The organism is Sinorhizobium psoraleae (assembly GCF_013283645.1).
Lineage (GTDB): Bacteria > Pseudomonadota > Alphaproteobacteria > Rhizobiales > Rhizobiaceae > Sinorhizobium > Sinorhizobium psoraleae.
The window spans coordinates 556,743-610,267 of the sequence record NZ_JABEKV010000004.1; the positions used below are offsets into that span (position 1 = coordinate 556,743).

Annotated in this window: 37 protein-coding genes and 1 pseudogene (1 of these 38 only partly in view); 25 read left to right on the forward strand and 13 right to left on the reverse strand. The window is 58.5% G+C overall.

Going from position 1 to position 53,525, the window contains the following annotated elements; genetic code table 11:
* The 3 genes from ILFOPFJJ_RS23685 to ILFOPFJJ_RS23695 form a co-directional block, all read right to left on the reverse strand.
* Positions 1-65 carry the start of an MATE family efflux transporter gene (locus ILFOPFJJ_RS23685; RefSeq protein WP_173512981.1) on the reverse strand. 1,333 nt of this gene lie to the left of the window's left edge, so 65 of the gene's 1,398 nt are visible here — the first part of the coding sequence; its start codon is at positions 63-65; its stop codon lies beyond the left edge, outside the window.
* Positions 66-335: 270 nt separating this feature from the next.
* Positions 336-1,595 (reverse strand): TCR/Tet family MFS transporter, encoded by a 1,260-nt coding sequence (locus ILFOPFJJ_RS23690; RefSeq protein ID WP_173512982.1) that lies wholly within the window; start codon positions 1,593-1,595, stop codon positions 336-338.
* Positions 1,596-1,752: 157 nt separating this feature from the next.
* Entirely contained in the window at positions 1,753-2,661 is a 909-nt protein-coding gene (locus tag ILFOPFJJ_RS23695; protein WP_173512983.1) for a LysR family transcriptional regulator, read from the reverse strand.
* 117 nt (positions 2,662-2,778) lie between these two features.
* Here ILFOPFJJ_RS23695 and ILFOPFJJ_RS23700 point away from each other — a divergent pair, with 117 nt between their 5' ends.
* The gene (locus tag ILFOPFJJ_RS23700) at positions 2,779-3,777 is read left to right on the forward strand and encodes an aldo/keto reductase (RefSeq protein WP_173512984.1); all 999 of its coding nucleotides are present in this window, start codon (positions 2,779-2,781) and stop codon (positions 3,775-3,777) included.
* Positions 3,778-3,824: 47 nt separating this feature from the next.
* On the opposite strand, the gene ypfJ is transcribed toward ILFOPFJJ_RS23700, so the two are convergent.
* Positions 3,825-4,766, reverse strand: a complete 942-nt coding sequence (ypfJ, locus tag ILFOPFJJ_RS23705; RefSeq protein ID WP_173512985.1) for a KPN_02809 family neutral zinc metallopeptidase — start codon at positions 4,764-4,766, stop codon at positions 3,825-3,827.
* A 392-nt stretch (positions 4,767-5,158) separates the two neighbouring features.
* On the opposite strand from ypfJ, the gene carB reads away from it, so the two are divergent.
* The gene (carB, locus tag ILFOPFJJ_RS23710; protein ID WP_173512986.1) at positions 5,159-8,644 is read left to right on the forward strand and encodes a carbamoyl-phosphate synthase large subunit; all 3,486 of its coding nucleotides are present in this window, start codon (positions 5,159-5,161) and stop codon (positions 8,642-8,644) included.
* Between the two features lie 50 nt (positions 8,645-8,694).
* On the opposite strand, the gene ILFOPFJJ_RS23715 is transcribed toward carB, so the two are convergent.
* Complete coding sequence (locus tag ILFOPFJJ_RS23715; protein WP_173512987.1) at positions 8,695-10,170, reverse strand: MFS transporter; 1,476 nt, start codon at positions 10,168-10,170, stop codon at positions 8,695-8,697.
* A gap of 281 nt (positions 10,171-10,451) precedes the next feature.
* Here ILFOPFJJ_RS23715 and greA point away from each other — a divergent pair, with 281 nt between their 5' ends.
* Entirely contained in the window at positions 10,452-10,928 is a 477-nt protein-coding gene (gene greA, locus ILFOPFJJ_RS23720; protein WP_136505474.1) for a transcription elongation factor GreA, read from the forward strand.
* Between the two features lie 165 nt (positions 10,929-11,093).
* The gene (locus tag ILFOPFJJ_RS23725; RefSeq protein ID WP_173512988.1) at positions 11,094-12,149 is read left to right on the forward strand and encodes a glycosyltransferase family 4 protein; all 1,056 of its coding nucleotides are present in this window, start codon (positions 11,094-11,096) and stop codon (positions 12,147-12,149) included.
* A gap of 21 nt (positions 12,150-12,170) precedes the next feature.
* Here the strand turns inward: ILFOPFJJ_RS23725 and ILFOPFJJ_RS23730 are convergent, their stop codons facing one another.
* The 4 genes from ILFOPFJJ_RS23730 to ILFOPFJJ_RS23745 all read right to left on the reverse strand — a co-directional run bounded on the left by ILFOPFJJ_RS23730 (position 12,171) and on the right by ILFOPFJJ_RS23745 (position 15,688).
* Positions 12,171-13,193 (reverse strand): glycosyltransferase, encoded by a 1,023-nt coding sequence (locus tag ILFOPFJJ_RS23730; RefSeq protein WP_173512989.1) that lies wholly within the window; start codon positions 13,191-13,193, stop codon positions 12,171-12,173.
* Positions 13,190-14,221 carry a glycosyltransferase gene (locus ILFOPFJJ_RS23735; RefSeq protein ID WP_173512990.1) on the reverse strand — a complete coding sequence of 344 codons (1,032 nt, stop codon included), beginning with the start codon at positions 14,219-14,221 and terminating at the stop codon, positions 13,190-13,192. The genes ILFOPFJJ_RS23730 and ILFOPFJJ_RS23735 overlap by 4 nt, the downstream gene beginning before the upstream one ends.
* A gap of 42 nt (positions 14,222-14,263) precedes the next feature.
* Positions 14,264-15,076: a glycosyltransferase family 2 protein gene (locus ILFOPFJJ_RS23740; protein WP_173512991.1), complete on the reverse strand. Its 813-nt coding sequence runs from the start codon at positions 15,074-15,076 to the stop codon at positions 14,264-14,266.
* Positions 15,077-15,217: 141 nt separating this feature from the next.
* On the reverse strand, positions 15,218-15,688 hold the full coding sequence (locus tag ILFOPFJJ_RS23745) for an Lrp/AsnC family transcriptional regulator (protein WP_173512992.1): 471 nt from the start codon (positions 15,686-15,688) through the stop codon (positions 15,218-15,220).
* 563 nt (positions 15,689-16,251) lie between these two features.
* On the opposite strand from ILFOPFJJ_RS23745, the gene trxB reads away from it, so the two are divergent.
* The 7 genes from trxB (at position 16,252) to ILFOPFJJ_RS23780 (ending at position 22,877) form a co-directional block, all read left to right on the forward strand.
* Complete coding sequence (gene trxB, locus ILFOPFJJ_RS23750; protein WP_173512993.1) at positions 16,252-17,226, forward strand: thioredoxin-disulfide reductase; 975 nt, start codon at positions 16,252-16,254, stop codon at positions 17,224-17,226.
* 120 nt (positions 17,227-17,346) lie between these two features.
* A complete protein-coding gene (locus ILFOPFJJ_RS23755; protein ID WP_173512994.1) occupies positions 17,347-18,243 on the forward strand; it encodes a LysR family transcriptional regulator VtlR in 897 nt (298 codons plus the stop codon).
* Between the two features lie 693 nt (positions 18,244-18,936).
* A complete protein-coding gene (locus ILFOPFJJ_RS23760) occupies positions 18,937-19,227 on the forward strand; it encodes an ArsR/SmtB family transcription factor (protein WP_173512995.1) in 291 nt (96 codons plus the stop codon).
* Between the two features lie 46 nt (positions 19,228-19,273).
* On the forward strand, positions 19,274-20,395 hold the full coding sequence (locus ILFOPFJJ_RS23765; protein ID WP_173512996.1) for an alkene reductase: 1,122 nt from the start codon (positions 19,274-19,276) through the stop codon (positions 20,393-20,395).
* Positions 20,396-20,463: 68 nt separating this feature from the next.
* Complete coding sequence (locus ILFOPFJJ_RS23770) at positions 20,464-21,264, forward strand: aminoglycoside phosphotransferase family protein (RefSeq protein WP_173512997.1); 801 nt, start codon at positions 20,464-20,466, stop codon at positions 21,262-21,264.
* Positions 21,265-21,307: 43 nt separating this feature from the next.
* Positions 21,308-21,817, forward strand: coding sequence for a GNAT family N-acetyltransferase (locus tag ILFOPFJJ_RS23775; RefSeq protein WP_173512998.1), 510 nt, complete (start codon positions 21,308-21,310; stop codon positions 21,815-21,817).
* A 121-nt stretch (positions 21,818-21,938) separates the two neighbouring features.
* Positions 21,939-22,877: a lytic transglycosylase domain-containing protein gene (locus ILFOPFJJ_RS23780; protein WP_173512999.1), complete on the forward strand. Its 939-nt coding sequence runs from the start codon at positions 21,939-21,941 to the stop codon at positions 22,875-22,877.
* Here ILFOPFJJ_RS23780 and ILFOPFJJ_RS23785 read toward each other — a convergent pair.
* Positions 22,867-23,892, reverse strand: a complete 1,026-nt coding sequence (locus ILFOPFJJ_RS23785) for an NAD-dependent epimerase/dehydratase family protein (protein ID WP_173513000.1) — start codon at positions 23,890-23,892, stop codon at positions 22,867-22,869. The two genes, ILFOPFJJ_RS23780 and ILFOPFJJ_RS23785, sit on opposite strands and share 11 nt — an antisense overlap.
* Before the next feature lie 91 nt (positions 23,893-23,983).
* Here ILFOPFJJ_RS23785 and ILFOPFJJ_RS23790 point away from each other — a divergent pair, with 91 nt between their 5' ends.
* Positions 23,984-24,877: a LysR family transcriptional regulator gene (locus ILFOPFJJ_RS23790; RefSeq protein ID WP_173513001.1), complete on the forward strand. Its 894-nt coding sequence runs from the start codon at positions 23,984-23,986 to the stop codon at positions 24,875-24,877.
* 64 nt (positions 24,878-24,941) lie between these two features.
* Here ILFOPFJJ_RS23790 and gyrA read toward each other — a convergent pair whose 3' ends face one another.
* Positions 24,942-27,719 (reverse strand): DNA gyrase subunit A, encoded by a 2,778-nt coding sequence (gyrA, locus tag ILFOPFJJ_RS23795; RefSeq protein WP_173513002.1) that lies wholly within the window; start codon positions 27,717-27,719, stop codon positions 24,942-24,944.
* Positions 27,720-28,050: 331 nt separating this feature from the next.
* Between gyrA and ILFOPFJJ_RS23800 the strand changes: the two genes are divergently transcribed.
* Positions 28,051-28,680, forward strand: a complete 630-nt coding sequence (locus ILFOPFJJ_RS23800; protein WP_173513003.1) for a MarC family protein — start codon at positions 28,051-28,053, stop codon at positions 28,678-28,680.
* A 296-nt stretch (positions 28,681-28,976) separates the two neighbouring features.
* Here ILFOPFJJ_RS23800 and ILFOPFJJ_RS23805 read toward each other — a convergent pair whose 3' ends face one another.
* Complete coding sequence (locus ILFOPFJJ_RS23805; RefSeq protein WP_173513004.1) at positions 28,977-29,501, reverse strand: single-stranded DNA-binding protein; 525 nt, start codon at positions 29,499-29,501, stop codon at positions 28,977-28,979.
* A 283-nt stretch (positions 29,502-29,784) separates the two neighbouring features.
* Between ILFOPFJJ_RS23805 and uvrA the strand changes: the two genes are divergently transcribed.
* The 9 genes from uvrA (at position 29,785) to ILFOPFJJ_RS23850 (ending at position 47,724) form a co-directional block, all read left to right on the forward strand.
* Entirely contained in the window at positions 29,785-32,706 is a 2,922-nt protein-coding gene (gene uvrA, locus ILFOPFJJ_RS23810) for an excinuclease ABC subunit UvrA (RefSeq protein WP_173513344.1), read from the forward strand.
* A 189-nt stretch (positions 32,707-32,895) separates the two neighbouring features.
* Positions 32,896-33,699: a DUF72 domain-containing protein gene (locus ILFOPFJJ_RS23815; RefSeq protein WP_173513005.1), complete on the forward strand. Its 804-nt coding sequence runs from the start codon at positions 32,896-32,898 to the stop codon at positions 33,697-33,699.
* An 821-nt stretch (positions 33,700-34,520) separates the two neighbouring features.
* Positions 34,521-38,318, forward strand: coding sequence for a vitamin B12-dependent ribonucleotide reductase (locus tag ILFOPFJJ_RS23820; protein WP_173513006.1), 3,798 nt, complete (start codon positions 34,521-34,523; stop codon positions 38,316-38,318).
* Positions 38,319-38,702: 384 nt separating this feature from the next.
* Positions 38,703-39,365, forward strand: a complete 663-nt coding sequence (locus ILFOPFJJ_RS23825) for a hypothetical protein (RefSeq protein WP_173513007.1) — start codon at positions 38,703-38,705, stop codon at positions 39,363-39,365.
* A gap of 866 nt (positions 39,366-40,231) precedes the next feature.
* Entirely contained in the window at positions 40,232-40,855 is a 624-nt protein-coding gene (locus tag ILFOPFJJ_RS23830; protein WP_173513008.1) for a hypothetical protein, read from the forward strand.
* Positions 40,856-41,419: 564 nt separating this feature from the next.
* Positions 41,420-42,736 carry a hypothetical protein gene (locus tag ILFOPFJJ_RS23835; RefSeq protein WP_173513009.1) on the forward strand — a complete coding sequence of 439 codons (1,317 nt, stop codon included), beginning with the start codon at positions 41,420-41,422 and terminating at the stop codon, positions 42,734-42,736.
* Positions 42,729-44,561 carry a cell wall hydrolase gene (locus ILFOPFJJ_RS36260; RefSeq protein WP_173513010.1) on the forward strand — a complete coding sequence of 611 codons (1,833 nt, stop codon included), beginning with the start codon at positions 42,729-42,731 and terminating at the stop codon, positions 44,559-44,561. The genes ILFOPFJJ_RS23835 and ILFOPFJJ_RS36260 overlap by 8 nt, the downstream gene beginning before the upstream one ends.
* A 262-nt stretch (positions 44,562-44,823) precedes the next feature.
* Positions 44,824-46,716 carry a hypothetical protein gene (locus tag ILFOPFJJ_RS23845; RefSeq protein ID WP_173513011.1) on the forward strand — a complete coding sequence of 631 codons (1,893 nt, stop codon included), beginning with the start codon at positions 44,824-44,826 and terminating at the stop codon, positions 46,714-46,716.
* Between the two features lie 357 nt (positions 46,717-47,073).
* Entirely contained in the window at positions 47,074-47,724 is a 651-nt protein-coding gene (locus ILFOPFJJ_RS23850) for a hypothetical protein (RefSeq protein WP_173513012.1), read from the forward strand.
* A 269-nt stretch (positions 47,725-47,993) separates the two neighbouring features.
* Here ILFOPFJJ_RS23850 and ILFOPFJJ_RS23855 read toward each other — a convergent pair whose 3' ends face one another.
* Positions 47,994-49,073: a fatty acid desaturase gene (locus ILFOPFJJ_RS23855; RefSeq protein ID WP_173513013.1), complete on the reverse strand. Its 1,080-nt coding sequence runs from the start codon at positions 49,071-49,073 to the stop codon at positions 47,994-47,996.
* 153 nt (positions 49,074-49,226) lie between these two features.
* Between ILFOPFJJ_RS23855 and ILFOPFJJ_RS23860 the strand changes: the two genes are divergently transcribed.
* The 3 genes and pseudogenes from ILFOPFJJ_RS23860 to ILFOPFJJ_RS23870 all read left to right on the forward strand — a co-directional run bounded on the left by ILFOPFJJ_RS23860 (position 49,227) and on the right by ILFOPFJJ_RS23870 (position 53,515).
* Positions 49,227-51,461: a patatin-like phospholipase family protein gene (locus tag ILFOPFJJ_RS23860; RefSeq protein WP_173513014.1), complete on the forward strand. Its 2,235-nt coding sequence runs from the start codon at positions 49,227-49,229 to the stop codon at positions 51,459-51,461.
* Between the two features lie 121 nt (positions 51,462-51,582).
* Positions 51,583-51,702: pseudogene (locus ILFOPFJJ_RS23865) on the forward strand (IS630 family transposase); the annotation flags it as partial.
* 412 nt (positions 51,703-52,114) lie between these two features.
* The gene (locus tag ILFOPFJJ_RS23870) at positions 52,115-53,515 is read left to right on the forward strand and encodes a TniQ family protein (protein WP_173513015.1); all 1,401 of its coding nucleotides are present in this window, start codon (positions 52,115-52,117) and stop codon (positions 53,513-53,515) included.
* Positions 53,516-53,525 lie beyond the last annotated feature (10 nt).

Consider the following 53,525-nt stretch of genomic DNA (forward strand, 5'->3'; position numbering starts at 1 on the left):
CGATAGTGGTTGCTCCACGAATTGTCGTTCTGCAGCTGCATTTGGCTCGTGTTCGTGGTCAGCATGGGAAAACCTGGCTCCAGATCACGTTCATGACTTTGGACGCATCCAAAGTCGTAAACGTCATCGCTTTGAAAAAGTTAGAGTGGGATGCGGGCGGAAGACCGCTCACATTTTCCTCATCCCGTTCTGTTCCGGCAGATCGGCTGCAAACTCGGTGGAAGAACTACCCGAGATAGAGCAGCACCGAAGAAAGTACCAGCGGGAAAGGCCTGACTGCTCAATTTTTCATCGAACGATCAAGAAATTTGATCAATTTGAAGGCGTTGCCTTTCTTAGGCCTGTGTCGGCTTCGGCACACCCTCCCGGAATGCCTTGTGAGGAACAGGCCGCACGCGCAGCAGGAAGACCGTTAGGCCTGCGACAATGAGGCAGCCCGCCAAGGCGTAGGGCGCACCGGAGAACGAGTACACCGCTGCCGGGCTCGTGAAATATCCGAAGATCTGCGTAAAGATCAGCGGCCCGGCGATTGTCGTGATGCTGGAAATGCTGGTGAGCGCCCCCTGCAATTCGCCTTGGGCCGACGGCGGGACATGCGCCGATGCGATACTGCGCAACGGCGGATCCGCCAGGCTTTCAAGTGCAGTCGCGACGATGACGGCATACACCATCCATCCCTCCCACGCGGCGGCATAACCGGCCATTCCGAGCGCGGTGAATACGAGACCGAGCGCAGCCGTTCGCCGTTCGCCGAACCGCGTCACGACGTGCGGCAGGACGACGGCCATGACAAACGCTCCGCCCACGCCGAAGATTCCGAGCGACAATCCGATCTGCCCCTCACTCCACCCATAACGATAAGACGAGACGAACGACCAGACAGCGGGGTAGACCGCATGGGCCAGCCAGTAGAGAAAAAAGACAAGACCAATCCAGCCGATGCCGGGATAGTTGCGCATCTGTTTGAGCGCGCCAAGCGGGTTGGCGCGCCACCACTCGAAGCGCCGCCTGTTTGTGCGGTCAAGAGTCTCGGGCAGAAGGAACAGACCGACAATGAAATTGAGGAACGAAAGAGCGGCGGCGCCGTAGAACGGTACTCTTGGGCCCAACTCACCAAGGAAGCCGCCGATGACTGGACCGAGCGCAAAGCCGGTGCCGAAGGCGATGCCGATCAATCCGAAATTTTTTGCTCGATTGCTGTCGTCGCTGATGTCGGCGATGTAGGCCGACGCCGTTCCGAAGCTCGCACCGCTAATACCGGCGAGGATGCGCCCGATGAAAAGCATCCAGTAGCTCGTTGCAAGCGCACAGATCAGGTTGTCGATCGCGAAGGTGAGAACGGAAGCAAGCAGGATCGGTCGCCGGCCGAAGCGATCGCTCAAGTTGCCGATCAGCGGCGCGAATAGAAACTGCATCGCCGAATAGACGAGCAGCAGCCAGCCGCCGTCGATAGCCGCTTCGCCGATGTTGGCGCCGGTCAGTTCCTCGAGATAGGTCGGCAGCACCGGCACGATGATGGCGATGCCCATGATGTCGAGAAAGAGGATGAGAAAGACGAGAAATAGTCCGCGCCGCACGAATTTCCTGTCGAGCATGAAGCCCCTCCCCGCTGTCCATCGCCAGTGTGGAGACAGAACGTGAACGACGTCACCAATTAAGGTGTATCGCATTGTCAAAAACGAAACAATGCGTGAACATTTCAAAGTTTATGATCGAAGCTATCTCGTCCGCTGATGCTTCTTGCTTGCGGCGTTACTGCTCCGAACGCCGCTGTTCCGCCTTCAGGAAATCGACGAAGGCCCTGAGCGGTGCCGGCATATGACGACGGCTGGCATAGTACAGGAACGGGCCTGGGAAACTGGTTGTCCATTCGTCGAGAATTGGCACGAGCCGCCCTGCCTTGATCTCCGGTGCAAGAAATTCCTCGAACGTTCGAATCACTCCGAGACCGTCAACCGCTGCGCCGACTTCGAGATCGATTGCGTTGGCCAGTATGACCGCAGGCGGTGCGATGGTCAGGGCGGCATCGCCTTCTCCAAACTCCCACGTCAAGGCAACGCCGCTTGGGAAACGGTGACGGATAGCGGTGTGTTCTAGAAGGTCGCGGGGGTGTTGTGGCATGCCATGCCGAGCAAGATAATCCGGGGCAGCGGCGGTGACGTAACGCTGCACGCGCGGGCCGATCGGGATCGCGATCATATCTCGCTCAAGTCGTTCCTCGTAGCGCACGCCGGCATCGAAACCGGCGGCGAGAACATCGATAAAGCCATCCTCTGCTGTCACCTCCAGCGTAATTGCCGGATTGTTCTTCAGGAACCGACCGACAAGTGGTGGCAGGATTTCGCGGGCGACGATTGTCGGCACATTCAGCCTGAGCGCACCCGCAGGGCTGTCACGGAGGCTGCCCACCTGATCGAGCGCTCCGGCGATCTCTCCAAGCGCCGGTGACAGGCGTTCAAGCAGCCGCATCCCCGCCTCCGTCGGCGTGACGCTGCGGGTCGTGCGATTGAGCAGTCTCACGCCAAGCCGCCCCTCCAGCCGCCGCAGCGCTTCGCTGAGCGCAGAGGCCGACACGCCGCGCTTGCGGGCAGCGGTACGGAAACTGCGCTCCCGCGCGACCGCGGCAAAGGCATCGAGATCCGCAAGCGGGAGCTCATTCATTGTACAAAATTCCGGACAACCTGTTTTGTTTGTCTCCGATTATCGCACAGTGTGACCTGAAGTAAACATGGCGGCGAACGAAACAGCCGACAAAGGCTTTCATCGAAGGAGTGTGAGATGAATACGGTTTCCCTTGGAAAATCCGGTCCGATGGTTTCGGCAATCGGCCTTGGCTGCATGGGGATGTCGGGCATGTACGGTCCGTCCGACCGTGCGGAAAGCATCGCTACCATTCATGCCGCGCTCGATGCGGGTGTCACCTTGCTCGACACCGGCGATTTCTACGGCATGGGTCACAATGAGATGCTGATCGGCGAAGCGCTCAAGGGTCGCAATCGCGATCAGGTGCAGTTGAGCGTGAAGTTCGGCGCGTTGCGAGACGCTGCCGGCGCGTGGATCGGTTACGACGGGCGGCCGAAGGCCGTACGCAACTTCCTTTCCTATACGCTGCAGCGCTTAGGCGTCGATTACATCGACATTTATCGGCCGGCCCGCCTCGATCCCGATGTGCCGATCGAGGATACCATCGGTGCGATCGCCGATATGGTGAAGGCTGGCTATGTTCGTCATATCGGCCTTTCGGAAGTCGGCCCCGACACGATCCGGCGTGCGGCGACTGTCCATGCGATCGTCGATCTCCAGATCGAGTATTCGTTGATCTCTCGCGGGATTGAGAAGGAAATCCTTCCGATATGCCGTGAGCTTGGTATCGGCGTCACGGCCTATGGCGTTCTATCACGCGGCCTGATCAGTGGCCATTGGCGGAAGGATGCGGCACAGCCTGGTGATTACCGCGCCGTCAGCCCCCGTTTCCAGGAAGGCAACGTCGATCGGAACCTGGCCCTCGTTGAAGCTCTGCGCCGCGTAGCAGACGCAAAAGGCGTTACCGTCGCGCAGATAGCCATCGCCTGGATTGTCGCGCAAGGTGCCGATATCGTGCCGCTTGTGGGTGCGCGGAGCCGGGACCGGCTTGCCGAAGCGCTCGGCTCGAAGGCGGTTCGCCTCGATGCGGACGACATGACGGCGATCGAGCGTGCTGTGCCGAGAGATGCTGCGGTTGGTGCCCGTTATCCGGAGGCGCAGCTTGCGCATCTCGATAGCGAGCGACACGGCTGAACGGAATTGTCCGGGCCGGCCCTAAGCGGCCGGTCCGGGTACCTCAATCAGACGGATCCGGAGAAGGTGTCGCAAGCTGACATCTGGCCACTGTCAAAGCCGCGCTGGAACCATTTCATCCGCTGCTCCGAGGTGCCGTGGTTGAAGCTTTCCGGGACCACATAGCCCTGCATGCGCTTTTGCAGCGTGTCGTCGCCGATCTGTGTGGCGGCGTTCAGAGCCTCTTCGAGGTCGCCCCGTTCCAGCAGGCCCTTCTGCTCGGTGTATTTGCCCCAGATTCCGGCGAAACAATCGGCCTGCAGTTCGACGCGGATCGACATCTGGTTTGCCTCGACCTCGCTCATGCGCTGTCGCATCTGGTTGAATTTCGGCAACACACCGATCAGGTTCTGCACGTGATGGCCGACTTCGTGAGCCAGCACATAGGCCTGGGCAAAATCGCCGGCGGCCTCGAACTTCTGAGCGAGTTCGTCGAAGAAGCTCATGTCGAGATAGACCTTGCGGTCGCCCGGGCAATAGAACGGGCCAGAGGCGGCGGAGGCAAAGCCGCAGGCCGAACGGACGGAATCGTTGAACAGCACCAGCTTCGGTTCCTGATACTGTTCGCCGCTCGCCTGGAAGATACCGTTCCAGGTGTCTTCAGTTTCGGCGAGCACCGTCGCCATGAAGGCTTTCATCTCTTCTTCCTCGGCCGAGCCCTGTGGCACCCGCGAACCGTCGCTCTGCTCGAAGCCGGGCATGTTCACCTGCCCACCGCCCTCCAGGACCTGGAGCATGTCGATGCCCATCGCCCGGAGCACGAAATAGAGAATGACGAGAAAGATGATCGTGCCGAAGCTTAAACCCCCGCCGGCGCGACGCATGCCACCTCCGCCCGGCAAGCGGAACCCGCCGCCGCGGCCAAACGGGCTGCCTCCGAGACCGCCTCCGCGGCCCGCTCCACGCTGGTCTTCAACGTTTCCGGATTGGCGGCGGCCCTTCCATTCCATGATCTTTTCCTCCAGGCGTCGCATCGGTGCTTAATGCATTGAATGATTTATATGCCCGAGCGACGATTCTTGTAAAACGCTATCGCGGCGGTCTCGTTTCATCCGGTTGGCCTTTTTTCGTCCCGGCGACCGATCGCGGTTGCTTGAAGCCGGGTCCAGCCGTGCCGGGAATCCGCTTGCCCTTCCCGTCTCCCATGCTCGTCCCACGGGTATGCAGACGGCTATCGCAAATATGTTCGCTTTATTGTCGATTCAGAAATTTTCGGGGTTCCGCTTGCAGAAACATTTGCCTATAAGCCGCTTCTAGCCTGAAAAGACCATAAATGCGCGCCCCGGCCGGTGACCTCCCACCCTGGCCGGTTTTTCGCGCAGCTAGAAACGGATGAGAGCCCATGCCGAAGCGCCAAGATATCAAATCGATCCTCATCATCGGCGCGGGGCCGATCGTCATCGGCCAGGCATGTGAATTCGACTACTCCGGCACCCAGGCCTGCAAGGCGCTGAAGGAGGAAGGCTACCGGGTCATCCTGGTCAACTCCAACCCGGCGACGATCATGACCGATCCGGGACTGGCGGACGCGACCTACGTTGAGCCGATCACGCCGGAAGTGGTGGCCAAGATCATTGCCAAGGAACGCCCGGATGCGCTCCTGCCGACGATGGGCGGTCAGACGGCGCTCAACACGGCGCTTTCGCTGCGCCGCATGGGCGTGCTCGACCGCTACAATGTCGAGATGATCGGCGCCAAGCCGGAAGCGATCGACAAGGCGGAGGATCGCGCCCTTTTCCGCGAAGCGATGGCGAAGATCGGTCTCGAGACGCCGAAGTCTCGGCTTGCGAATGCGACCGACATCAAGGACCAGGATCGCAAGGCGCACGAGGCGCAGCGCGCGGCGCTGAAAGCGCGGCTTGCCGGTCCGGAACTCGACACGGCGCTCGACGAACTGGAGAACCAGTGGAACCTCGGCGAAGGCGACCGCAAGCAGCGCTATCTCAACCACGCCATGGCGATTGCCGCGCAGGCGCTCGACGATGTCGGTCTGCCCGCGATCATCCGCCCCTCCTTCACGCTCGGCGGCACCGGCGGCGGCATAGCCTACAACCGCTCGGAATTCTTCGAGATCGTCGGCAGTGGCCTGGATGCGTCGCCGACGACGGAAGTCCTGATCGAGGAATCGGTTCTCGGCTGGAAGGAATATGAAATGGAAGTCGTCCGCGACAAGGCGGACAACTGCATCATCATCTGCTCGATCGAGAACATCGACCCGATGGGCGTGCATACGGGCGACTCGATCACGGTTGCGCCGGCGCTGACCTTGACCGACAAGGAATACCAGATCATGCGCAACGCCTCGATCGCGGTGCTGCGCGAGATCGGAGTCGAGACCGGCGGATCGAACGTCCAGTTCGCCGTCAACCCGGAAAACGGCCGACTTGTGGTCATCGAGATGAACCCGCGCGTGTCGCGCTCCTCTGCGCTGGCGTCCAAGGCAACCGGCTTCCCGATCGCGAAGATCGCCGCCAAGCTGGCGATCGGCTACACGCTGGACGAATTGGAGAACGACATCACCGGTGGCGCGACGCCGGCGTCCTTCGAACCGTCGATCGACTATGTTGTCACGAAGATCCCGCGTTTCGCCTTCGAAAAATTCCCGGGCGCCGAGCCGACCCTGACGACCGCGATGAAGTCGGTCGGCGAGGTCATGGCGATTGGGCGCACTTTCGCCGAATCGCTGCAGAAGGCGCTGCGCGGTCTCGAAACGGGGCTCACCGGTCTCGACGAGATCGACATTCCGGACTTCGACGAGAACGGCGACGGCCGCAACGCGATCCGCGCGGCCATCGGCACGCCGACGCCGGACCGGCTGCGCATGGTCGCCCAGGCGCTCCGCCTCGGCATGAGCGAGGCGGAGGTGCACGAGGCCTGCAAGATCGATCCGTGGTTCATCGCGCAGTTCAAGGCAATCGTCGACATGGAGGCGCGCATTCGCGAGCACGGCCTGCCGCAGGACGCCGAGAACCTGCGCATGCTGAAGGCGATGGGCTTCTCGGACGCCCGCCTTGCGACGCTCACGGGCAAGCGCCCGAAGGAGGTGGCGGAACTTCGCAATGCGCTGAACGTCCGCCCGGTCTACAAGCGCATCGATACCTGCGCGGCGGAGTTCGCGTCTCCGACTGCCTACATGTACTCGACTTACGAAACGCCCTTCGTCGGCGCCGCGCGCTCTGAAGCCCAGGTTTCCGAGCGCAAGAAGGTCGTCATTCTCGGCGGCGGGCCGAACCGCATCGGCCAGGGTATCGAGTTCGACTATTGCTGCTGCCACGCGGCCTTCGCGCTGAAGGACGCCGGCTATGAAGCGATCATGGTCAACTGCAATCCGGAAACGGTCTCGACCGATTACGACACCTCCGACCGGCTCTACTTCGAGCCTCTGACGGCGGAAGACGTTATCGAGATCATGCGCGCCGAACAGGAAAACGGCACGTTGCACGGGGTCATCGTGCAGTTCGGCGGTCAGACGCCGCTGAAGCTGGCGGAGGCCTTGGAAAAGAACGGCATTCCGATCCTTGGCACGGCTCCTGACGCGATCGACCTCGCCGAAGACCGCGACCGCTTCCAGAAGCTCTTGATGAAGCTCGATCTCAACCAGCCGAACAATGGCATTGCCTACTCCGTCGAGCAGGCCCGCCTCGTCGCCGCGGAAATCGGCTTCCCGCTCGTCGTGCGTCCGTCCTATGTTCTCGGCGGCCGCGCCATGCAGATCATCCATTCGGAGAGCATGCTGCAGACCTATCTGCTCGACATCGTCCCGGGGCTCGTGCCGGAGGACATCAAGCAGCGTTATCCCAACGACAAGACCGGTCAGATCAATACGCTGCTCGGCAAGAACCCGCTGCTTTTCGACAGCTATCTGACGAATGCAACCGAAGTGGACGTCGACTGCCTCTGTGACGGTAACGAGGTCTTCGTCTCGGGCATCATGGAGCATATCGAGGAAGCTGGCATTCACTCCGGCGACTCCGCCTGCTCGCTGCCGGTTCACACACTCGACAGTGAGCTTGTCGACGAACTCGAACGCCAGACGACCGCGCTTGCCAAGGCGCTAAATGTCGGCGGCCTTATGAACGTGCAGTTCGCCATCAAGGACGGCACGATCTACGTGCTCGAGGTGAACCCGCGCGCGTCGCGCACGGTTCCCTTCGTGGCAAAGACCATCGGCGCGCCGATCGCGAAGATTGCCGCACGTGTCATGGCGGGCGAAGCGCTGGAGACGGCGATTGCCGCCTATGGCCAAAAGCCTGATCCGCGCAATCTGAAGCACATCGCCGTCAAGGAGGCGGTTTTCCCCTTCGCTCGCTTCCCCGGCGTCGACACGCTGCTCGGACCGGAAATGCGTTCGACCGGCGAAGTCATAGGCCTCGACACGGATTACGCGCTCGCTTTCGCCAAGTCGCAGCTCGGCGCGGGTGTCGATCTGCCGCGCGATGGAACGGTCTTCGTGTCCGTTCGCGATGAAGACAAGGTGCGCGTGCTGCCGGCAATCCGCGTTCTCGCAGACATCGGCTTCAAGGTCATGGCGACCGGCGGCACGGCACGCTTCCTCGGCGAGCACGGCATTGCCGCGACCAAGATCAACAAGGTTCTCGAAGGCCGGCCGCATGTCGAGGACGCAATCCGCAACCGGCAGGTCCAGCTCGTCATCAACACGACGGATGGCAACAAGGCGATCTCCGACTCGAAATCGCTCCGCCGTGCAACCCTGATGCAGAAGGTGCCCTACTACACCACGATGGCCGGCGCCGAAGCGGCGGCACTTGCAATCAAGGCGCTGAAGGCAGGAAATCTCGAGGTCCGTCCGCTGCAGAGCTATTTCTGATCCCGACTTGAATATGCGCGCCCACAAAAACGGGCGCGCATATTCAGACTTCAGGCGGGCTGGCGCGCCCTCTCTTCATTCGCTGGAACGGTTTGCGTGATCAGGCGCAGGGTCCTGATTCCGAAGTAGAACGACAGCACGGCGATTGCACATCCCACCGCGAAAACGGCAAGCATCGCATCGCTGATCGCGGCACCCCTTGCATTTTCGCCAAAGCCACGAGCGTTTGCAACCAGTCCGAAGAATGCCGCTCCGATCGCATAACCCGCGGATTGGAGCGTCGGCAGGAGTGCAGAGGTCTTGTCCCGTTCGTCAGGCGGCGACACCTCCATCAACAATTGGCTCAACGTTCCCCAGCAAAGTCCGAAGCCGGCGCCGATTGCGAACTGACTCGGAAAGACCACCCAGAAGTAACCGCCGCCGACCGAGAGCGTCAGCAAGGCAAGCCCGATGCTGAGCAACAAGGGGCCTGTCCAGGTCAGCGCTTCGCGCAACTCTCGCGCCCGCAGACTGGCTACGAAAACGGCGGTCAGGCTCCAGGACATGGCCATAACGGCGTTGGCGAAACCTGCCGCGGTGGGTCCAAGATCCCAGAGATGCTGCAGGGCGTAGACCAGGTAGACCGAACCGCATGCCTGTGCCAGCGGCATCAGCAGCACCACCCAAAGGCCGGTTCCAAGAGCGCTGTTCGTGGCGAACGCGTCCGAGGGCATCAAAGCGTGATCGGATCGCCGGTCGATCTGGACGGTGGCGTAGAGAATGACCGTTGCTGACAGAAGCAGGGTGGCCATCGCGAGTTCGTCTTCCACCGTGTTCGAGATCGAGATCAGCAGGATTCCGGCGCCAACTGCGACCACGCGCCCGATGGGAATGCGCGTCGTGTTCGAAGCGGACTTTTCGCTGGGCGGCACGATCGCCAAAGCAAGGGCGATGAATATCGCCGCCGCTGGCACATTGACGAAGAAGGCCGCCCTCCAGCTCCAATATTCTGTCAGCGCTCCAGCGATCAGCGGTCCGGCGAAAGCGGCCGCAGCCCAGACGATGGCTTCGGCGCCGAATACCTTCGGGACAAGGCGCGGCGGGAAAAGCTCTGGTATCAGAGCATAGCAGACCGCAGCGATGATCCCCTCGCCCAACCCTTGAAACAGCCGCCCGACGAGAACGGTCTGCATGTTGCTTGCAAACGTCGCAATGAGAGTCCCGGCGACGAAGGCGAATGCAGCGGCCACAAGGACGTTGCGTGCCCCGAACCGTGACTTCAAGTTGGCCGCCAGGGTACCGCCGAGGATTGCGAAAACGAGATAGAGCGTAAAGGCCCAGGAGAGCAGCGCAGCACCGCCGAACTCCACGACGGCCGTTGGCAGAGATGTCGAAACGAAGAATCCGTTAAATGCAAAAAGTGCCACACCCAGGCAGAGTGTTGTCGTGGCCGTCAGGTGCCCAGGTCTCAGCAACTCGCGCCAGCCGGATGCATCTTGCCGCGATAAACCGCCCCCGGACGTTTCCTTGTCTTCGACTGAGGTCATTTTTTTGCACTTCCTATGCACAACATTGGGAAGCGGAACTGTTACAACCTCAACCGCAGTTGAGGTAAAGTCGCTTTTTGTCGCCGCGTTTGTTTTGTCTTTGGCAGCCCCGCAGCACGCAGGGCGTGGGGCGAAAAATCTGGCAATGGCAATTGGCTTTCTGCTATAAGTGCCGTTCGGATGTTTCGGACGGTTCCGACGCTTACGCGCCGGAGACCGTTTTCTTTTGCGTTGGCGCTGCCGAAAGGTGGCGCCGCGTGCGCTTGATGAAGGATGATGAAATGGTCGACAAAGTGCCGATGACACAGGGTGGGTTCGCCAATCTGCAGGAAGAGCTGCGCTGGCGCCAGCAGGGAGAACGCCCGCGAATCATCGAAGCGATCGCCGAGGCTCGCGCCCACGGTGACTTGTCGGAAAACGCTGAGTATCACGCTGCCAAGGAAGCGCAGAGCCACAACGAGGGCCGGATCACCGAACTCGAGGATCTGATTGCGCGCGCCGAGGTCATCGATCTTTCGAAAATGTCCGGGTCGAAGATCAAGTTTGGCGCCAAGGTCAAGCTCGTCGACGAGGACACCGAAGAGGAGAAGACCTATCAGATCGTTGGCGACCAGGAAGCCGACGTCAAAGCAGGCCGCATCTCGATTTCCTCTCCGATTGCCCGTGCGCTGATCGGCAAGGAAGTCGGCGACTCGATCGAGGTCAATGCGCCCGGCGGCTCCAAGGCCTACGAAATCCTCGCCATTCACTGGGGCTGACGAGCTCCGCGAGCACGATGACTTTGGGTTGTAGCCGACTACCCAACGTGATCGATGCTCGCGAGTCACGGCGGGCTGCTCTCATCCCGCTCAAGGGACGTGAGGTTCGGTCCGTCCCTTCCCCTTGCAAAAGATGATTGTCGTATGCGCGAGGAGAGCGCTCAAGTGGCCGATATCCGGGACATCGAGATCATTGCGCCCAATTTCAAGCAACGCCTCTCCGGCGTCACGTCGACGATCATTCAGCTCGTACCGATCCAGCGAGCGCTCGGCCAGAAAATTGCGGTTCTTGGCCCCGGGCTTCCCTCGACATTGCCATCGATCCGATTTCGCGATCTGATCCACCTGTGGGAGGCTCCTGCGGGGCGGCCATGCCGTGTCTGGCATGCGCGCCGCAATGTCGAAATGCTGCCGGCGATCATCCTGCGCGATCTTCTGCGCATGAAAATCAGGATCGTTTTCACCTCCGCCTCGCAACGCCGGCATACGGGGTGGAGCAAGTTCCTTATTGGCCGGATGGATGCGGTGATTGCCACCAGCGGCAAGACGGCCGCCTATCTGCAAGTGCCGAATACCGTGGTTTTGCACGGCATCGACACCAAGCGCTTCCGGCCGGCGACCGACAAGGCCGAGGCAAAACGTGTGCTCGGACTGGATCCGACCAAGAAGTTCGCCGGCTGCTTCGGGCGCGTGCGCCGCCAGAAGGGCACCGATCTCTTCGTCGACAGCATGATCGCCCTGCTCCCCAGCCGACCCGCGTGGTGCGCCGTCGTTGCGGGACGCGCGACCGGACAGCATCTCGCCTTCGAGGCGGAGTTGAAGCAGCGGGCTGCCAAGGCGGGCCTCTCAGATCGCATCCTCTTTGTCGGAGAGCACACCAACATTCCCGATTGGTACCGTGCACTCGACCTCTTCGTTGCGCCGCAACGCTGGGAGGGCTTCGGGCTGACGCCGTTGGAGGCCATGGCAAGCGGCGTTCCGGTGGTGGCAACCGATGTCGGCGCTTTCTCGGAGTTGATTGCCGACGGTGCCGAGGAAACAGGCATCGTCATTCCGGCCGACGATTTGAACGCCATGGTCGACGGCACCGCCGCCTTCATGGACGATCTGCCGCGACTTGCAGCCGCTGGCGCCAACGGTCTGTTGCGGACCTCGAAGAGCTTCGCCATCGAAGGCGAAGCGCGCGCAATAGGCGCCATCTATGAAAGCCTCATGCGCTGACGCAATGGCTGTCGGGGACGCCTACCGCCTTGAGGCAAAGAGCTTCAGGTAGGCGTCAGTAATCGCTTGCTTGGAGAACTGTGTCATCAGCGTCTGATGCCCTCGCTTGGCAAGGCTTGTCCGCAACGCCTGGTCGTTGGCGATGCGTTCCACCGCGCGCGCGAAACCATCCGCGTCGCCGATGTCGACCATCAGACCGTTTTCGTCGTCACGCATGAACCATTGCGGCCCCTCGGAGCGGCTCGAGACGACCGGTGTTCCCTGCGCCCAGGCCTCCAGAATGACATTGCCAAGCGGCTCGTGACTTGACGCCATCACGAAAATATCGGCCGCCGCGAGAAACGGCCTTGTATCCTTTTGCCAGCCGGCAAAACGCACCCGGCCGGCGACGCCGAGATCGGTTGCGAGCTTGTGGAGGTTGTCCCGTTCCTCGCCATCGCCGAGCAGCCAAAGGTAAGCGCCGGGTACTTTGGCGATCGCCGCGATCAACGTGTGGAAACCCTTGCGCTCCACAAAGCGCCCCATCGACATGACGACGGGGGCTCCCTCCGGCGTGTCGAGCGTCGCCCGACTGACTGGTTCAACGCGCTCGGTGTTGGTGAAATTCGAGATGATCTCGATCTCGCGCTTCCAGCCGAGATTGCGGACATGCTCGGCAATGCCCGGCGTATTGCAGACGAGACAGTCCGTGTTGCGAAAATAGTCGAGACGTGGCGGATAGTCGCCGAGCCGCGAAATCCTGATGCATCCCTTGTAAGGCGGCATCAATTCGCTGGCGCGCGGCGCCCAGGCCATCAGGGCGTCCGGCCTGTCGCGCCGCGCCATGTGCATCACCTTGCGCGGCAGCAGCAGGCGATCCAGCGACAGGTTCCGGAAGTGGCTTTCTATTATCCTGGTCGCGCCTTCGATTTCGGAGCGCCAAAGACGGCGGGGCCGGATGACCGACGTCTGCTCCACGCCGCGTTCGGCGAGCGCGTTGACGAGATGGACGAAGAAGCGCTCAGCGCCGCCATCCTTGCCGAAATGAAAGTGCATGACCTTCATCGTTGCACTGCACCCCTGGAGAAAAGTTCAATGTAGGCATCAGTGATCGCCTGTTCGGAAAAGCGCGTACGTAGCGTTTCGCGGCCGCCGGCACTCAATCTTTCCCGAAGCTCAGGATCGTCGCGCAGCCGACGGATGGCATTCGCCAGACCTTCGTCGTCGCCGCGATCCACCATTAGCGCGTCGACTTCGTCGGTCATCACCCAGGATGGCCCCTCCGCGCGCGAGGAGATCGTCGCTTTGCCAGCTCCCCAGCCTTCGAAACAGACGTTGCCGAGCGGCTCATGCGAGGAATTGATGGCGAACGCGTCGCCTGCCGCCAGATAGCCGTAGGCGTTGGTCTGCCAACCTGCGAAACGCACGCGATCGTGGACGCCGAGTTCATTCGTCAGCTGTTCGAGCCGCTCGCGCTCCGGCCCGTCGCCGACGAGCCAAAGATGCGCGCCGTCGACCTTCTTGATCGCGCGAATCAGCCCGTCGAAGCCCTTGCGTTTGACAAATCGGCCCATACCGACGACCACGAACGCATCCGCGGGTGTCTGCATCTCCGTGCGCGCAATGGGAGCGACCGGTGTCGCGCGGGTGAAATTCGCAATCACTTCAACGCCACGCTTCCATCCGAGTTCGCGAACTTTCGCGGCCATGTCCGGCGTGATGCAAACCAGCGTCTCGACATTGGTGTAGTAGCCAAGATGTTCGGGGTAATCGCCGAGCCGAGAGATACGCATGGCGTCCTTGTATGCCGGCATGAAGCGGCTTGCCCGCAACTGCCAAGCCATGATGACGTCAGGCCGGAAATCGCGAAGAATGCGCCGCATTCTCCATTGCAGAAGAAACCGCGAAAGCGATATCCTGCGAAAGATGCCTTCGTAGACTGTCGCGCTGCCTTCGATGTCCTTGCGCCAGCTGCGGTCGGGCCGGATGAGCACACGCTGTTCGACGCCCCTGTCATGCAAGGCATTGACGAGGTTGACGAAGAACCGCTCCGCTCCGCCTTCCTTGCCGAAGTGAATATGCATGACCTTCATGGGTTACCTTTCGAGTCTTGGATCAGCTTTTCCGCAATCGCTCTAGTGGGAAAGCGCGTCGTCCGCATTCGACCGTTGCTTGAGGGCATGCCTTTGATAGATCTTGGCCGCGGTCAGAAAAGAATAAACGGCGCCCGTCATAGCCTCGATGAAGCCCGGCAGTCCGCAGCGCCAAAGGCCGTTGCGAAAATAGAGGCGAAAGAAATAGAGCGGTGGACCGAAGACTAGCTTATAGGACCTTGGCGGCCTGCCTGCTTCAACCTGCTGGTCGGCTTTCAGGCTCGAGTACTTGTTTTCTTTGAGGATCTGCTCGTCCATAAGCAGCGGCCGGAAATGAAGAAGGCTGCCGGAGCGGGCGTTCTCGACCTTGCCGTCCGGTACGATGCCTTCATGCACCTTCTGGCTGAGATCGTATTGCCCCCTGCCCCGGCGGATAAGGCGCAGGTTGCGCCGCTCATGCACCTTTACCGGCGTATAGCCATAGCCAATCAGATAAGGTCGCCGCGCAACGCGCCAGCCCACCGTGTCCGCGGGGGCCCGGAGAAGGTCAGGCAAAAGCTTGCGCAGCGGCGCATCCAGCCGTTCGTCTGCATCGATGTTGAAGCACCACGGCTGGCTGCATTGCTCCAGCGCGAACTGTTTCTGTCCTGCATAGCCGCGCCACGGCTCGTACATGAACCGGATCGGCCAGCCTTTGTCGATATAGGACTGCACGAGCGCAGCCGTGCCATCCGTCGAGCCGGAATCGACGATGACGATCTCGGCGCATTGATCGAGGCTTTCGATGCAATTGCCCAGATAGCCGTCTTCATTGAGGCAGATGATGAAAGCGGAAAGCGGAAGCTTGGAGGTCACGCCGATGCCTTTTCAAGCCGTTTTTGAGATGAGGCGGCCCGACCTAAGAAACATTCCGGTACTTTTCCCGAGCGGGAGTATGGTTTCACGGGTACTTTCCTACAGGGATCGCAGGCCGAGTACGGTGACCGCGGGCCGCGGCTAGATTTCCACCTGGCACGCGTCCTTCACCTGACGGATCGTCAGCATCGTGCGCACCGTGTCGACATTGTCGGTTGCCGTTAGCTCCTCAATAACGAAATCCTGAAAGCTCGCAAGGTTCTCGGCCACGCACTGCAGCAGAAAGTCGGATTCGCCCGAGACCATCCATGCCTCGCGGACGAGCGGCCATGAAGCGGTGCGGGCGGCGAATGCTTTGAGATTCGCGTCCGATTGATGCTTGAGGCCGACCATGCAGAAGGCGACGAGATCGTAACCAAGCGCCGATGCGTTCAGGAGTGCGCGGTAGCCGCGAATGACACCCGCCTCCTCCAGCTTGCGAACGCGGCGCAGACAAGGGGGCGCCGAAATGCCCACACGTTCGGCGAGTTCGACATTCGTCATCCGGCCGTTGCTCTGCAGTTCGCGCAGTATTTTCATATCGATGGCATCGAGCTCGACGCGTATGACCATTGCCTAGCATCCCCAGTTTCATCGGCCTTTGCGAAGGAGGCCTTATATGCCCGTCAGCAGGATTACGCCAATCGCCGCCCAAATCTGCGAGAGAACGATAGCGTTGTCGCCGCGAATGCGACAGGCCCGCCATTCCCGCAAGCGGCTAATTTCACTCCTGTGCCTAGCATGCAAACTGGCGTCAGAACGAGAGTACTCGCTGCCGCATGCACAGGAACCTTCGGGTAGACATTTGTGAAAAACCAACGCAAATCACCACGGCTTCCGCACGCATCCCGGCAACTGATGCACCGGATCGGCCTTCCGGCACGAAAGCGCTGCAAAACAAAGCGGGTCGCCGTTGCCGCGGAATCGCGCTCCGGGGTCGACCGAGACATTGAAAACGATGCAAAAATGCCCGATCTGGTGCCAAAACGCTGCCCATAGCCCAAGCACTTGTGTGTATAGGCGGCCACACCCTTGAAAGTACAAGCGGTGAATACCTAAAGTAAGGCGATATTTGCCAGTAACCAACGGAACCGGATGATGCTGCCCAGGCTCTCCGGCCTATCAAGGATACGTTCATGACCGCCCGCCATACCAAAGTGCTGATCATCGGCTCCGGCCCTGCTGGCTACACTGCGGCCATCTACACGGCGCGCGCCATGCTTTCGCCGGTGCTGATCGCGGGAATGGAACAGGGCGGCCAATTGATGATCACCACCGACGTGGAGAATTATCCCGGCTACGCCGATCCGGTCCAGGGCCCCTGGATGATGGAACAGATGCTGAAGCAGGCGACGCACGTCGGTGCGGAGATCGTCAATGATCTTGTGACGGATGTCGATCTTTCCGTCCGCCCCTTCCGCATCAAGACCGATAGCGGCAACGACTGGACGACGGACGCGTTGATCATCGCCACCGGCGCCAAGGCCAAGTGGCTCGGCATCGAGACCGAGCCGACCTTCATGGGCTTCGGGGTTTCGGCATGCGCCACCTGCGATGGCTTTTTCTATCGCAACAAGGACGTCTTCGTCGTCGGCGGCGGCAATTCCGCCGTGGAGGAAGCGCTTTACCTCTCAAATCTGGCGAAGACGGTCACCGTCGTTCACCGTCGCGACGCATTCCGGGCTGAGAAGATTCTTCAGGAACGCCTTTTCGCCAAGCCGAATGTGAAGGTCATCTGGGATCATGAGGTTATCGAATATCTCGGCACGCCGGCAAAGCCACCGATGCCCGCTTCGGTCAACGGCGTGAAGCTTCGCAACACCAGGACCGGCGAAACCACGGACATGGTAACGGATGGCGTTTTCGTCGCCATTGGTCATGCGCCGGCGGTGGAGCTGTTCAAGGGCAAGCTTCGCCAGAAGCCGAACGGCTATCTGTGGACGGCGCCGGATTCGACCGCGACCGATGTCGCGGGTGTTTTCGCTGCCGGCGACGTCACTGACGACGTCTACCGCCAGGCAGTCACGGCGGCGGGCATGGGCTGCATGGCGGCGCTCGAGGCGGAGAAATATCTGGCGGGTCATATGCCCGTCGCAATTGCAGCCGAATAGAAGCTGCGAATCGGGGCGCGCGCCGTAAGGCGCCGCGTCCCGCGTGGGAACAGATGCATCAGGCCACAACCGGAGGACGATTATTCAGTTCCCCCGGGGTGGTGGTATATGGGGGCTTTCATGTCGCTAGACTGGGATAAACTGCGCATATTTCATGCGGCGGCCGAGGCCGGCTCGTTCACGCATGCGGCAGACAAACTCCATCTCTCGCAATCGGCCATCAGCCGGCAGGTCAGTTCGCTCGAACAGGACGTCGGCATCAAGCTGTTTCATCGCCACGCCCGTGGCCTGATCCTCACCGAACAGGGCGAGATCCTCTACCGCACCGCGCATGAAGTGCTGATGAAGCTCGAAAGCGTCAAGGTGCAACTCACCGAGACGACCGACAAACCGACCGGGAAGCTGCGCATCACCACCACGGTAGGGCTCGGCCAGGGCTGGTTGACGGACAAGATCCAGGAATTCATGTCGCTGCACCCGGACGTGCAGGTCCAGCTCATCCTGGACAATGAAGAGCTCGACGTGAACATGCGGCACGCGGACTGTGCTATCCGGCTGCGTCAGCCGCAGCAGTCGGATCTGATACAGCGCAAGCTCTTCACGGTGCACATGCATATCTACGCCGCGCCCTCCTACATCAACAAGCACGGCGAGCCCCAGTCCGTCGAGGATCTGGACAATCACCGGATCATCACTTTCGGTGAGCCGGCGCCCAATTATCTGCTCGATGTGAACTGGCTGGAGATCGCCGGACGGGATCACGACAATCCACGGATCTCGCATCTGCAGATCAACAGCCAGACCTCGATCAAGCGCGCCTGCCTGCTAGGCATCGGCATCGCCATGCTTCCCGACTACATCGTCGGCCGCGATCCCGGGCTCATTCAGCTTCCGATCAGCGCAGACATTCCCTCGTTCGATACCTACTTCTGCTACCCGGACGAAATGAAGAACGCGGCGAAGTTGAAAGTCTTCCGTGACTATATCGTTGCTAAGGCGCGCAATTGGAATTTTTGACGCCTGCTTCAGTTGCTTGAATTCTGGGCAATTGCTCGTTGTAATTGTAAGATGCTGTTTTATAAAGATATTTTCTAACGCGGAGGAAGTTCCCGTTAGAGGGGGCGCTTTGTGCGCCGCATAAATGTGCAGGGATGCGCACACGACATGGCTGTCATGCATATTAAATGATTGCTGTGCGCCCAAAAAAACAGCATACCAAACCCAGCTGATGCATCTTTGGTGGCTTCTCCTCCCAGTGCCACCGCAGCAGCTGTTCCCCTCTGGAGGTTCTTATTACCTTCACAACTACAAGGGCCCAAGTTTTCTTGTGGCCCTCTTTTTTTGCCTGCCGCTCCCCCAAAGCCTTCACTCGAGAAAATGGCAAGGCCAGCTATTGAAAGCCGCCTTTGCACTCCCCACATGTTTTTCAGCTGATGCATATGGCGGCATTCTCCTCCCAGCCGCCGCAGCAGCTGTTCCCCTCTGGAGGTTTGAGACCTTCACAACTGTAAGGGCCCAAGTTTTCTTGTGGCCCTCTTTTTTTTGCCGATGAAAGCGCATGATTTCGGGGCGATTCCGGCGTGTTGGCGCTGGATCCGGATGGACTGCTTGGCGTCTGCATTCCGCCTTGTCTGAGATCACGGGCATGTGATTTGTATATCGAAATTTGTCGATACATATATTGATGTAACTAGGTACGGCGATTTGGCAATGGATAAAGATGAAATCCTGAAGGCGTTGGCGCATCCGGCTCGGATGGACATTCTTACATGGTTGAAGGAGCCGGAGGCACATTTCTCAGGCCAGGAGCATCCACTCGATATGGGTGTCTGCGCCGGACAGTTCGAACGTTGCGGCCTATCGCAATCGACCGTGTCGTCTCACCTCGCCGTCCTGCAGCGCGCCGGTCTGGTGACAACCCGGCGTGTCGGCCAGTGGGTTTTCTACAAGCGCAACGAGGAAACGATTGCCGAGTTCCTGAAGGCCATCGGCAACCTCTGACATCTTTCTTCCTCCCAAGTCTCAGCTGTAACGGAAAGGACATTTCATGGCTTCACTTTTCGACCCGATCACGATCGGCGAAATCACGCTCCAGAATCGGGTCGTGATGGCTCCGCTCACCCGCAACCGCTCGCCGAAAGCGGTCCCCAACACGCTGAACGTCACCTATTACGAGCAGCGCGCTTCCGCCGGCTTGCTGATTACCGAGGGGACGGCGATCACGCATCAGGGGCAAGGCTATGCCGACGTTCCGGGTCTCTATAAGCCCGAGGCACTCGAAGGATGGCGTAAGGTGACGGATGCCGTTCACAGCGCCGGCGGCAAGATCGTCGTCCAGATGTGGCATGTAGGCCGTATCTCGCACACGTCTCTCCAGCCAAATGGCGGCCAGCCCGTCGCTCCCTCGGCGATCCGGGCAAAGTCGAAGACCTATCTCGTCAACGAGGATGGAACCGGCGGTTTCGCAGAAACGTCCGAACCCCGCGCGCTGGAACTGGCGGAAATTGCTGGGATCGTCGAAGACTACCGCAAGGCCGCGCGTGCCGCGATCGATGCCGGGTTCGACGGGGTCGAGATTCACGCCGCGAACGGTTACTTGATCGACCAATTTTTGCGTTCCGGCTCCAACCAGCGCACGGACGCCTATGGCGGTTCGATCGAGAATCGCGCGCGCTTCATCTTCGAGGTAGTCGACGTGATCACGAAGGAGATCGGCGCAGGCCGGGTTGGCATCCGTATTTCGCCGGTCACTCCGGCCAATGATGCCTTTGACCCGGAGCCACAGACGCTCTTCACTTACGTCGTGGAAAAACTTGCCCGCTATCCGCTTGCCTATATTCACGTCATCGAGGGCGCGACGGGCGGCGCGCGTGATCACCAGCAGGGCGATCGCCCCTTCGATTATGCCGGGCTCCGCGCTGCCTACACCGCGGCCGGCGGCAAGGCTGCCTGGATGACGAATAACGGATACGACCGAGACCTCGCCGTCAGAACGATCGAAACTGGCGAAGCCGATCTCGTTGCTTTCGGCAAGCCCTTCATCGCCAACCCCGACCTCGTCCGCAGGCTGAAGGACAACGCTCCGCTCAACCCTCCCGACCAGGCAACGTTCTACGGCGGCGGCGCCAAGGGATACACCGATTATCCGCTGCTTGATCAGGTTGCTTGAGACTTGGCCAAAAAGGGCCTCGCGCGATGCGGGGCCCTTTCCCATCACGAATCTACTATCCTGCCCTAATGTTTGCTTCCTGGATTGAGAGATGGTCGCTGGTGCCCGATGGCGAGGCGATCACCACCCGTTCGAGCCGCCTGCTGCCGGTGCGCTGGCGCGGCCTGCCGGCAATGCTCAAGGTTGCGCAGGAAGCGGAGGAAAAATTCGGCGGTATGCTGATGCGCTGGTGGGACGGTCATGGCGCGGCCCGCGTCTATGCCGAGGGCGGTGAAGCCATCCTCATGGAGCGCGCGGAAAGCCGGCGCTCGCTCTTTCACATGGCAATGACGGGCAGTGACGATACCGCGACGCGGATCATCTGCCGCGCGGTCGCCTCGCTGCATGCTCCGCGCTCGATGTCACTCCCGGAACTCGTCCCGCTCGAAAGATGGTTCGAAGCGCTCGAACCAACTGCGCATTCCCAAGCCGGTTTGTTCGAGATTTGTGCTGGTGCGGCAAGGACGCTTTTCGCAGATCCTCATCCGCCGACCGTGCTGCACGGCGACATCCACCATGGAAACATCCTTGACTTTGGTGAGCGCGGCTGGCTTGCGATCGATCCGAAGCGTCTCCATGGCGAGCGGGGCTTCGACTATGCAAACCTCTTTTGTAATCCTGAATTGCCGATCGTCACAGCGCCTGGGCGACTCCGACTCGAGAAACAGCTCGCGGTCGTAGCGCAGGAGGCGCAGCTCGAGCCACGGCGGATTCTTTACTGGGTCCTTGCCTATGCCGGCCTGTCGGCAGCCTGGTTCCTGCAGGACGGCGAAAGTGCTGAAAGCCCGCTTGCAGTGGCTGAGATTGCCGCGGCTGCACTGAACCGCTAAAGCTCACGGCGTTCTCGATGGAGAACGGTCACGGGAGAGCAATATGCAAATTAGGGATGCGGTCGACGCCGACATCGAGGCCATCAGCGACATCTACAATGACGCTGTCGCGAACACGACGGCGATCTGGAACGAAACGGTCGTCGATGTCGCCAATCGCGCAGCCTGGCTCAAAGCGCGGAAGGCGGCAGGTTTTCCTGTGCTCGTTGCACAGTCCGAAACCGGCGAAGTCATCGGCTATGCCTCCTTCGGCGAATGGCGTGCTTTCGACGGCTATCGCCACACGGTCGAGCATTCGGTCTATGTGCGCAGCGACCGGCGCGGCGGCGGTATCGGCCGGGCGTTGATGGTCGCGCTCATCGAGCGCGCCGAGGCACTCGGGAAGCATGTAATGGTCGCCGGAATCGAATCGAGCAACCTCCCCTCGATCCGTTTGCACGAGCAACTGGGCTTCAAGCAAACCGGCCACATGAAGGAAGTCGGGACGAAATTCGGTCGCTGGCTTGATTTGACCTTTATGCAACTGGTTCTGCGCACAGGCTCGCCGAACTGAGATTGCCTTCGCCTGTTTTTCGCCGCCTACGAAGATGCTATGTATGCTCACTCGTTTGTCGCTGAGGAGCCGCATGGGCGAACAGAGCAGAGCGGGCAGATGCCACATCTGGGGCAACCGAATGGGACGTCTGGCGCGCGCTGCCGGAGCCGCGTTGTGGGTCGCCGGCTGGCTTGCCGGCGCGGTCTCCGGTATTGCAGAGGCCCGCACCGATGCGCCGGTCGCGCCGCGAAAGTGCCTCTATTCGGGTGTCTCCGCGGCAAACCCCTCCGTCCGTCTCTGTATCAGCCCCGATAATTTTGCCCGAGATGTCTGCGGCATCATTGAGCACTATGCCTTGGTGAACGACCTGCCGGCTTCCTTCTTTGCCCGGCTGATCTGGCGCGAAAGTCTTTTCCAGCCAGACGCTATCAGTCCGAAGGGCGCGGAGGGAATTGCCCAGTTCATGCCGGCAACGGCAAAGCTGCGCGGCTTGTCGAACAGTTTCGATGCTGTGGCGGCTCTTGGCAAATCGGCCGAGTATTTAAGGGAACTCAAGTCGCGCTATGGCAATCTCGGTTTTGCCGCAGCGGCCTACAATGCTGGCGAGGCTGGCCTTGAGCGCTTCCTCGAAAACGACCGGCTACCATACGAGACGCGCGACTATGTCTTGGCAATTACAGCCTATCCCGTCGAAGACTGGCGGGATAATCCACCGAAGTCGCTCAATCTCGAACTCGACAAGGGCAAGAGCTTCCTGGATGGCTGCGTCGCGCTGGCCAATACCCGGCGGCTGCGCGAGCTGGTCATAGCCGATGAGGCCGTCTGGGCGCCGTGGGGTGTCCAACTGTCGGCGCATTACCAGAAATCCGTTGCGCAACGGCTGTTCCTGCATGCGGTGAAAAGACTGCCGTCGCCAATCAACACCGAAAAGGCGGTCCTCGTACGGGAGCGCAATGGCGCCTTCGGAGTGAGAAGACGATACGCGGCCCGCATTGGTAGGCAGACGCGCGCCGAGGCAAACGAGCTTTGCGCCGCCATTCGCAAGAGCGGCGGCGCCTGCATCGTTTTCAAGAACTGAGACCCAGGCGTCCCGGCGCGGTCGTCAACGGCCTTCCGCCATCCCGCGGAAGGCAACCGAGCGAGGTGAGAGTTGCTACAACCGCGTCATCGACCGCCGTTTGCGGCTCCTCACCGAGCGTGGCGATCAGCCGATCGTTCCGCATCTCGAGCGGCTCGCGCCAAAGATAGCGCATTTCCTTGAGCTCCTTGAAAAGCGGCACGAAGGGCGACGCAAGGGTCACGAGCCACCAGGGAAATCTTTTGACCTTGAGATCAGGCTTGCCGACAGCGCGCCGGATGGCCGCAATCATCTTGGTGCCGTCGTCATCGAAGAAACCGCGCATATGGTAGGCCGCAAATGGCGGAAGGCTTTCCGCCCGCTCGATCAATCTGATCATCGTCTCTGCCACATCCGGCAAATAGGCCCATTGGTGGGCACTTCCCTTCTCCCCGGGATAGCTGATCGCCGTAAGCGGTCTTCCGGGCTTCACCAACCCTTGGGAGAACCAGTTGTTGGCGGCGCTCGGGCCAAAGAAGTCCCCTGCCCGCAGAATGATGACATGAACGCCAGCCTTGGACGCAGCCTTCAGTCTTGCTTCCATTTCCTTGCGGATGGCGCCTTTTTCCGTTCGTGGATTCTGCGGCGCATCTTCGTTGAGTAGCGGGAAGACATCGGGCCCGAAATTATAGATCGTACCGGGCAAGACGATGCGCGCACCGACCGCCTTGGCCGCAGCGATCGTGTTATCGAGCATCGGCAGAACGAGTTTGCCCCAGTTGCGATAACCGGGCGGATTGACCGCGTGCACGATTACGCTCGCTCCATCGGCCGCGGCCATAACGTCCATGGCGTTCATCGCGTCGCCCTGCATCCATTCGAAGGCCGACACGTTTTTGGATGCCTTCGCCGCATCCCGGTTCAATGCTCGGACCGTCCACCCGCGGAGATGAAGGCCGCGGGCCACCGCTCCCCCTATTCCCCCAGTGGCGCCCAGCACCAGAACTGCTCCTGAACTGCCCTGCGTTTCCGTCATTTCTCTCTCCATCGCTTCGATGGATTGAGGATCGCCGGTGTTCATGCCAAACGGAATTGTCTAAATAACTATGGCAGCTATACTTAAATTTATGAACAAGGCTGAACCGAGCTGGGATTTTTACCGCACCTTTCTGATGGTCCTGAGCGAAGGATCGTTATCGGCGGCGGCGCGCGAACTTGGGCTGACGCAGCCGACGGTCGGCCGTCATGTCGACGCGCTGGAAGAAGTCCTCGGTTTTCCGCTGTTTACCCGCTCGCCGCAGGGCCTGTTGCCGACCGATGCAGCCTTGGAACTGAAGCCCTATGCCGAAGCCCTGGCGGCCACCTCCTCCGCTCTGCTTCGTGCCGCCTCGGGCCAGCATGGCGCGGTCGGCGGAACCGTCCGCATCAGCGCCAGCGAGGTGATCGGCATAGAGGTCTTGCCGCCGATCCTTGCAGAACTTAACCGGGAATATCCGGACCTCACCATCGAGCTTTCCGCATCGGACACAGTCGAGGATCTTTTGCGCCAGGAGGCGGACATCGCCGTGCGCATGGTCAGACCGGCGCAGGATGCCTTGGTTGCCCTTCATATCGGCGCGGTGCCGCTCGGCTTCCACGCGCATCGGTCCTATCTCGACCGTCGCGGCGTGCCTGAAACGATCGATGACCTCTCCCGCCACACCCTGATAGGTTTCGATCGGGAAACTGCTGCGATCCGCAGCATCATGGCGCGCACGCCGGATCTGCCGGCGGTGCGTTTTGCGTTGAAGACCGACAGCAATGTCGCGCAGCTCGCGGCCATACGCGCCGGCTTCGGCATCGGCATCTGCCAGGATGCGCTTGCCGCCCGCGTTCCACAGCTTGCCCATGTGTTGCCCGACGCCTTCCAGATGAAGCTCGAAACCTGGCTGGTGATGCACGAAAACCTGCGCGAGAGCCCGCGCTGCCGTGTTGCATTCGATGCCTTGGCACGGGGGCTGCAGGCCTATATCCGGCAATAGCCCCAGCAGACGACAAAAAGCCCGCCGCGAGGGCGGGCTTTCCAAGTTTGGCAAGCAAGTGCGCTCAGTCTTCCGAAGCCTCGGGTGCTTCCGGCGCGATGCCTTCGGCAATCGCAGCTTCCACAATCTCGTCCTCGCCGTCCGGCTCGCTGATCCGCTCGACAGACACGACCTTCTCGTCCTTGGCGGTCGAGAAGATCGTAACGCCCTTCGTCGCACGGCTTGCCAGACGGATGCCGCTGACGGGCACGCGAATGAGCTGACCACCATCGGAGACGAGCATGATCTGGTCGTTGAATTCGACCGGGAAGGCGGCGACCAACTCGCCGATCTCGGCCGTCTTCGAGGTGTCGGTAGCGCGGATGCCTTTGCCGCCGCGGCCCGACGTGCGGAAGTCGTAGGAGGATGAACGCTTGCCGAAGCCTTTTTCGGAGACCGTCAGCACGAATTGTTCGCGTGCCTTCAGTTCCTCGTAGCGCTCGTTGGAAAGCTCGCCGCCGTCGGTGACTTCTTCGCCGACCAGAGCGATCTCCTCTTCTTCGCCGTTCGTGCGCCGCTCGGCGGCTGCGCGCTTCAGATAGGCCGCACGCTCCCACGGCTCCGCATCGACATGGCCAACGATCGCCATCGAGATGATGCGGTCGCTGTCGCCGAGCGAGATGCCGCGCACGCCGATCGAATTGCGGCCAGCAAAGACGCGCACGTCGGAAACCGGGAAGCGAATGCATTGGCCGAGCGCCGTCGTCAGCAGTACGTCGTCCAGCTCGGTGCAGGTGTCGACCGAGAGGATTTCGTCGCCCTCTTCGTCGAGCTTCATCGCGATCTTGCCGTTGCGGTTGACCTGGACGAAGTCCGAGAGCTTGTTGCGGCGGACCGTGCCGCGGGTGGTCGAGAACATCACGTCCAGGTTTTCCCAGGTCGTTTCGTCTTCCGGCAGCGGCATGATCGTGGTGATGCGTTCACCGGGCTCGAGCGGCAGCATGTTGATCAGGGCCTTGCCGCGCGATTGCGGCGTACCGATCGGAAGTCGCCAGACCTTTTCCTTGTAGACGATGCCGCGCGACGAGAAGAACAGGACCGGCGTATGGGTGTTGGCAACGAATAGCCGGGTAACGAAATCCTCGTCCCGCGTCGCCATGCCGGAACGGCCCTTGCCGCCGCGGCGCTGCGCCCTGTAGGTGGTCAGCGGCACCCGCTTGATATAGCCGAGATGAGAAACCGTCACGACCATATCTTCCTGGGCGATCAGGTCTTCGTCGTCCATGTCGGGGCCGCCTTCGGCGATCTCGGTCCGCCGTGGCGTTCCGAATTCGTCGCGGACAGCTTCCATTTCCTGTTTGACGATCGACATGATGCGCAGGCGCGAGGAGAGGATATCGAGGTAGTCCTTGATTTCCTCGCCGATCTTGTTGAGTTCGTCGCCGATTTCGTCACGGCCGAGCGCTGTCAGGCGTTGCAGACGCAGGTCGAGGATGGCGCGGGCCTGCTCTTCCGAGAGATTGTAGGTGCCGTCATCGTTGATGCGGTGACGCGGATCGTCAATCAGGCGGATCAGCGCATCGACGTCATGCGCCGGCCAGCGGCGTTCCATCAACTGCTCGCGCGCCGTCTGCGGATCGGGCGCGTGGCGGATCAGCTTGATGATTTCGTCGATATTGGCGACGGCGATGGCGAGACCGACCAACACATGCGCGCGCTCGCGCGCCTTGCGAAGCAGGAATTTTGTTCTCCGGCTAACGACTTCTTCGCGGAAGGAGACGAAGGCGCGCAGCATGTCGAGCAGCGTCATCTGCTCCGGCTTGCCGCCGTTGAGCGCCACCATGTTGCAGCCGAACGAGGTCTGCAGCGGCGTGTAGCGGTAGAGCTGGTTGAGGATGACCTCGGCGTTGGCGTCGCGCTTCAGCTCGATGACGACGCGATAGCCCTGGCGGTCGGATTCGTCGCGAAGGTCCGAGATGCCTTCGATCCGCTTATCGCGCACCAGCTCGGCCATCTTCTCGATCATCGTCGCCTTGTTCACCTGATAGGGGATCTCGGTGATGATGATCTGCTCGCGATCGCCGCGCATCGGCTCGACATGGGCACGTCCGCGCATGATGACGGAGCCGCGGCCGGTCTCATAGGCCTGGCGGATGCCGGAACGGCCGAGGATCAGGGCGCCGGTCGGAAAATCCGGCCCCGGAATGATCTCCATCAGTTCCGGCAGTTCGATCGCCGGATTGTCGATCAGCGCGACGCAGCCGTTGATGACTTCGCCGAGATTGTGTGGCGGGATGTTGGTCGCCATGCCGACGGCGATACCGCCTGCGCCGTTCACCAGCAGGTTCGGGAATTTCGCCGGTACGACGACAGGCTCATGCAGCGTGCCGTCGTAGTTGTCGCGGAAATCGACCGTTTCCTTGTCGAGATCGTCGAGCAGCGAATGGGCCGCCTTCTGCAGCCGGCATTCGGTATAGCGTTCGGCCGCAGGCGGGTCGCCGTCGACCGAACCGAAGTTGCCCTGACCGTCGATCAACGGCAATCGCAGCGACCAGTCCTGCGCCATGCGTGCCAGCGCATCGTAAATCGCCATGTTGCCGTGCGGGTGGTATTTACCCATTACGTCGCCTGTGACGCGGGCGCACTTGACGTATTTCTTGTTCCAGTCGATGCCGAGCTCGCTCATCCCGTAGAGGATGCGCCGGTGAACGGGTTTCAGGCCGTCGCGCACATCGGGAAGCGCGCGGGAAACGATTACGCTCATGGCGTAATCGAGATAGGACCGTTGCATTTCCTCGATGATGGAAATCGGCTCGATGCCTGGCGGATTTTTTCCGCCGCCGGGAGTGCTTTGTTCAGTCAATGTTGATCACGATCTTTGTTCAGAATCAGTCGATTTTTTATAGCCGAACGCGGCTCTAAGCGCCAATTTTTGCAGTTGGTTGTGAACAGTCTTTTGCCGCAGGAACAGGCTTTTCTAGGGCATTCGTCCGGAAATCGGAATGAGATTTGCGAGGCGCCGAGCATGCGCGCCGCGCATCCCTGACGATCAAGGCCGCGAGCCATGTCCCAAGTCGGTTTAAGCCATTGATCGGCCGTTGGCTAGCCGCCCCTTTCCAAGCTCGCCACGCTTGCCTAACAATGCGCGCAAGCCACCGGGAAAACCCGGGATCGCAATCCGGAAGGGGAAACGGATGTTCGATGTCGATCTCTTGATCAACGCACTGACGACGCTGCTTGTTACGCTCGATCCGCCGGGTCTCGCCCCGATCTTCTTGAGCCTTACCGTGGGTCTGAGCCGCCAGGAACGTTTCCAGGTCGCCACCCGCGGTTCGATGATCGCCTTTTTCATCCTTGCCGCCTTCGCACTCTTCGGTGACGGCATTCTCGGCTTGCTCGGGATCTCGATCGGCGCCTTCCGCATCGCGGGCGGTCTGCTGCTTTTCTGGATCTCGTTCGAAATGATCTTCGAAAGACGCCAAGAACGGAAGGAAAAGACCGGCGAAGTCGCGGTGACCAAGGACCATATTCACAACATCGCCGTATTCCCCCTCGCCCTGCCCCTGATCGCCGGTCCGGGTGCGATTTCGGCCACCATCCTGCTTGGCAGTTCATTTCCCTCGGTTACCGATCGTGTCCAGCTTCTCGTTGTCATCGCCGCGTCGATGGTGCTCTTGTTTCTGGCACTCGTGATCTCCGAACGCATTGACCGTTTTCTCGGGGTCACGGGACGGGCGATCCTCACGCGCCTCCTTGGTGTCATACTGGCGGCACTGGCAGTGCAGTTCGTCCTCGACGGCGTGCGCTCGGCCTTCCTGGCGTAACGCATCTCGCCGGAAGAACCGGAGATCAACAGCGCAATGCATCGCGTCACCGACAACGGCGCTCGTCCGTCGCATCGGGGCGGCTCTGCTGCATATTTCGTTAAGTCGCAGCCGATTTAAGGATAGAACATGCGGCAATTCAAGGGAATACAGCGTTCTTTGCGCGTCTGATTAAGACGCGCGGCGCTATAGGTGCAATCGTGGGGCAACCAAAGCGTCAAAAGCCGGTCCCATTGCGACCGGCTTTTCCAATTCTCGACGTTTTTCGCGGAGCCGTTCTCGCGAGCGGCAACACATCAGAACGGAATGTCGTCGTCGAGATCGCGCGAGAAGTTGCCGCCGCTCTGACCGCCCTGGCCACCTTGGCCGCCGGAGCGCCCACCCGAAGACTGGCGCGACTGATCGTAATCCTCGTAGCCGCCGCCGAAGTCGCCGCCGCCGCGGCTGACACCGGAGCCGCCGCCCTCGCCGCGACCGTCGAGCATCGTCAACGTCGAGTTGAAGCCTTGCAGCACGACCTCGGTCGTGTAGCGGTCGTTACCGGTCTGGTCCTGCCACTTGCGGGTCTGCAACTGGCCCTCGATGTAGAGCTTGGCGCCCTTCTTCACATATTGCTCGACCACCTTGCAGAGGCCTTCGTTGAAAACGACGACATTGTGCCATTCCGTCTTCTCGCGACGCTCTCCGCTGTTGCGGTCGCGCCAGGTCTCCGAGGTGGCGATGCGCAGGTTGGCGATCGGACGGCCGTCCTGCGTGCGCCGGATTTCCGGGTCGGCCCCGACATTTCCGATCAAGATCACCTTGTTGACGCTACCAGCCATATCGCTTTTCCCGTACTTTCCGCCGAACCGCCCGCCCGGCTCTCCAATATTTCAAGAAGTGCATCTTAACGGCCTGTCGCCGTCGATACGCCCCGCATCGCACATAATCCACAACTGATTTGCCGAGATTATAGCTGACATTTGTTCTTTTTTTGTTCTATTATTTCCCTATTATCCTGTCAACCGAATCGCAATTGAGCCGCCTCTTTGCCGATTGCGCCTCGACACGGGCGTTGTCGTCATTAAATAGGAGGCTTTCAACGACATGCAAAGCTGGCTTCCGATGAGCGAACTCAAGACCATCTCCATTCGTGGTGCGCGCGAGCACAATCTCAAGGGTATTGACCTTGATCTGCCGCGCAACAAGCTGATCGTGATGACCGGGCTTTCCGGATCCGGCAAATCCTCGCTCGCATTCGATACAATATATGCGGAGGGCCAGCGCCGCTATGTCGAGAGCCTTTCGGCCTATGCACGCCAGTTCCTTGAAATGATGCAGAAGCCGGACGTCGACCAGATCGACGGCCTGTCTCCGGCGATCTCGATCGAGCAGAAGACGACCTCGCGCAACCCCCGCTCGACGGTCGGCACGGTTACCGAGATCTATGACTACATGCGCCTTCTCTTCGCGCGTGTCGGCGTGCCCTATTCGCCGGCGACCGGCCTGCCGATCGAAAGCCAGACGGTCAGCCAGATGGTCGATCGCGTGCTGGAATTCGGCGAGGGAACGCGGCTCTACATCCTCGCGCCGCTCGTGCGCGGCCGCAAGGGCGAGTACAAGAAGGAACTTGCCGAGCTGATGAAGAAGGGCTTCCAGCGCGTCAAGGTCGATGGCCAGTTCTATGAAATTGCCGACGTGCCGGCGCTCGACAAGAAATACAAGCACGACATCGACGTCGTCGTCGATCGCGTCGTGGTGCGGCCCGATCTCTCCACACGTCTTGCCGACAGCTTGGAGACCTGCCTGACGCTCGCCGATGGCCTGGCGATCGCCGAATTCGCCGACAAGCCGCTGCCGCCGCAGGAAACCGCCGCCGGCGGTTCCGCAAACAAGTCGTTGAACGAGACGCATGAGCGGGTGCTGTTCTCCGAGAAATTCGCTTGCCCAGTCTCCGGATTCACGATTCCGGAGATCGAGCCGCGGCTCTTTTCCTTCAACAATCCCTTCGGCGCCTGCCCGACCTGCGACGGGCTTGGCAGCCAGCAGAAGATCGACGAAGCGTTGATCGTCCCGGAACCGAACCGGACCTTGCGAGATGGTGCTATCGCGCCTTGGGCGAAATCGTCTTCGCCTTATTACAATCAAACGCTCGAGGCGTTGGGCAAGGTCTTTGATTTCAAGCTCGGCAGCCGCTGGAGCGAGCTCTCCGAGGAGGCGCAGCGGGCTATCCTGCACGGGACGGAGGAGAAGATCGTCTTCCATTATGTAGACGGTGCGCGTTCCTACAACACCACGAAGACCTTCGAAGGCATCGTGCCCAATCTCGAGCGCCGCTGGAAGGAGACGGACAGCGCCTGGGCGCGCGAGGAGATCGAGCGTTTCATGTCGGCCGCCCCCTGCCCGGCATGCGCCGGTTATCGGCTGAAGCCGGAGGCGCTTGCGGTCAAGATCAACAAGCTGCACATCGGCGAAGTCACGGACATGTCGATCCGTCTCGCCCGCGACTGGTTCGAGACCTTGCCCGAACACCTTAACGCGAAGCAGAACGAGATTGCCGTGCGCATCCTTAAGGAGATTCGCGAACGGCTGCGCTTCCTCAACGATGTCGGGCTCGAATATCTCAGCCTCTCGCGCAATTCCGGCACGCTTTCCGGTGGCGAAAGCCAGCGTATCCGGCTCGCCTCGCAGATCGGTTCCGGGCTGACCGGCGTGCTCTACGTGCTGGACGAGCCTTCGATCGGCCTGCATCAGCGGGACAATGCCCGCCTCCTCGACACGCTCCGGCATCTACGCGATATCGGCAACACGGTCATCGTCGTGGAGCATGACGAAGACGCGATCCTGACCGCCGACTACGTCGTCGATATCGGCCCGGCGGCCGGCATCCACGGCGGCGAGATCGTGGCGGAAGGCATGCCGTCCGACATCATGACAAATCCGAAGTCGCTCACCGGAAAATACCTCTCCGGCGAACTCGCGGTCGCCGTGCCAAGCGAGCGACGGAAACCAAAAAAGAAAAAGGAAATCACAGTCGTAGGGGCGCGAGCCAACAATCTGAAGGATGTGACGGCCTCGATCCCGCTTGGCGTCTTCACCGCCGTTACCGGCGTTTCGGGCGGCGGCAAGTCGACCTTCCTCATCGAAACGCTCTACAAGGCGGCCGCACGCCGCATCATGGGCGCGCGCGAAAATCCCGCCGAACACGACCGGATCGACGGTTTCGAGCATATCGACAAGGTGATCGACATCGACCAGTCGCCGATCGGCCGGACGCCGCGCTCGAACCCGGCGACCTATACCGGCGCCTTTACGCCGATTCGCGACTGGTTCGCGGGGCTTCCGGAGGCGAAGGCGCGCGGCTACCAGCCGGGGCGCTTCTCCTTCAACGTCAAAGGTGGCCGCTGCGAAGCCTGCCAAGGCGACGGCGTCATCAAGATCGAGATGCACTTCCTCCCCGACGTCTATGTCACCTGCGACGTCTGCCACGGCAAACGTTACAACCGCGAAACGCTCGACGTGCATTTCAAGGGCAAGTCGATTGCCGACGTGCTCGACATGACGGTGGAGGAAGGCGTCGAATTCTTTTCGGCTGTGCCTTCCGTGCGCGACAAGCTCGTGACACTCAACCAGGTAGGGCTCGGCTATATCAAGGTCGGCCAGCAGGCGAACACGCTTTCGGGCGGCGAGGCGCAGCGCGTGAAGCTCGCCAAGGAACTGTCCAAACGCTCGACCGGCCGCACGCTCTACATACTCGATGAGCCGACAACAGGCTTGCATTTCCACGATGTAGCGAAACTTCTTGAAGTCCTGCATGAACTCGTCAACCAGGGAAATTCGGTGGTGGTCATCGAGCACAATCTCGAAGTCATCAAGACTGCGGACTGGATCATCGACTTCGGTCCCGAAGGCGGCGACGGCGGCGGCGAAGTGATCGCCAAGGGCACGCCCGAAGATGTCGTGAAGGAGCTGCGCTCCTATACCGGCCATTTCCTGAAGGAACTGCTGGAGCGTCGGCCGGTGAAGAAGGTCGAGGCGGCGGAGTGAGGTCCTCCGGACCGGATGCGGATTCTGGCAATTGCATGGAGCGCGTGATGCGGTGCTCCGTCAGGCGTAATACGCCTTGGAAGCGGGTGGCCGTCCTGATGGGCATCGGCGATGCTGACTGCGCGGAGGCTTAAGGCTCTTGGCGGCAAATGAGATGAACGGCCCCGAGCGGGCTTCGAGGAGGAGACGATGACACAATCCGGGAAAATCCGCGTCGGCATCGGCGGCTGGACCTTCGAGCCCTGGGAAGGCACCTTCTATCCTTCCGACCTTCCGAAGAAGCGGCAGCTGGAATTCGCCGGCAAGGAGCTGCGCACGATCGAGATCAACGGCACCTATTACAGTTCGCAGAAGCCGGAGACTTTTGCCCGTTGGGCGGCCGACGTTCCGGATGATTTTATCTTTTCGCTGAAGGCCAGCCGTTTCGTGACGAATCGCAAGGTCCTCGCCGAAGCCGGTGAATCGATGGAGAGATTCCTGACCCAGGGACTGACGGAATTGGGCGATCACCTCGGCCCCATTCTTTGGCAGTTCGCGCCAACCAAGAAATTCGAGCCGGATGATTTTGAAGGCTTTCTGAAGCTCCTCCCGGAAAAGCAGGACGGCCTGAGACTTCGTCATGTGGTCGAGGTCCGCAACCCTTCCTTTCAGGCACCCGATTTCATCGAGCTGCTGAACAAATACAAGGTGGCGGTCGTGCTCGCCGAACATGCGGACTATCCGATGATCGCCGACGTCACCGCAGACTTCGTCTATGCAAGGCTGCAGAAAGGCAGCGATGAGGTAAAGACCTGCTATCCGCCCGAGGGGCTGGATCTATGGGCTGAGCGGCTGAAGACCTTTGCGGCGGGCGGTGAGCCGGAAGGGCTCGAAAAGAGCGCGCCGGACCGCAAGGCAGAGAAGACGCCCCGCGACGTTTTTGCCTTTTTCATCACCTCGGGCAAGGTCAACGCGCCGAACGGCGCCAGAGAACTGCAGACGCGCGTGGGGTAAAGCAATTCCAGGATAAAGTGTGCAACGGTTTTCCGTCCGGAATTGTGTAGTTTCAAGGGGGCGGCGCCGAAGGGATGAGCAGCGTTGGTTGATTCGTTGCGGCCGTGATTGCTGCCACAACGATCATTCCTCTAATAGGCGGCTCGGCGTTGCAGGGCGACACCAGATGTTGTGCCGGCTCCCCAAACGGAATGGAGCCGCCGCCTTCAAAGTCGTTGCGAGACCGAATCAGACGGGACGCGTCACATCCACGCCGCTTTTGCAATCGCGGGTAGCGCTACGGTATGTCCCTCATCTGCTTTTTCATCCTTGAAAATTTTGATTTTCCGCCTGCCGCTACGGCATTGTCGCAGGCAACCAGCGGAAGTCCCTGATTTTCAACGGCTTGATCGATGTCCCCGTTTTCCACAGTCGATCCACACAACATATAGCGCTCAAACTTCCGTCACAAACCACCCCTTGACGCCCTGAGCCGATTCACGGTTAATGGATTTCACGTTGCGACGGCGGCGAACCGGGAAGTTAAGCGGCCGGTTCATCCCCCCAAATCGTCGGTTCTGGCATGCGACCCGCGGGCGTGACCCCGTGTGATCGCGGCAGGGAATTTTTGCGCGATTTTCGGGCCGCCGGGACAATATTCAGGCTGGCATAAATGACTTGTTAATACTATATTTAGTGTTTGCAGCCAGCATCATCACAAGATACAGGGTGACCCAGGGCATGGGTTTCCTTCAAAGACGGAAGCTGGAGCTGGCTGCGGACACCTCGCGGCCAGGCGGGTTAATTGCGCCTTGGCGCATGGCAACAAAGGACACGGGACAATGCAGATCGAACGTCGTTTCACGAAGGCCGGGCAATCCGCCTATGCCGAGATCGATTTCCGCAAGGCGACGAGTGAGATCAAGAACCCGGATGGGTCGATCGTCTTCCGTCTTGAGAACATCGACGTTCCCGCGCAGTTCTCCCAGGTCGCCGCCGACATCCTGGCGCAGAAGTACTTCCGCAAGGCGGGCGTGCCGGTCAAGCTGAAGCGGGTCGAGGAAAACGACGTGCCTTCCTTCCTGTGGCGCTCGATGCCCGACACGGATGCGCTGAAGGCGCTGCCGAAGGATGAGCAGTACGGCTCCGAAACCGATGCGCGCCAGGTTTTCGATCGCCTGGCCGGCACCTGGACCTATTGGGGCTGGAAGGGCGGCTATTTCGACACGGAAGAGGACGCAGCCGCTTTCCGCGACGAGCTTGCCTATATGCTCGCCACCCAGCGTGTCGCACCGAACTCGCCGCAATGGTTCAACACCGGCCTGCACTGGGCCTATGGCATCGACGGCCCCGGTCAGGGCCACTTCTATGTTGATCCCTTCACCGGCAAGCTGACGAAGTCGAAATCCGCTTACGAGCATCCGCAGCCGCATGCCTGCTTCATCCAGTCCGTTGCCGACGACCTCGTCAACGAGGGCGGCATCATGGATCTCTGGGTGCGTGAGGCGCGCCTCTTCAAATACGGCTCCGGCACCGGCTCCAACTTCTCGCATCTGCGCGGTGAAGGTGAAAGGCTTTCGGGCGGCGGCAAGTCCTCCGGCCTCATGAGCTTCCTGAAGATCGGCGATCGTGCGGCTGGCGCCATCAAGTCGGGCGGTACGACGCGGCGCGCCGCCAAGATGGTCGTCGTCGACATCGACCATCCGGATATCGAGGAATATATCAACTGGAAGGTCAAGGAAGAGCAGAAGGTCGCTGCTCTCGTCACCGGCTCCAAGATCGTCGCTAAGCATCTGAAGGCGATCATGAAGGCTTGCGTCAACTGCGACGGCAGCGACGACGCCTGCTTCGATCCTAAGCAGAACCCCGCGCTGAAGCGCGAGATCCGCGCCGCCAAGCAGGCGCTGGTTCCGGAAAACTACGTCAAGCGCGTCATCCAGTTCGCGCGTCAGGGCTACAAGGACATCGAGTTCAAGACCTATGACACGGACTGGGATTCGGAGGCCTATCTGACCGTCTCCGGCCAGAACTCGAACAACTCCGTCTCGATCAAGGACGACTTCCTGCGCGCCGTCGAGGCCGATGGCGAATGGAATCTCACCGCCCGCAAGGACGGCCGCGTGCTGAAGACGCTGAAGGCCCGTGACCTCTGGGAATCGATCTCCTACGCCGCCTGGGCGTCGGCCGATCCGGGCCTGCACTTCAATACGACGATGAACGACTGGCACACCTGCGCGGCCGCCGGCCCGATCCGCGCCTCGAACCCGTGCTCGGAATACATGTTCCTTGACGACACGGCCTGCAACCTCGCCTCGCTGAACCTGATGCAGTTCAAGGACGCCGCCACCAAGCGGATCAACATCGGCGATTACGAACATGCCGTCCGCCTCTGGACGATCGTGCTCGAAGTCTCGGTGATGATGGCGCAGTTCCCGTCCCGCGAGATCGCCGAACTCTCCTACGAATACCGCACGCTCGGCCTCGGCTACGCCAATATCGGCGGTCTCCTGATGTCATCAGGCATTCCCTATGACTCGGCTGAAGGCCGCGCCATCGCCGGCGCGCTGACCGCGATCATGACCGGCATCGCCTATGCCACTTCGGCCGAGATCTCCGCCAAGCTCGGCCCCTTCCCGGGCTTTGCGCCGAACCGCGACAACATGCTGCGCGTCATGCGCAATCACCGCCGCGCGGCCCATGGCGAGACCAAGGGTTATGAGAGCCTGTCGGTCAATCCGGTCGCGCTCGTCCACAGTGATTGCCCTGACCAGGAACTGATCGCACACGCCAAGAGCGCCTGGGACAAGGCCGTCGAGCTCGGCGAGAAGCACGGCTACCGCAATGCCCAGGCAACCGTGATCGCGCCGACCGGTACGATCGGCCTCGTCATGGATTGTGACACCACCGGCATCGAGCCCGATTTCGCCTTGGTCAAGTTCAAGAAGCTCGCCGGCGGCGGCTACTTCAAGATCATCAACCGCGCCGTGCCGGAAGCGCTGCGCACGCTCGGCTACTCGGAAAGCCAGATCGCCGAGATCGAGGCTTATGCCGTCGGTCATGGCAACCTCAACCAGGCGCCGGCAATCAACCCGACGACGCTCAAGGCCAAGGGCTTCACCGATGAAAAAATCGAGGCCGTCAACGCTGCGCTGAAGGCCGCCTTCGACATCAAGTTCGTCTTCAACCAGTGGACGCTCGGCGCCGATTTCCTCAAGGGCACGCTGAAGGTCACCGATGAGCAGCTTGCCTCGATCGACTTCAACCTGCTCGAGCACCTGGGTTTCTCCAGGAAGGATATCGAAGCCGCCAATATCCATGTCTGCGGCGCGATGACACTGGAAGGCGCGCCGTTCCTCAAGGCCGAGCACCTGCCGGTGTTCGATTGCGCCAACCCGTGCGGCAAGATCGGCAAGCGCTATCTTTCGGTCGAAAGCCATATCCGCATGATGGCGGCTGCCCAGCCCTTTATCTCGGGTGCGATCTCCAAGACGATCAACATGCCGAACGAAGCGACCGTCGAGGATTGCAAGAACGCGTACATGCTCTCCTGGAAGCTCGCGCTGAAGGCGAACGCGCTTTATCGCGACGGTTCCAAGCTGTCGCAGCCGCTGAACGCCTCGCTGATCGAGGACGACGAGGAAGAGGAAGCGATCGAAGAACTGATGCAGGCGCCGGCCGCTGCCCAGGCAGTCGCCGTCACCGAGAAAATCGTCGAGCGCGTCATCGAGAAGGTCATCCGCGCCCGTGAAAAACTGCCGAACCGCCGCCAGGGCTATACTCAGAAGGCGATCGTCGGTGGCCACAAGGTCTATCTGCGCACCGGCGAATTCGGCGACGGCCGCCTGGGCGAGATCTTCATCGACATGCATAAGGAAGGTGCCGCCTTCCGCGCGATGATGAACAACTTCGCGATCGCCATCTCGCTCGGCCTGCAGTATGGCGTACCGCTCGAAGAATATGTGGAGGCCTTCACCTTCACCAAGTTCGAGCCGGCCGGCATGGTTCAGGGCAATGACGCGATCAAGAACGCCACGTCGATCCTCGACTACGTGTTCCGCGAACTCGCCGTCTCCTATCTCGGCCGCCACGACCTCGCCCACGTCGACACGTCCGACTTCAGCAACACCGCACTCGGCCGTGGCATTCAGGAAGGCAAGACCAACCTCGTCTCGACCGGCTGGACCCGCGGCTACAAGCCGACCATCGTCGGCGGCACGGCCGATCGCCAGCTCTCCGAGCCGAAGGGTGCCTCGACCGCTGCACCGGCTCGCGCCTCCGGCGGCGCCACGGTCACCTCGATCGCCGGCAACGCCGCCCGCAAGCTGGAACCGGCGGTAGCGGCCGCTACATCGGAAGTCCTGGCCTTCAAGCGCGACTATGAAGAGCGCGCCGCCGAACTCGCCGAGGAGATCGCTGAAGAAGTCGTACAGGAGGTAACCGCCCTCTTCTCCGACAAGGCAGCCGCCGAAGCCGCTTCCGCCAAGTCCGACGCGAAAAAGGTCGAAGCCGAACGCCGCGCCCGCTCGATCATGCAAGGTTACACCGGAAACATGTGCTCCGAATGCCAGAACTTCACGATGGTCCGTAACGGCACCTGCGAGAAGTGCGACACATGCGGTGCAACGAGCGGGTGCAGCTGAGGCGAGTAGCGCCTCTGTCGCGTCCATCGAATAGCTGCCCACGGGCACGTTTGGTTGGACGAACCCAAACAATCGCTCCCTAGAGCACTCCGGGCAGGAAACTGCCCGGAAAGTTCTTGAGGAACAAATCGGCAACTGTTCCCGTCGCCCACGACGGCGAGTGTCATGAAGGAGAGCGAGATTATCGCGGCGGATTAGCTGGCGAGACCTGAAATACAAAAGCCGAACCCCTGCCAGGATTCGGCTTTTGATCCACGAACAAGCACTGAAGCCCTCGTGGGGCGAAGAAGAGAAGCTCTCCACCTTGTAGCAAGGTCATTATATGGAGAGTCGGATCTAAAAGTCGAGTTGGGCTTCGGAAGTTATCAACGAAAAGGATGAGCGATGTCTCAGACTCCGACGATTGGCTTCTCAGCCTTCCTGAAAATCATCAACTCCAACCCGAAGCCTCAGAAGCGCATCGTTCGTGAACGTCATGTTCCGAGCGAGGGCGGCTATGATTATCACAAGAGCCTGAGGCAACGTATTCGTCAAATCGCGTTTGATGGGATCTCACCGACGGCGTCGCTGGCCTCCACCATACAAATCAAAAAAACTTCCGAACGCGAGTCGGCGAGGCGCGGTCTGCTGCGCTTCTTCCAATGGCGTGACGCTAATCCTGGACCCCTTAGTGCATGTGATGGGTTGATCTACCCAAGCCCCAAAGGCTTGTTCAAGGTCAGCTTTACTCCGGACTTTTTACTGGAAATCAATGGCCGTCGCACTGCAGTACATGTCTGGAACACGAAACATCCGCTCACTGCGACACTCGTACTCGCTGCTCTGTCCACTGTCGCGTTGCGCTACCCGATTGAAACTCGCCCCGATGATTTCGCTGTTTTGTCCCTGCAAGGCGGTTCTATCTATCGTTGGTCAAATGCCGACAAGGCTACTGCTGCCTTGGGCGAAAAGTTGCTTGAGCTTATTGACAGGCAATGCGAACTCGCTCGTTTCGAGCTCGGCCTTCCGGCCAGCACAGGAACCGAGCCACCGAGACCTCGTCCGTAGCCGACGATGATGTAATAACGGAAGGTCACTTACCTCAAGAGGTGATCTTGAGGTGAGTGACTGACCGGAACTTCCGTTTCGGTTTGGTCTCTCGTTCTAGCTCGGTAAGGCAATCTGCGTGACGTTTCGTGTGCTCTCCAGTTGCTCGGCCGCCCGCAACTTTCGGCATCTCCCAGCCAGCGTATGCTTGCTCAACAGATATTCGGCGTTCACCGGGCGCTACGGTGGAAGGCGCAATACGGTCGCAGTGGACACTCGGTCACACTGTTCTGCTCAAACCTAGCCGTGACGGCGACTATTGCCGGGCATTTAACTGGCTCTGTTCCCCTCACCTTCTACACGCTATTCCTTCCTTTCCGGCCATCTAGGCTGCAAGGCGTAGCTGCACAAGAGGGAAGTCATGGTGTCCAGAGAAGAGCTGTACGAGCTCGTATGGTCGAAGCCGATGTTGCGAGTTGCCGAAGACTTCAACGTCTCTAGCAGCTACATGGCACGCGTCTGTACCGCATTGAATGTGCCGAGGCCAGCACAGGGATACTGGGCAAAGCAAGCGGTTGGTAAAGCTCCGGCTAAGGAATCGCTTCCGGAGGCCCGCCCCGGTGATATCCTCTCATGGTGGCCTGGCGGAGAGTTACCGCGTGTCCACAAGCCACGTTATGAATCAGTCCTTTTGGCACCGGTCAAGAGAGTCCGAATAGCGAAGGACGCGGTCCATCCCCTTCTTCGGGGAGCCAGACAGCATTTCGAGGCCGGGCGCCCAGTGAAAGACGGTGAATACCTCAAGCCTTACAAGAAGCTTATTTTAGACGTCCTCTCGTCCAACGACTGTCTGGACAAGGCGCTAGGCTTCGCCAATGACTTGTACAATGGTCTCGCGCTACGTCAACGGGGGCTACATTCGAGAGGCCGATTACATTCCGCCGCGAAGAAGTTGGCAACAAGATTACACGTGGACTTCCACTCAGGACCGTTGCTCCGGTCGCTTAAAGCTTGTGGCCTACTGCCCCCACAGCAAAGTCGCGTGGATGCAAGAATGGAAGGAAGTTGCCAACGCGTCGCTGGAGAAGTCGCTTTCGAAAATCATCGCAGACATAGAGCACGCGGCTATCGCTCTTGTTTCAAAACTGGAAGAGGCGGATAGGCAGGCTGAAATCGAGCGGCAGAAGCGAGCGGCCGAGTGGGATCAATATCTTCGTCGCGAGAATGCCAAGAAAATCGAACAGTCCGTTAAGGAAAGCCGCGACGACCTTTCCCAAATAATCCAGCGCTGGGCGCAGGCGGTAGCCGTCGAACAATTTTTCAAGGGTGTTGAAGAAAGAGCCACCTCCCTCACGGGAGAACGCCAGGAATATGCGCTTGAGCGTGTCCGCAAGGCTCGCGAATTCTTGGGAAGTTCCGATCCTCTCGACTTTTTCTTAGAATGGAAATCCCCCGTCGAGCGCTATGAGCCGAGATATCCGCGAAGTGGCGACGGAGAAACCAAAGATTAACGTGTCATGACGATGGCCGCCGCTGGGTGTAACAACAATGGCCGATGGTCCTGAGAGAGGTAGGCATCACCGGACGTAGCGGATGGAGGCAGGCGACATCTGACCGTTCCTCGTCCCTCGTGCAGGCCGGATATCGCTAGCAGCCGTGTCCGGCAGGCAACTGCGTAACAACTGCAATCGGACGAGCTTCATCTTCCATTCCAAGAGGCACCCGACAGGCTACGAGAAGCATAGGTGTAGATCCAAAACTATCCAATCGCCTTGAAGGGAGGGAGTCTGGTCAAACAGCGCCAGCTCCGGATTATGCCTGCCAAATGGACTGTGTGCGGTGTTATTTATGCAATGCTATCGTTCAATGAAACCAATTGACTCGGTAGATTTCTAGATTAAGTTGTCTGCAGGGCAATAAATATAATTCGACTTTACGGAAGCCGCCGAGTTCAACTCGGCGCGGCATGCGTCGCATTACGGAATTCGTCATCATTGCTACTGAATTTGTTCCACAAGCATCTCGATGCTTGGGCTCGGATGGCTGTGCTCTTGAACGTGAGGGGCGTTCTGGTAATGCATCTAACAGAGTTGAAAGTGACATCTGTAGCGCGTCTGTTTGGGATTTTCGCGATCTCGCTTTCAGGCCTGACCGGTTGCAGTCCTTCGGACCGCGACTTCGCGCTAAACGGCGCGGGCACCGATCTGATGAGTCCGAAGACGGTTGCCGCGACAGACGGAATAGACGCCTACTTTGGAGAAATCTGCAGGCAGGCCGATCTCCCGGTAAACGGGCCCCGGCCGCTTAGGTGCCAGACATCAGGATTTGACGAATATGCTTGGCATTCCGTTGCCAAAGCAGGCTTGAACGACATCGACCATCGATGCGATTTGTACCTGGCCTGGCTAGAGAATAAACGAAACGAGAGGCCCTTTGTCGAGTCAACGCTGACATCCATTGGTGCAACGACTGCTGGTGTCCTGGGCATCGCCGCCCCTGGCAGTGACGCGCTCTCATACGTGGCTCTGGCGCTCGGCTTTGCCTCCCAGACTTACAGTGCTTTTTACACGCGTGCGCTCCTTGGTATCGAACCCTCGACGATTAAGTTAACTGTCGAGGGCAGAAGGCTCGCTTTCCGAGAGACTTTCCTGAACGCCCGATACCGAGAAAAGGCCGACGTCGTCTTCGTGCTTCGATCTTACTTGAAGCTTTGCACTCCTCAGACTATTACGATGGACGTGAACACATTCGCTCGCGCAGCGGTGACCGGTGAAACGCCTCCCCAGTTCACAAACCTTGCGCTCGAACGGCAAACGCTCGGAACTATTCGACCCGTAAGCGGCCCGGCCATCATAGAGCGACGACCCGCGCCCGTACCGTCGAAGCATGTCAGCGACGCATTTACGGGTCCCAACTACAATGACGCCCATTTAACGTCGTTGCGCCAAAAGCTTTGTGTTCGCCCCCCCGATCCCGACAACAGCAAAACGATGACGGCCATAAAGATGTGGGAGGACGCTGCCCACGGCGCCAATCCCGATAGCCAATACAAGAATGGTCGTGTGGACGATCGCGAATGGAATGGCGTTGGTCAACAGCGTGGGCTGCGAAACCTTGAGACCTGCGCCCCAAGGTTCCAGGACATCGGAGAGCGCTTTGTTTTGGAATCCCCCGGCAGAGAAGCTGCCCTTATCAAATCACTCAAGCATGTGCAGCTCCTGACGGAGGGGCAGTCCGTTGCCGAACCGCAGGTACGCCGTGCGATAGCGACGGCGCGGCAGAAATGCACATTACCTGCAGCGGTCGGTAAGCAAGAGAGTGATGTGACGATTGATCTCTACAATAAGGTACTTGAGTGGGCATCTAAGCCGGAGGGCTCGTCCTGTGTCTAAAATAAAGATCATTGGACTGAATGATGCTATAGCGGTCGAGTTTCATAGGAGTTCGTCGGCCACATCACCTTTGGTCGAGCAATGTCCCCGAATACCTGTCGATGAATTGGTGGAAACGACTGGCAACACGGCTGATGCGTGGGCTGAAATTCGTTACCAGATCAATGCATTCGCCGCGCCGTTGATTGGCTGGATTGAGGCAAGGTTTCTTGGCGACGCTGTGGCAGATCCAACACAAGCTCTGCCAGTCGACGAAATGGAATTTGTGGCGGAATGCGTACGGTTCGAAGCGTCCTCGCAGGAAGACCGGACGATCGGTGCTGACTATCTTCTCGCGTGGGCGTGGCTGGAGACAGGCCTCTCGGATTTCGCTCCTCACCTTCACGACGTAGACGCCATTGGACCCTATCAAATTTCGGCACGAGAGTGGGCGGAATATCTGGCGGCGAACGTTATTCCAGATCCCGATCCTGACGGAAGGCTATCTGGATACGCACAAATCGATTGCGCTGCGTGGATAGGCAAGCGCGATGTCGAGGACTTCATCAAGGAAATCGCGACTGAGCACTATGTGCCGAGTCTGCTGAATGTCTTTCATTGCCGACTAATCGGTGTGAAGGCCGCCGTTCAAGTCCAGAAGATACAGTCCGCCAAAACGGCGAATCCAACGATGGACGCGGTTCTTTCACCGCTTTATGACGCCCAGGCGCTTACAAACCTTTTAGCCGACCGCAAGAGATATCTCGGCAAGAACCCCGTTGGCGACTTCTCTGCCGTAGACGCCTTCGTGAATGTAACGTCTGCAGCGCTCACCGATGCCATGAAGAAGGCTTTCAGCCTTCTCAAGAAGCATGTGCCAGATTTCATTCCCGCAATCGATGACAAGAAAGTGTCCGCGGGTTGGATGGCAGCTGCGGAAAGAGAGCTAAAAACGTGGACTGACGGAAACCTGATTGAATCCAAAGACGAGGGTCGTGAACGCGTGAAAGAATACTTCACAGCCGCGAGCAACCCTCATTCCCCCGATGAAGCCTGGTGCGGCGCGTTCGCCGCATGGTGCCTCAAGCAAGCTGGCGAGGCAGCGACGTTAACGATCGTCGATGACCCTGAATGGGCGGCGAACTGGAAGAACTGGGGGGACCTCGAACTTCGGCAAAGGGACTGGTCTGGCATTCCATTCGGCGCTGTTGTGGTAATGGCACCCGCCGAGAACACAGACAGCAGTGGACACGTTGCTTTCTTTCGACAGACTGTTCCGTCCGGAAAGATCGAGCTGTTGGGTGGTAATCAATCAGACCGCGTCAAGACGATGGTGGTAGAGCGGAACAAGGTGGTGTCGATCCGATGGCTTAGTGCACTGGATGTTGCTCCAGACAGTACCGACACCGCCCCAATTGAGGGAGCGGATTTCAGAGCCTCGCTTCGGGATCGGATTATTCTTGCACGTACGCTCTATGGTGAAGCCCGGGGAGAAGACCCTCAGGGAAAACGCGCGGTTGCTGCGGTTGTGATCAATAGAGCGAAGAGCAAGCGGTGGGAAGGAAGATCTATCGAAGCGATATGCCTTCAGCGGCTTCAGTTTTCCTGCTGGAATGCCAACGACCCCAACAGAAATATCATCAAGAACAAGCAGCCCGGTAAGGGCGATGGCATTTTCGATCAGTGCTATGCGATCGCCGAGCAGGCAGTATTGGGCCAACTCCTGGACGAGACCGATGGAGCTACCCACTTTCATGCGGATACGATTCGACGATTTCCCTCATGGGCGGATCCTCAGAAGAGGACGGCCCATATCGGGCACCACATCTTTTACCGGGATGTCTAATGACCGCTCGTCAACCCCTTTTCGACTGGTCAGCACTCGGCCCCCCTGCCGCACTTCCCTGACCGCTTGAAGCAAACGGGCAGTGAGGCGATTGAGATCATTCTACGCGCCACAAAGCGGTTAAGCATGCTGCGTCACTGGACGGCGATAAAGCCGCACTCAACAACGGTTTTGGATTTTCCAAGCCGGATGTCGTGAGAGGGTCATAAGGCTCTAAAAGAAGGAATTCCCGCTGCTCATCTAAACCACGAGGGAGGGTGTCATGAGCAAGGCGTCATACGGATTCAAGTGGCTTGTTTGGGGTCTGGTCGTAACCATTTTGGCGCTGGGCCTGTTACGAATGCTCTGGATTACAAAAGAGGATACCGAGCACAGTGCCGTTGACGTCCAGAAAGCATCAATATGGGCGTTGTGTCTTCCTTCCATCGTGATCGATGCCGACTCCACCATCCGGTTAGCGGGATTGGCTGACGAAGTCAAAAAGGATCAAGTGTTAGGCAATCCCAAAGCGCCGAGAATCGAATACGTCGCAACCAACGACGTAATCGTGGACCCGATAGATCCCGAGCTCAATGCCGCACTGAGCACAACAGGCACGGTCACGCTCCCAAAAGACGCCGAGATCAGGATTCGGAAGGGAGAGTTCTGGTTGACTGGTAACGTTGAGGCACAACTCAGCGAAGGTGGAAAACTCGTCCTTCAAGAGCCAGAACGACTGCGATTGGGGCCGACAGAGGATCAGAGCTATCTCGTGAAGCTCAACGAGGTTGTAGTCCTGCCGCAAGCACAGGCTGGAACGAACCAAAGAATGCTTCCCGCAGGTACCAGGGGATATCTAAATCTGGCAGCAAATAGAGGGATCGAAGTCACAACGCTGGAAACAACTTCCGGCAAACCCCTCCTCTTTAATGCTCCTGCCAAGCTAATCCCGATTCGAGCCTTCGGCGAAAAGGGACCATCAGCAGTTTCTATCGTGGCAGAGAACGCCAACTTGAATGTCAATAGTCTGGCGGCGTGCGCGATCTCAGAGGGAAAACCCTTTCAAGCTAGCATTACCGATGTTTCAGCAGGAAAAGCCGGTGCGTCTAATCTGACGGTAAGCTTGCCAAGCAGCGTTCTGCCCGAGTGGGGTTGGCCGGCTCCAATCCAAATCGCCATCGCGAGTTCAGACGGAAAATTCATCGCACACGGGGGACTTCGGGCTTACCCCCGCCTCTGGGGAGCTATTATCGCGAGCTTGCTGACCGCCGCTTTGTTCGGATCAATCCTGAAAACCAGATACATGACGACAGTCCCCGATGCGAAAGATGGAACGGATTGGGGAAGGTGGTTCGCAGGGCTATTCATTAGCGATGGAGACAACGATCCGAGCCTGTCCCTCTTCCAGGTGTTCTTCTGGACAGTTATCACTGTATGGGGATTGTTCTACACATATGCGGTCACAGGCAGTCTTTTACAAATGACACCGCAGATGCTGACCCTTCTCGGGATCGCGGGCACAGGATCGGTTCTGGCAAGGTGGATTAGCCTGTCCAGGGGGGAATCGACGTCGCAGCCGGTCAGCTCCGCTGGGGCAAGTCTGTCGAACAGCCAGGATGAGCCCTTCCGCTTTTGGGATATCCTCAACACCAGAGGACAGTTCGACCTGATGAAACTGCAGCTCTTGGTATTCACGCTGCTCTTGGGTGTCTATGTGATCTGCCGGATCGCGGAATCAGCAGCGTTCCCAGTCCTCGACACCAACACGCTACTGCTCCTCGGCGTCAGCCAAGGCGTTTACATCGGTGGCAAGCTTGGCGGGACTACGCCGTTGGCAAGGGCACAGGCGGTGCAGATTGAGCTCAACATTAACAGTGAGGTGACAACAAACCTCCCCGTCGAAATTCAAAACGACGAAAAGTCGCGAGACTCTTTAAAGGCCGACGAGGAGCGGTTGGAGAAAGAGAAAAGCGATCTCGATGCGAGTGGTGGCGATCCGGGTCGGGTTTCAAAGAAAAAGGCCGAAATCGAGCAGATTAAGACGTCTATTGCTCGTTTAGAAGCGATGATCAAAGACAAGAAGACGAGGCTTGACGCGGCATCGAAAAAAGAGATCGAACTGAAAAAGGAACTGGACAAGATTGTGAAGGAAGATCTTCAGCTCAAGACTGGATGACGTGTCGTTACCTGCTCGCGTGGAGGTTACTCGGTTTGAGCTTAGTCTTTTCTCTGGATGACGTGCGCGTGGCGAAATGATGCTACGTAGGCACCTGCGACGGTCGTAGGGGCATGCTTGTCAAGAGAAACGCATGAAAAATGTGACTACTCGACGTTCAACTAGGTCAGCCAACTGGCGCGATGCGGTCTCAATTATATTCGTACTGCTGCATATTTATGTTACACTTCCGATGACAAAGGAAAAGTTTCACTCAAGTTGAATGGATGCGCGATGTCTGATCTCCCAAGAACGTCAAACGATCCCTACGATGAAAAAAATAGATATACTCGATGGGCGAGACTGACCGGAGCATTCATGATTGTCTCCACTCCCTTCATATCCCTCATGAATCCTGTATCTGCGGGATACTTCTTCCTTGTAGGCGTATTTTCCTTTATCGCTGCCACGATCGATTGGACAGATATAAAGAAGCTGGTCCTTTCCCCTGGCTCATTCATCTTAGAAAAATATGAAAAGAAATTGGAACAAAAGGTTGAAGATGCAAAGAGTATTCTGGAGGAAATTCGTAAGGTCGAGGAACGCATTTCATTCGTCCTGACAGAGCAGATGGTGAATCGCGGCGGGCAAAGACATCAGGGTGATTTCGGTGAGGAAGCCGAGTTCGCCATTTACCGAGCATTCCAAGCGATTACTCCAGAGACCAAGTCGCCTCGTTTGATCGCCAATATGAAGGAACTGCATAGAGATCTTGGATTTCAACTCTGCAATGGAATTTTTGGGTTAAAGTGGTTAAATAAATCGGCGGCGAAAGACTGGCTTCTCTCGACGAGCTACCAATCGCTCCCAGACCGGTATAAAATACAAGAGCTTGCCGAATTGGACCAAGTTGATTTGGTTAGAGTCAAAGACATACTCGAAGCATACATTGCCTTTATGGAGAATGATAAAGTTCCATCAGGCGAGTTACTAAATAAACTCTACGAGTACAAGAATTATAGCGCATAACACCTGCATGCGTGTGCTCCCTGACGATGGGCTATCGTCGACACGTTGCGGCGCGTACCAGCGCCTGTGCCACAACCTGCGCCTTGAGCTATCCGATCAGCACCGGCCCTATAAGAGCCACGCAGCCTACCAGCTGCAGTAAGAACATCGCAGCCAGCAAGTATGCTATTCCGGTCAAAGTTCCGCGAAATATTCTTTTCTCACCTAGCCACTCTCCACAATATTTACACTTTAGCGCGGCATCAGGGATGTCTTCGGATGCGCAATATCTACATACCTTCATGACTAAAATCTCCGTCACTTTCAAGTTTGGCCCAATAGTATCCGATAGTCCTATGCATTACCCGCATCCACAACTGCGGGATGATAGGTAGCCAAATCATTACGAGATACCCGCTGGGAAGCACAGGTGAGCACAAACCTGGCAGAGGCCCAGCAAGTTGTCTCCTGAAACCGACATGATGCTCGCTATGAAGCGGAAGATTTAAAAGTAACCAGTTCGAAAATGGATGATAACTGTCCCAAGAGTGACTGGGCCCAATGGGTTCCCACCTGCCGCCCTTTTGACGACGCGACAACCCGTAGTGTTGGATATAATTTGCAAGCGCCAAAAATACATTTGATGAAGCAGCAATTCCAACCAGAAAACCCGCGCCATTTACGCCTACCAGAAAGAGAGCGATTACCCAGCCAAGCAACATGCAACAAAGCAGTAATAAAAATCCAGGTGCCGCCAGCCCCCAGCTCCTCTTCCGGCCGTGGGATCTCTTAACCTTCGCAAGTTCATAGCTGTCAAGAACGCATCTAGTTACATATTCCGGAAAATACTGAAAAAAACTTACTCCATATCCGGCAGTTGCGGGATCAACCGCCTTTCCGATATTCTTGTGGTGACCGCTGTAGTGCTCGATAACAAAAAGGGGGCAGCCGCACACCGTCATAAGTATTATCCCAACCAATCGGTCAAACAGCCTCTGGCTGTGAACCAGTTCATGCCCAGTCGCCACCGACAGCGAGCCAATCAAAGATGAGCATAGGAGCAATTTTGCGTCAAAAATGACGCCATTGCTTAGATATATAAAATACATCGACAATAAAATGCAAACTAGCAGCACAAATGCGCTTGATATGGCTATGAAAGCATGAGTATTTCGTTCTACATGAACGTCGGAGCCAAATAGTAACCACGAACGTCGCCCTCCCGCGACGTGATCAAAAATCGCGCCAAACACCAGAATAAGTACCGCAGCACGGCCGAATTGACCATCACCAAGGAATAGGTTCGAAACTGCAAGAATAGCTAGAAGATGCCCGGTAAAATACGGTAGGCATTTTATCGCAGTTGACATTTCAGGCTACTTCCATCGGCTGATTGTATTGCTGAACCAGCTAAAATATACACTTGTATATAACCAAACTTCCCGGTATCATGCTGATTTGTACTTTTGAACTTTCGCAGGCATCATTGGAGCACAACGAATTCCGACAGGTGGCGGCTAGCGATGACAAAGAATGCAGCAGAAGAAGAGTATACTACAAACGCTCAGGTTGTCATCGAGGCAGAAGAAAGGCGCATCAAACAAAAGCCCTTGATCGGCCTTGCGCTATCTGGCGGCGGGATCAGATCTGCCTCATTCGCGCTCGGGGTCCTTCAGGCACTCGCTGCGGCCAATGTCCTCAGAAAAGTAGACTATCTTTCCACGGTGTCTGGAGGAGGATACATAGGCTCTTCACTGACTTGGTGGCTGTCGCAAAAGAAGATCAAGACTAACGCGGGCACTGAGATCAGTCCGGGCACGGAACCGCACAATTTTCCATTTAGTATCAATGCCGGGGGGACCCACGCCAAGGATGATCTTCTGATCAGATATTTCAGGTATCACGGTAATTATCTCCTTCCCGGTGGAAGCCTTGGTGCGATGTCATTAGCCGCCATTGTTCTCCGAATTGTGATTGTCTCCCTTATAGTTTACATTTCAATTCTTTCTTTGATATTTCTTGCTCTTTTGTATGTATTCGAAAAGTTCGAGGATCATCTCGGAAATATCCCTATGGCCCTTTTTGCGCCTGCTCGCGACTGGCTTCCCTACTTCCCCTCAGGTCCGATCGCTAGATGGCTTTTATTAATTGGTGTTTGTCTTGCGGTAGTATTTGTAATATGTAGCCTATTGTATTCCGTATTTACTCTACTCTACCAGATTCTTCAGATGATTGAGCATGCACGTAATTCTCTGAAGGCGAACCGGTGGACTGTTGGCTCAAATCCTATACCTGTTTGGTCTTCTCGGCGATATAGGCAACGCACCGACATTCAAGGTTACTTCGGATACGCACTCACAATGATGTTGGCCTCTTTTGTCTTGGCGTTTATACCGACTGAGGGGGAGATCGCCGGGAAATATTCTGTCCCAGCAATTGCTGCGACGGTATTGATCGGAACATTCATTACTTTTTGGCGGGGCCGGACAGAACCCGCCGAGACATTAGAGAGTACCACTGGTGTTCGACAGCTGATAGGATGCTGTATGTTGCTAAACGCTTTATTGTTAAGTTCATATACCATCGCATTTAGTATTTATAATATAAGCGACGATTATCCGGCCTGGTTCTTCGCGTCTTTCGGCGCACTTGCGTCGATTGCTTTTTTTCTCGGATTGTTCGTGAATGTCAACTATCTCGGCATTCATCGAATGTATCGAGATCGCCTGATGGAGCTGTTCATGCCATCGCTCGACAGCGTCCAGAAAAATTCATGGAACTACGCTTTAGAGGCCGACACGACGCCAATTGAAAATATGTGTCTGGGGGAGAATGCGAGACCATACCATATCATCAATACAAATGTTGTATTGGTTGATTCTAAGAAAACAAAATACAAAGGCCGCGGCGGGGATAGCTTTATCCTTTCGCCTCTGTATTGCGGTAGCGAGGCGACTGGTTGGGTCGCATCCAAGGTCTACATGAAAATGAACGATCCCGGTATGACGCTGGCCACGGCAATGGCCATTTCGGGCGCAGCCGCCAACCCCAACACGGGGGTGGCGGGCGCTGGCTTCACCCGCAACAGGATTGTTTCAACTCTCATGTCTCTGCTGAATCTCCGACTCGGGCACTGGGCTCCGCATCCCGATCTCGGACGCAGATGGCCCGTGCCGCCTAATTTCATCCTTCCCGGCATTACCTCGGGCGTGCTTGCTGGGAGACTTGCTGAGACCAGCAAGGTTGTCGACCTGACGGACGGCGGCCATTTTGACAACCTTGGTGTATACGAGCTTATTAGACGGAAGCTGCAAGTCATTATTGTATCTGACGCTACCTGTGACCCTGAGAACCTCTGCTATGACCTGGCGGTTATGTTGGAGCGCGTCCGGGTCGATTTCGGAGCTCGTATAGAATTCCCCGAAGAGGAGTACGGGTTAGCGAGTTTGCGGCCGAGCGCACAACTTGGTGCAGCGGGCTTGGCCTTGGCCAAAAACGGATTTGCAGTTGGAAGAATTCGCTATGGCGACGGTTCAGCGGGGATCCTTCTTTACCTTAAGACGACCCTGACCGCAGACCTGTCGCATGAGATCTTCGGTTATCGGAGTGCACACCCAGCTTTTCCGGACGAACCCACTTCCGACCAGTTCTTTCATGAGGCTCAATTTGAAGCGTATCGAGAACTTGGCTATAGCCTTGCCGCAAAGCTCATTGAAGCAAACGAAGCTCGGGAAGCCATTGCGAAGGCAAATGGTTGAACTGGACGGCAATTCGTGCAAACGCCCGGACGTAGGTGCGCACTAAGCCATATCCAGCATGGGATAGAAAAGGATCATTCGCTTACTCTTTCCGTGCGGAGTCGAAACAAAAAAGGACGATCTGCGGGCGAAGGCCGAACGATCCGTCGACGCATTGTGGAACACCGTCGGCGAAATCGTCAGACTCGAGCCCCAGGAATGTGCAAACTGCTTCGCCGCAGCAGGATATGACCCCGATTAAAGCGGACGTGCTCTAGGTCGCCGGGCGGCTTTTCCCCCACAGAAATCAGGGCGTGTTTCGGCCTGGATCAGCGAGATCGTCACCCAGCATGCTGGTTTGAACCTCGGAGGATTGCCGATCGACGACCTTTCTCAAAGGCTAATTCACGCCTGTGCAGGAAACATCGGCTCGATTATCACTCTCATCCGATCCGCTGTGGCTAAGGTCCTGAAAGCAGGACGAGCCGAGATCACGACCGGTGACTTCGCGCAGGCATATCATGATGCGACTGGATGCTCGCCAGCAGCAAACGTCTTGAGCTCGCCACTTGGTCTGAATCACCATGGGGCAGTGCGAAGATTTCCGAGGGTGATCAAAACTGGACACCTCCTGCAAGTGGCAGGAAGTCCCTTAAGCCAGGGGAGCGGCCGAGATGACAACTCTTTCGATCACTGTGCCATTCCACGATGACGAGACAATCGCAAGTTACGCCTCCCGGCTTGCTGCTGCCAACTACGCAAGCGGCGTGCGAGAGTTCTGCGGCCACATGGGGTTGAACCATCAAAAGCTGATCGATGGAGAACCCGAAGAGGTAGCAAGGTTGATGGCACTCGCCGATTACGAGCTGCGGAGCAGCGACAAACGAGTCGTAAAGCGCAATGGACTTTTTCACGAGATCAATGGAGAGGTGCTCGCAAGATCGTCGTTCCTTCGATCGAGGCTTCGCCATTGTCCTCATTGCCTTGCCGAGGATTACGAAAATGGATCAGGCGTCGTCACATCGCGCCCCTATGGCCGCCTCGCCTGGTGTGTGACCTTTATCAGAACCTGCCCCCGCCACAATGTGCTTCTTCAGCTCACCGAACGCTCATCGCTGGAGGGAGGGCACGACATTGCGGCAATGATTGCCGCTTGGCAGCGCGATCCGAACGTTCACCCCCCTGCTGCACGTTGTATCCAGACGGACTTCGAAAGTTACGTCACAGAACGTCTCTGGGGACGTTGGGACAGACGAAGCTGGCTCGACAGCCTCCCCTTATACGTCGCCGGGAAAATGTGCGAAATGGTGGGCGCCACGATCCGCCTTGGCAAAAGGTTCGTATTCGACGACCTCAGTGAAATGGATTGGGTGGATAGCGCTCAAGTCGGGTTTGAAGTCCTTTGCAAAGGAGAAGACGCATTCCGGAGTTTCCTTGAGGGCTTGCACTCTGACTTCTGGGATGGTGAAGGCGACACCGGCGGTCGACACCTGTACGGACGTCTTTATGAGCGCCTCGCCTATGAAAGCGATGATCCCGCTTTTGACTGCGTGCGAGCCATCATGCGTGAAGTGGCACTAAGCTCTATTCCGTTTGGGCCGGGCGACGATATGTTCGGTCCCGTCATTGAACGACGCTTCCATACCATCCAGTCGGCATCGAAGGAATTCAACCTTCATCCTCTCACCCTGAGGAAGTTGCTTCTAAAGGTCGGGGTCATCGGAACCAGCGCAAAGGACTTGACTCCTGATCGCATCCTTGTGCCGAAGGACGTCGTGGCCGATGTCGTAGCCAAATACACGAGCGGAATGAACTGGTCGAAGGCATGGCTGTATCTGAATTCTGGGCGAACACTTTGGAATACTCTCACCCATGGCGGTTACATCCCACGAGCGTTTGCGGACGGCCATGAGACCGGTCTGGGACCGATTTACGCCAAGTCCGACCTTGATGCTTTTCTCGCTCGAATGAAGACGATGGTGAACCAGGAGTTTGTCGCCTGCGCCAAGCTCACATCTTTTTCGAAAACCGTAAGCGCTGTTTTGGTCCCACCTTCCGGATCACGGTTTGATTGACGATGTTGAG

Coding starts and splice junctions, on each gene's coding strand:
- ILFOPFJJ_RS23690 (WP_173512982.1), bottom strand. CDS start 1,595: ATGCTCGACAGGAAATTCGTGCGGCGCGGACTATTTCTCGTCTTTCTC.
- ILFOPFJJ_RS23695 (WP_173512983.1), bottom strand. CDS start 2,661: ATGAATGAGCTCCCGCTTGCGGATCTCGATGCCTTTGCCGCGGTCGCG.
- ILFOPFJJ_RS23700 (WP_173512984.1), top strand. CDS start 2,779: ATGAATACGGTTTCCCTTGGAAAATCCGGTCCGATGGTTTCGGCAATC.
- ypfJ (WP_173512985.1), bottom strand. CDS start 4,766: ATGGAATGGAAGGGCCGCCGCCAATCCGGAAACGTTGAAGACCAGCGT.
- carB (WP_173512986.1), top strand. CDS start 5,159: ATGCCGAAGCGCCAAGATATCAAATCGATCCTCATCATCGGCGCGGGG.
- ILFOPFJJ_RS23715 (WP_173512987.1), bottom strand. CDS start 10,170: ATGACCTCAGTCGAAGACAAGGAAACGTCCGGGGGCGGTTTATCGCGG.
- greA (WP_136505474.1), top strand. CDS start 10,452: ATGGTCGACAAAGTGCCGATGACACAGGGTGGGTTCGCCAATCTGCAG.
- ILFOPFJJ_RS23730 (WP_173512989.1), bottom strand. CDS start 13,193: ATGAAGGTCATGCACTTTCATTTCGGCAAGGATGGCGGCGCTGAGCGC.
- ILFOPFJJ_RS23735 (WP_173512990.1), bottom strand. CDS start 14,221: ATGAAGGTCATGCATATTCACTTCGGCAAGGAAGGCGGAGCGGAGCGG.
- ILFOPFJJ_RS23745 (WP_173512992.1), bottom strand. CDS start 15,688: ATGGTCATACGCGTCGAGCTCGATGCCATCGATATGAAAATACTGCGC.
- trxB (WP_173512993.1), top strand. CDS start 16,252: ATGACCGCCCGCCATACCAAAGTGCTGATCATCGGCTCCGGCCCTGCT.
- ILFOPFJJ_RS23755 (WP_173512994.1), top strand. CDS start 17,347: ATGTCGCTAGACTGGGATAAACTGCGCATATTTCATGCGGCGGCCGAG.
- ILFOPFJJ_RS23760 (WP_173512995.1), top strand. CDS start 18,937: ATGGATAAAGATGAAATCCTGAAGGCGTTGGCGCATCCGGCTCGGATG.
- ILFOPFJJ_RS23765 (WP_173512996.1), top strand. CDS start 19,274: ATGGCTTCACTTTTCGACCCGATCACGATCGGCGAAATCACGCTCCAG.
- ILFOPFJJ_RS23770 (WP_173512997.1), top strand. CDS start 20,464: ATGTTTGCTTCCTGGATTGAGAGATGGTCGCTGGTGCCCGATGGCGAG.
- ILFOPFJJ_RS23775 (WP_173512998.1), top strand. CDS start 21,308: ATGCAAATTAGGGATGCGGTCGACGCCGACATCGAGGCCATCAGCGAC.
- ILFOPFJJ_RS23780 (WP_173512999.1), top strand. CDS start 21,939: ATGGGACGTCTGGCGCGCGCTGCCGGAGCCGCGTTGTGGGTCGCCGGC.
- ILFOPFJJ_RS23785 (WP_173513000.1), bottom strand. CDS start 23,892: ATGACGGAAACGCAGGGCAGTTCAGGAGCAGTTCTGGTGCTGGGCGCC.
- ILFOPFJJ_RS23790 (WP_173513001.1), top strand. CDS start 23,984: ATGAACAAGGCTGAACCGAGCTGGGATTTTTACCGCACCTTTCTGATG.
- ILFOPFJJ_RS23800 (WP_173513003.1), top strand. CDS start 28,051: ATGTTCGATGTCGATCTCTTGATCAACGCACTGACGACGCTGCTTGTT.
- ILFOPFJJ_RS23805 (WP_173513004.1), bottom strand. CDS start 29,501: ATGGCTGGTAGCGTCAACAAGGTGATCTTGATCGGAAATGTCGGGGCC.
- uvrA (WP_173513344.1), top strand. CDS start 29,785: ATGAGCGAACTCAAGACCATCTCCATTCGTGGTGCGCGCGAGCACAAT.
- ILFOPFJJ_RS23815 (WP_173513005.1), top strand. CDS start 32,896: ATGACACAATCCGGGAAAATCCGCGTCGGCATCGGCGGCTGGACCTTC.
- ILFOPFJJ_RS23820 (WP_173513006.1), top strand. CDS start 34,521: ATGCAGATCGAACGTCGTTTCACGAAGGCCGGGCAATCCGCCTATGCC.
- ILFOPFJJ_RS23825 (WP_173513007.1), top strand. CDS start 38,703: ATGTCTCAGACTCCGACGATTGGCTTCTCAGCCTTCCTGAAAATCATC.
- ILFOPFJJ_RS23830 (WP_173513008.1), top strand. CDS start 40,232: ATGGTCTCGCGCTACGTCAACGGGGGCTACATTCGAGAGGCCGATTAC.
- ILFOPFJJ_RS23835 (WP_173513009.1), top strand. CDS start 41,420: ATGCATCTAACAGAGTTGAAAGTGACATCTGTAGCGCGTCTGTTTGGG.
- ILFOPFJJ_RS23845 (WP_173513011.1), top strand. CDS start 44,824: ATGAGCAAGGCGTCATACGGATTCAAGTGGCTTGTTTGGGGTCTGGTC.
- ILFOPFJJ_RS23850 (WP_173513012.1), top strand. CDS start 47,074: ATGATTGTCTCCACTCCCTTCATATCCCTCATGAATCCTGTATCTGCG.
- ILFOPFJJ_RS23855 (WP_173513013.1), bottom strand. CDS start 49,073: ATGTCAACTGCGATAAAATGCCTACCGTATTTTACCGGGCATCTTCTA.
- ILFOPFJJ_RS23860 (WP_173513014.1), top strand. CDS start 49,227: ATGACAAAGAATGCAGCAGAAGAAGAGTATACTACAAACGCTCAGGTT.
- ILFOPFJJ_RS23870 (WP_173513015.1), top strand. CDS start 52,115: ATGACAACTCTTTCGATCACTGTGCCATTCCACGATGACGAGACAATC.